This window comes from Halofilum ochraceum (assembly GCF_001614315.2).
Taxonomy (GTDB): Bacteria; Pseudomonadota; Gammaproteobacteria; order XJ16; family Halofilaceae; genus Halofilum; species Halofilum ochraceum.
In genome coordinates this window covers 171,227-227,466 of record NZ_LVEG02000004.1, presented here as the reverse complement: position 1 = coordinate 227,466, position 56,240 = coordinate 171,227, and the positions used below count along the sequence as shown (strand labels likewise).

At 66.8% G+C, this 56,240-nt stretch carries 52 protein-coding genes (2 of these 52 running past the window's edge); 32 read left to right on the top strand and 20 right to left on the bottom strand.

Annotated elements, in window-relative coordinates; genetic code table 11:
• Positions 1–140, bottom strand: partial view of a DUF3301 domain-containing protein gene (locus tag A0W70_RS05125; RefSeq protein WP_067561129.1) — the 5' end (the start) only. 196 nt of this gene lie to the left of the window's left edge; the window shows 140 of its 336 coding nt (coding positions 1–140); the start codon lies at positions 138–140; its stop codon lies off the left edge, out of view.
• A gap of 113 nt (positions 141–253) precedes the next feature.
• Between A0W70_RS05125 and A0W70_RS05120 the strand changes: the two genes are divergently transcribed.
• From A0W70_RS05120 to A0W70_RS05080, 9 genes are all read left to right on the top strand, one after another.
• Entirely contained in the window at positions 254–532 is a 279-nt protein-coding gene (locus tag A0W70_RS05120) for a DUF1244 domain-containing protein (RefSeq protein WP_067561127.1), read from the top strand.
• Positions 529–1,566: an isocitrate/isopropylmalate family dehydrogenase gene (locus A0W70_RS05115; protein ID WP_067561125.1), complete on the top strand. Its 1,038-nt coding sequence runs from the start codon at positions 529–531 to the stop codon at positions 1,564–1,566. The genes A0W70_RS05120 and A0W70_RS05115 overlap by 4 nt, the downstream gene beginning before the upstream one ends.
• A gap of 364 nt (positions 1,567–1,930) precedes the next feature.
• The gene (locus A0W70_RS05110) at positions 1,931–4,783 is read left to right on the top strand and encodes a 2-oxoglutarate dehydrogenase E1 component (RefSeq protein ID WP_067561123.1); all 2,853 of its coding nucleotides are present in this window, start codon (positions 1,931–1,933) and stop codon (positions 4,781–4,783) included.
• Positions 4,784–4,871: 88 nt separating this feature from the next.
• A complete protein-coding gene (gene odhB / locus A0W70_RS05105; protein WP_067561121.1) occupies positions 4,872–6,194 on the top strand; it encodes a 2-oxoglutarate dehydrogenase complex dihydrolipoyllysine-residue succinyltransferase in 1,323 nt (440 codons plus the stop codon).
• Between the two features lie 382 nt (positions 6,195–6,576).
• Positions 6,577–8,022: a dihydrolipoyl dehydrogenase gene (gene lpdA / locus A0W70_RS05100; RefSeq protein WP_067561118.1), complete on the top strand. Its 1,446-nt coding sequence runs from the start codon at positions 6,577–6,579 to the stop codon at positions 8,020–8,022.
• 357 nt (positions 8,023–8,379) lie between these two features.
• On the top strand, positions 8,380–9,546 hold the full coding sequence (gene sucC / locus A0W70_RS05095) for an ADP-forming succinate--CoA ligase subunit beta (protein ID WP_067561116.1): 1,167 nt from the start codon (positions 8,380–8,382) through the stop codon (positions 9,544–9,546).
• A 2-nt stretch (positions 9,547–9,548) separates the two neighbouring features.
• The gene (gene sucD, locus A0W70_RS05090) at positions 9,549–10,421 is read left to right on the top strand and encodes a succinate--CoA ligase subunit alpha (RefSeq protein ID WP_067561114.1); all 873 of its coding nucleotides are present in this window, start codon (positions 9,549–9,551) and stop codon (positions 10,419–10,421) included.
• A 457-nt stretch (positions 10,422–10,878) separates the two neighbouring features.
• Entirely contained in the window at positions 10,879–11,526 is a 648-nt protein-coding gene (locus A0W70_RS05085; RefSeq protein WP_067561112.1) for a hypothetical protein, read from the top strand.
• A gap of 1 nt (position 11,527) precedes the next feature.
• On the top strand, positions 11,528–12,322 hold the full coding sequence (locus A0W70_RS05080) for a hypothetical protein (RefSeq protein ID WP_067561110.1): 795 nt from the start codon (positions 11,528–11,530) through the stop codon (positions 12,320–12,322).
• A 72-nt stretch (positions 12,323–12,394) separates the two neighbouring features.
• Here the strand turns inward: A0W70_RS05080 and A0W70_RS05075 are convergent, their stop codons facing one another.
• The 3 genes from A0W70_RS05075 to A0W70_RS05065 are packed head-to-tail and all read right to left on the bottom strand — an operon-like array spanning position 12,395 to position 14,790.
• Complete coding sequence (locus A0W70_RS05075) at positions 12,395–12,772, bottom strand: ACT domain-containing protein (protein WP_067561108.1); 378 nt, start codon at positions 12,770–12,772, stop codon at positions 12,395–12,397.
• A 53-nt stretch (positions 12,773–12,825) separates the two neighbouring features.
• The gene (locus A0W70_RS05070; RefSeq protein WP_067561106.1) at positions 12,826–13,857 is read right to left on the bottom strand and encodes a histone deacetylase family protein; all 1,032 of its coding nucleotides are present in this window, start codon (positions 13,855–13,857) and stop codon (positions 12,826–12,828) included.
• A 33-nt stretch (positions 13,858–13,890) separates the two neighbouring features.
• Entirely contained in the window at positions 13,891–14,790 is a 900-nt protein-coding gene (locus tag A0W70_RS05065; RefSeq protein WP_067561104.1) for a PhzF family phenazine biosynthesis protein, read from the bottom strand.
• Between the two features lie 177 nt (positions 14,791–14,967).
• On the opposite strand from A0W70_RS05065, the gene A0W70_RS05060 reads away from it, so the two are divergent.
• Positions 14,968–15,792: an ion transporter gene (locus A0W70_RS05060; protein WP_067561102.1), complete on the top strand. Its 825-nt coding sequence runs from the start codon at positions 14,968–14,970 to the stop codon at positions 15,790–15,792.
• A gap of 74 nt (positions 15,793–15,866) precedes the next feature.
• On the opposite strand, the gene A0W70_RS05055 is transcribed toward A0W70_RS05060, so the two are convergent.
• Positions 15,867–16,454: an OsmC family protein gene (locus tag A0W70_RS05055; protein ID WP_067561100.1), complete on the bottom strand. Its 588-nt coding sequence runs from the start codon at positions 16,452–16,454 to the stop codon at positions 15,867–15,869.
• A 233-nt stretch (positions 16,455–16,687) separates the two neighbouring features.
• Between A0W70_RS05055 and A0W70_RS05050 the strand changes: the two genes are divergently transcribed.
• From A0W70_RS05050 to A0W70_RS05025, 6 genes are all read left to right on the top strand, one after another.
• A complete protein-coding gene (locus tag A0W70_RS05050; RefSeq protein WP_067561098.1) occupies positions 16,688–17,290 on the top strand; it encodes a DUF2058 domain-containing protein in 603 nt (200 codons plus the stop codon).
• Positions 17,287–18,330 (top strand): alpha/beta fold hydrolase, encoded by a 1,044-nt coding sequence (locus tag A0W70_RS05045; RefSeq protein ID WP_175443067.1) that lies wholly within the window; start codon positions 17,287–17,289, stop codon positions 18,328–18,330. Before A0W70_RS05050 ends, A0W70_RS05045 begins: the two co-directional genes overlap by 4 nt.
• A gap of 217 nt (positions 18,331–18,547) precedes the next feature.
• Positions 18,548–19,036, top strand: coding sequence for a hypothetical protein (locus tag A0W70_RS05040; RefSeq protein ID WP_067561094.1), 489 nt, complete (start codon positions 18,548–18,550; stop codon positions 19,034–19,036).
• 96 nt (positions 19,037–19,132) lie between these two features.
• Positions 19,133–19,393, top strand: a complete 261-nt coding sequence (locus tag A0W70_RS05035; RefSeq protein WP_067561092.1) for a hypothetical protein — start codon at positions 19,133–19,135, stop codon at positions 19,391–19,393.
• Between the two features lie 273 nt (positions 19,394–19,666).
• On the top strand, positions 19,667–21,019 hold the full coding sequence (locus A0W70_RS05030; RefSeq protein WP_067561089.1) for an HD-GYP domain-containing protein: 1,353 nt from the start codon (positions 19,667–19,669) through the stop codon (positions 21,017–21,019).
• 96 nt (positions 21,020–21,115) lie between these two features.
• Positions 21,116–22,165, top strand: a complete 1,050-nt coding sequence (locus tag A0W70_RS05025) for a CE1 family esterase (protein ID WP_067561087.1) — start codon at positions 21,116–21,118, stop codon at positions 22,163–22,165.
• A gap of 119 nt (positions 22,166–22,284) precedes the next feature.
• Here the strand turns inward: A0W70_RS05025 and A0W70_RS05020 are convergent, their stop codons facing one another.
• On the bottom strand, positions 22,285–23,172 hold the full coding sequence (locus A0W70_RS05020) for a class I SAM-dependent methyltransferase (protein ID WP_070988370.1): 888 nt from the start codon (positions 23,170–23,172) through the stop codon (positions 22,285–22,287).
• Between the two features lie 142 nt (positions 23,173–23,314).
• Between A0W70_RS05020 and A0W70_RS05015 the strand changes: the two genes are divergently transcribed.
• A complete protein-coding gene (locus tag A0W70_RS05015) occupies positions 23,315–24,583 on the top strand; it encodes a multidrug effflux MFS transporter (protein WP_067561083.1) in 1,269 nt (422 codons plus the stop codon).
• A 76-nt stretch (positions 24,584–24,659) separates the two neighbouring features.
• Here the strand turns inward: A0W70_RS05015 and A0W70_RS05010 are convergent, their stop codons facing one another.
• Positions 24,660–26,210: an alpha/beta hydrolase gene (locus A0W70_RS05010; protein ID WP_067561081.1), complete on the bottom strand. Its 1,551-nt coding sequence runs from the start codon at positions 26,208–26,210 to the stop codon at positions 24,660–24,662.
• A 140-nt stretch (positions 26,211–26,350) separates the two neighbouring features.
• On the opposite strand from A0W70_RS05010, the gene A0W70_RS05005 reads away from it, so the two are divergent.
• Positions 26,351–26,905 carry a methyltransferase family protein gene (locus tag A0W70_RS05005; RefSeq protein WP_067561079.1) on the top strand — a complete coding sequence of 185 codons (555 nt, stop codon included), beginning with the start codon at positions 26,351–26,353 and terminating at the stop codon, positions 26,903–26,905.
• Positions 26,906–27,021: 116 nt separating this feature from the next.
• Positions 27,022–28,314: a tetratricopeptide repeat protein gene (locus tag A0W70_RS05000; RefSeq protein WP_067561077.1), complete on the top strand. Its 1,293-nt coding sequence runs from the start codon at positions 27,022–27,024 to the stop codon at positions 28,312–28,314.
• Between the two features lie 101 nt (positions 28,315–28,415).
• On the opposite strand, the gene A0W70_RS04995 is transcribed toward A0W70_RS05000, so the two are convergent.
• Positions 28,416–29,894, bottom strand: a complete 1,479-nt coding sequence (locus tag A0W70_RS04995; protein ID WP_067561075.1) for a rhomboid family intramembrane serine protease — start codon at positions 29,892–29,894, stop codon at positions 28,416–28,418.
• A gap of 205 nt (positions 29,895–30,099) precedes the next feature.
• Between A0W70_RS04995 and A0W70_RS04990 the strand changes: the two genes are divergently transcribed.
• The gene (locus A0W70_RS04990) at positions 30,100–30,624 is read left to right on the top strand and encodes a hypothetical protein (protein WP_067561073.1); all 525 of its coding nucleotides are present in this window, start codon (positions 30,100–30,102) and stop codon (positions 30,622–30,624) included.
• A gap of 346 nt (positions 30,625–30,970) precedes the next feature.
• Here the strand turns inward: A0W70_RS04990 and recQ are convergent, their stop codons facing one another.
• From recQ to A0W70_RS04975, 3 genes are all read right to left on the bottom strand, one after another.
• Complete coding sequence (gene recQ, locus A0W70_RS04985; RefSeq protein WP_067561622.1) at positions 30,971–33,115, bottom strand: DNA helicase RecQ; 2,145 nt, start codon at positions 33,113–33,115, stop codon at positions 30,971–30,973.
• Between the two features lie 208 nt (positions 33,116–33,323).
• Positions 33,324–33,929, bottom strand: coding sequence for a glutathione S-transferase family protein (locus A0W70_RS04980; protein WP_067561070.1), 606 nt, complete (start codon positions 33,927–33,929; stop codon positions 33,324–33,326).
• 34 nt (positions 33,930–33,963) lie between these two features.
• Entirely contained in the window at positions 33,964–35,061 is a 1,098-nt protein-coding gene (locus A0W70_RS04975; RefSeq protein WP_067561068.1) for a PQQ-dependent sugar dehydrogenase, read from the bottom strand.
• Between the two features lie 141 nt (positions 35,062–35,202).
• Between A0W70_RS04975 and A0W70_RS04970 the strand changes: the two genes are divergently transcribed.
• A complete protein-coding gene (locus A0W70_RS04970) occupies positions 35,203–35,442 on the top strand; it encodes a hypothetical protein (protein WP_067561065.1) in 240 nt (79 codons plus the stop codon).
• 26 nt (positions 35,443–35,468) lie between these two features.
• Here A0W70_RS04970 and A0W70_RS04965 read toward each other — a convergent pair whose 3' ends face one another.
• Positions 35,469–35,840 carry a bactofilin family protein gene (locus A0W70_RS04965; RefSeq protein ID WP_067561064.1) on the bottom strand — a complete coding sequence of 124 codons (372 nt, stop codon included), beginning with the start codon at positions 35,838–35,840 and terminating at the stop codon, positions 35,469–35,471.
• 137 nt (positions 35,841–35,977) lie between these two features.
• On the opposite strand from A0W70_RS04965, the gene A0W70_RS04960 reads away from it, so the two are divergent.
• Positions 35,978–36,304, top strand: a complete 327-nt coding sequence (locus A0W70_RS04960; protein ID WP_067561063.1) for a hypothetical protein — start codon at positions 35,978–35,980, stop codon at positions 36,302–36,304.
• Positions 36,305–36,349: 45 nt separating this feature from the next.
• On the opposite strand, the gene A0W70_RS04955 is transcribed toward A0W70_RS04960, so the two are convergent.
• Positions 36,350–36,940: a Z-ring associated ZapG family protein gene (locus A0W70_RS04955; protein WP_067561062.1), complete on the bottom strand. Its 591-nt coding sequence runs from the start codon at positions 36,938–36,940 to the stop codon at positions 36,350–36,352.
• Between the two features lie 264 nt (positions 36,941–37,204).
• Here A0W70_RS04955 and A0W70_RS04950 point away from each other — a divergent pair, with 264 nt between their 5' ends.
• From A0W70_RS04950 to A0W70_RS04920, 7 genes are all read left to right on the top strand, one after another.
• Positions 37,205–38,881, top strand: coding sequence for an ABC-ATPase domain-containing protein (locus A0W70_RS04950; protein WP_067561060.1), 1,677 nt, complete (start codon positions 37,205–37,207; stop codon positions 38,879–38,881).
• 61 nt (positions 38,882–38,942) lie between these two features.
• Positions 38,943–39,467: an NUDIX hydrolase gene (locus A0W70_RS04945; protein WP_067561058.1), complete on the top strand. Its 525-nt coding sequence runs from the start codon at positions 38,943–38,945 to the stop codon at positions 39,465–39,467.
• Positions 39,468–39,977: 510 nt separating this feature from the next.
• Positions 39,978–40,403: a DUF4168 domain-containing protein gene (locus A0W70_RS04940; RefSeq protein ID WP_067561056.1), complete on the top strand. Its 426-nt coding sequence runs from the start codon at positions 39,978–39,980 to the stop codon at positions 40,401–40,403.
• 250 nt (positions 40,404–40,653) lie between these two features.
• Positions 40,654–41,100 carry an SRPBCC family protein gene (locus A0W70_RS04935; RefSeq protein WP_067561054.1) on the top strand — a complete coding sequence of 149 codons (447 nt, stop codon included), beginning with the start codon at positions 40,654–40,656 and terminating at the stop codon, positions 41,098–41,100.
• Positions 41,101–41,236: 136 nt separating this feature from the next.
• Positions 41,237–42,667, top strand: a complete 1,431-nt coding sequence (locus A0W70_RS04930) for a DegQ family serine endoprotease (RefSeq protein ID WP_217495389.1) — start codon at positions 41,237–41,239, stop codon at positions 42,665–42,667.
• Between the two features lie 139 nt (positions 42,668–42,806).
• The gene (locus tag A0W70_RS04925; RefSeq protein ID WP_067561052.1) at positions 42,807–43,484 is read left to right on the top strand and encodes a response regulator transcription factor; all 678 of its coding nucleotides are present in this window, start codon (positions 42,807–42,809) and stop codon (positions 43,482–43,484) included.
• A 135-nt stretch (positions 43,485–43,619) separates the two neighbouring features.
• Complete coding sequence (locus A0W70_RS04920) at positions 43,620–44,984, top strand: sensor histidine kinase (protein WP_067561616.1); 1,365 nt, start codon at positions 43,620–43,622, stop codon at positions 44,982–44,984.
• Positions 44,985–44,996: 12 nt separating this feature from the next.
• Here A0W70_RS04920 and A0W70_RS04915 read toward each other — a convergent pair whose 3' ends face one another.
• Positions 44,997–45,542, bottom strand: coding sequence for a hypothetical protein (locus A0W70_RS04915; RefSeq protein ID WP_139150726.1), 546 nt, complete (start codon positions 45,540–45,542; stop codon positions 44,997–44,999).
• Positions 45,543–45,636: 94 nt separating this feature from the next.
• Positions 45,637–48,369, bottom strand: coding sequence for a phosphoenolpyruvate carboxylase (gene ppc, locus A0W70_RS04910; protein ID WP_067561047.1), 2,733 nt, complete (start codon positions 48,367–48,369; stop codon positions 45,637–45,639).
• 205 nt (positions 48,370–48,574) lie between these two features.
• On the opposite strand from ppc, the gene A0W70_RS04905 reads away from it, so the two are divergent.
• On the top strand, positions 48,575–48,898 hold the full coding sequence (locus A0W70_RS04905) for a hypothetical protein (RefSeq protein WP_067561045.1): 324 nt from the start codon (positions 48,575–48,577) through the stop codon (positions 48,896–48,898).
• A gap of 21 nt (positions 48,899–48,919) precedes the next feature.
• Here the strand turns inward: A0W70_RS04905 and ampE are convergent, their stop codons facing one another.
• Positions 48,920–49,825: a regulatory signaling modulator protein AmpE gene (gene ampE, locus A0W70_RS04900; protein ID WP_067561043.1), complete on the bottom strand. Its 906-nt coding sequence runs from the start codon at positions 49,823–49,825 to the stop codon at positions 48,920–48,922.
• Positions 49,822–50,403, bottom strand: a complete 582-nt coding sequence (gene ampD / locus A0W70_RS04895) for a 1,6-anhydro-N-acetylmuramyl-L-alanine amidase AmpD (RefSeq protein ID WP_067561613.1) — start codon at positions 50,401–50,403, stop codon at positions 49,822–49,824. Before ampD ends, ampE begins: the two co-directional genes overlap by 4 nt.
• A 210-nt stretch (positions 50,404–50,613) precedes the next feature.
• On the opposite strand from ampD, the gene A0W70_RS04890 reads away from it, so the two are divergent.
• A complete protein-coding gene (locus A0W70_RS04890) occupies positions 50,614–51,957 on the top strand; it encodes a DUF945 family protein (protein WP_067561041.1) in 1,344 nt (447 codons plus the stop codon).
• A 168-nt stretch (positions 51,958–52,125) separates the two neighbouring features.
• Positions 52,126–54,138 (top strand): UvrD-helicase domain-containing protein, encoded by a 2,013-nt coding sequence (locus A0W70_RS04885; protein WP_067561039.1) that lies wholly within the window; start codon positions 52,126–52,128, stop codon positions 54,136–54,138.
• Between the two features lie 193 nt (positions 54,139–54,331).
• Here the strand turns inward: A0W70_RS04885 and A0W70_RS04880 are convergent, their stop codons facing one another.
• The 3 genes from A0W70_RS04880 to mltF form a co-directional block, all read right to left on the bottom strand.
• The gene (locus A0W70_RS04880) at positions 54,332–54,673 is read right to left on the bottom strand and encodes a PilZ domain-containing protein (protein ID WP_067561037.1); all 342 of its coding nucleotides are present in this window, start codon (positions 54,671–54,673) and stop codon (positions 54,332–54,334) included.
• Between the two features lie 61 nt (positions 54,674–54,734).
• Positions 54,735–56,123 carry an aminodeoxychorismate synthase component I gene (pabB, locus tag A0W70_RS04875; protein ID WP_067561034.1) on the bottom strand — a complete coding sequence of 463 codons (1,389 nt, stop codon included), beginning with the start codon at positions 56,121–56,123 and terminating at the stop codon, positions 54,735–54,737.
• Positions 56,124–56,180: 57 nt separating this feature from the next.
• Positions 56,181–56,240, bottom strand: partial view of a membrane-bound lytic murein transglycosylase MltF gene (gene mltF / locus A0W70_RS04870; protein ID WP_067561032.1) — the 3' portion only. The gene runs 1,311 nt beyond the window's last position; 60 of the gene's 1,371 nt are visible here — the last part of the coding sequence; its start codon lies off the right edge, out of view; its stop codon occupies positions 56,181–56,183.

Genomic DNA, 56,240 nt, shown 5'->3' with positions numbered 1-56,240 from the left:
ACGGTCTCGTCCAGCAACTGCACCGAGAAACGCCGACAGGCGCTGCGGGCAGCGCCAACGGCCGCCTCACGCGCGCGCATTGACAGCCACCACCATCCGAGCGCGGCGGCGATCGCGGCGAGCGCCAACCATGGAGACATGCGGTCGCACCCCTGTCATGGCCCCGTACCCGGGCGGCCCCATTTGGCCCTGGCCCGCGTCGCGGCAGTACAATGTGGAAATCGGATAACGCGCCAGCCTGCAGGAGGTCGCGATGGATGAACAGACCCGAACCGAGATCGAGGCCCAGGCCTTTCGCACGCTGGTCGCGCACCTGCGTGAGCGCACCGATGTGCAGAACCTCGATCTGATGGAGCTCGCCGGCTTCTGCCGCAACTGCCTGTCCAAATGGTATCGCGCGGCGGCCGAGGAACGCGGCGTGGAGATGGACTACGAGACGGCGCGCGAAATCGTCTACGGCATGCCCTACTCCGAGTGGAAGGCGCGTTACCAGACCGAGCGCCAGGCGGACAACGCGGACACACGCTCATGACGACCACGATCACCGAACTCCACGGCGACGGCATCGGTCCAGAGCTCGCCACGGCCGTCCACCGTATCGCCGATGCGCTCCCCATCGACCTCGATTTCGAGGGCGTGGACTGGTCGCTGGAACGGCGCGAGCGCGACGGCGACGCGGCCATCGACGAGGCCGAAGGATCGATGCGCCGCAACAAACTGGCGCTGAAGTACCCGACCGTCACGCGGTCCAGCAGCCCGAACGCGCTGATCCGCCGCCGGGTCGGGTTCTCGGTGATCTACCGCCCCGCCATCTCGATCAAGGGCATCTCCTCGAATTTCAAGGAGAACGTGAATCTGCATATCGTGCGGATCGCGACCGGTGGGACCTATGACGACCCCGGGCGGCTGATCGGCCATAACGCGGCCGTCTCCCTGCGCATGGTCGAGCGTGAACCCTGTGCGCAGGCGGCGAAGTTCGCATTCGATCTAGCCCGCAAGAAAGGCCTGTCGATGACGTCGTCCTCGAAGCACACGATCCAGCGGGTCACCGACGGCCTGTTCGAATCGGTGGTGGCGGACGTACGCCGCGCGGGGTACACCGACGTGCCGCATCACGTCGAACTGTTCGACGCGATGCTCGCGAAGATCATCCTGAAACCCCAGGATTTCGAGGTCGTGCTGGTGCTCAACGAGTACGGCGACTTCCTCTCCGACATGGCGTCTGGCCTGGTCGGCAGCCTCGGTACGGGGGCCTCCGGCAATTTCTCCTTCGATGCCGACCACAACGTCGATATCGCCATGTTCGATCCGGCGGGCGGCACGGCACCCGACATCGCCGGTCAGGACAAGTGCAATCCGAGCGCGATCTTCCTCTCATTCGGGATGCTGCTCGATCACATCGACCGCTACGACCTGGGGCACGCCCTCCGGCTCGCGGTGCTCGGCGCGATCGAGGCGGGCGAGACCACTGCCGACCTCGGCGGGCGGCTCGGGACGAGCGGCTTCACCGACGCCGTTCTCCAGCGGATGGAAAAGGAACTCGCAAATCCTTCCCCGGCGGGCTGAGGACACCGACGACGCTGGCGGGGCGTCGAAAAACGTACCTGCCAGCATGATTTGCTACGCTTATCGTCTGGCGCCGAAGTTCCATCCACCGGCGTCGACGCACAAGCGTTTCCCGCCTTGCATTCGGGCGCCCGACACGATTCAATAACGCCTACGGGGCCGAGGCCCCGGCGCGGGCGTCGCTGTCAATCGAAAATGCGACGTGCGGCATTCGCCTATAACCGGTTAGCCACGATCAGGGTTTGATCATTCCTGCCCAAAGACTCCGCAGTGCGATCGGCTTTGCACACGCGAAGAGCGGCATGCGGGTGAGCGGGCCGCGGCACCGCGCACGATTCCGTCAACCAATCGGCAGCCCCCGGCCATGACCGAACAGTCCCCGATGCAGGCCCTGTGGAGCACATCGCTGCTCGACGGCGGCAACGGCCCGTACCTTGAGGCCCTCTACGAAGCCTGGCTCCGCGATCCCGCGTCCGTACCCGATGAATGGCGGCGGTACTTCGACGGTCTGCCGCAGGTCGACGGCGTCACGCAGCCGGACATGCCGCCCTCGGAGGTTCGGGCGCAGTTCTACCGCTTCGAATCCGGCAAGGGCCCGGCGCGCACCGGCTCGGCGGACGCACGCCAGGCCGACCACGAACGCAAACAGATCCGCGTCCTGCAGCTCATCAATGCGTACCGCTTCCGCGGCCACCGGCACGCGAAGGTTGACCCGCTCGACCGCTGGGAAGCCCCGGAGATCGATGAACTGCGACTGGACGCGCACGATCTGTCCGAGGCCGACCTCGACACGGTGTTCCATACCGGTTCGCTGCACGGCCTTGGCGACGCGACCCTGCGCGAGATCCTCGACGCGCTGCAGAAGACCTACTGCGGGTCGATCGGCGCCGAATACATGCACATCGCGGACACGGCCGAGAAGCGCTGGCTGCAGAACCGCATGGAAACCCCGCAGGCCGAACCGAACCTGTCGGCCGAGCGCCGGCGCTGGCTACTGGAGCGCCTGACCGCCGCCGAGGGTATCGAGCGCTACATGCACTCGAAGTACGTCGGCCAGAAGCGCTTCTCGCTCGAGGGCGGGGAGTCGCTGATTCCGATGTTGAACGAGCTGGTCGAGCGCGCCGGTGACCAGGGCGCGAAAGAGGTCGTCCTCGGCATGGCCCATCGAGGTCGCCTGAACGTGCTCGTGAACATCTTCGGCAAGAAACCGGCCGACCTGTTCCAGGAATTCGAGGGCCACGAGGACGACACGCTCGCCGCCGGCGACGTGAAGTACCACCAGGGCTTCTCGTCCGACTACATGACCAACCAGGGGCCGGTGCATCTGGCGCTCGGGTTCAATCCGTCGCACCTGGAGATCGTGAATCCGGTCATCGAAGGGTCCGCCCGTTCGCGCCAGGACCGTCACGACGACCGCGGCGGCAAGGTCGTGCTCCCGATCCTCGTGCACGGCGACGCGGCCATGGCCGGTCAGGGCGTGATGCAGGAGACCCTGAATCTCTCCCAGTCGCGCGGCTATTCCACCCGCGGTACCGTGCACGTCGTGATCAATAACCAGATCGGATTCACGACCTCGAACAAGCTGGACACGCGCTCGTCGCTATACTGCACCGACGTCGCGAAGATGATCAACGCCCCCATCTTCCACGTGAACGGCGACGATCCGGAGGCGGTCCTGCTGGTCACCCAGATCGCGCTCGACTACCGCAACCAGTTCCACAAGGACGTCGTCATCGACATGGTCTGCTACCGGCGCCACGGCCACAACGAGGCCGATGAGCCGTCCGCGACGCAGCCGATGATGTATCGCAAGATCAAGGCGCTGCCGACGACCCGCGAACTCTACGCAAAGCGCCTGAGCGAGGCCGGAGAGGTCGACGGCGAGCAGCCCGACCAAATGGTCCAGGAGTATCGGGACCACATGGACGCGGGCGATACCGTGACACCGAAGATCATCACCGATGAGGACTTCGTCAACGAACTGACCGTCGACTGGAGCCCGTTCATCGGCAACCAGTGGAACGACCCCTGCGACACGACCGTGGCCGCCGAGCGCCTGCGGGAACTGTGGAGCCGGCAGGAAGAACTCCCGGAAGGCTTCGAACTGCACAAACGCGTCGCCAAGATCCAGGCGGACCGGGGCAAGATGGCGGCCGGTGCACTGCCGATCGACTGGGGTTTCGCGGAGATCATGGCCTACGCCAGCCTCGTCACCGAGGGGTATGGCGTGCGCCTGTCGGGCCAGGATTCCGGGCGCGGCACGTTCTTCCATCGACACGCCGTGCTGCATAATCAGGCCGACGGGAGCAGTTATGTGCCGTTGCGCAAGCTGGGCGATGACCAGGCCAACTTCCTGATCATCGATTCACTGCTGTCCGAGGAAGCGGTGCTCGCGTTCGAGTACGGCTACTCCACCGCCGATCCGCGCACGATGGTGATCTGGGAGGCCCAGTTCGGCGACTTCGTCAACGGCGCCCAGGTGGTCATCGACCAGTTCATCAGTTCCGGCGAGGCCAAATGGGGCCGCCTCTGCGGGCTGACCCTGTTCCTCCCGCACGGTCAGGAGGGTCAGGGGCCGGAGCACTCCTCGGCCCGCCTCGAACGCTTCCTGCAGCTCTGCGCCGAACAGCAGCCGGGCGACTACAACATGCAGGTCTGCGTGCCGACGACGCCCGCCCAAGCCTTTCATATGATCCGCCGCCAGATGCTGCGCCCGTATCGCAAGCCGCTGGTGGTGATGACGCCCAAGAGCCTGCTGCGGCACAAGCTCGCGACTTCCTCGATCGACGACCTCGCCGACGGGCATTTCCATACCGTGATCAGCGACACCGCCGAGCTGGACCCGAAGAAGGTTCGCCGTGTCGTGATCTGCACCGGCAAGGTGTATTACGACCTCTACACGCGCCGGCAGGAAGAGGAGATCGACGACATCGCTATCGTGCGGGTCGAACAGCTCTATCCGTTTCCGTACACGGAACTCGGCGAGGTGATCGCAGGCTTCCCGAATGCATCGGAGTACGTCTGGTGCCAGGAGGAACCGCGCAACCAGGGGGCGTGGTACCACCTCAAGCATCGACTCGAACGTGTACTCGGCGAGGACAACGACCTGCGCTACGCTGGCCGTGCCGCGTCACCGTCGCCGGCCGTCGGCTACCACAGCCGGCACGCAAAACAGCAACACGCGCTGGTCGTCGACGCCCTGGACATCAAGGAGTGACGGCCCAGTCCGTCATGACCGCGACCGCCCGCCCGTGCGCGGCTGCTAAGGCCGTGCCCGAATGCGCCCGGAGTGAAGGAACCCGCTCATGAGCACCGACATCACCGTCCCGCAACTGCCCGAATCCGTCTCCGACGCGACCGTCGCGAGCTGGACCAAAAAGAAAGGGGACAGCGTCAAACGTGACGAGGTCCTGGTCGAACTCGAAACCGACAAGGTCGTGCTGGAGGTACCGGCACCGGCCGATGGCGTTCTCGAAGAGATCCTCCACGACGAAGGCGCCACCGTAACCGCGGATACCGTCCTCGGCCGCGTCAGCGAAGGTGCCTCCGGCGGCGGCGACACCGGTTCGGACGCCGGCGGGACGAAGGCCGTGGCCGACGAAGGCGCTGAAGACGAAGACAGCGCGGCGGAGGTCGCGGGCGGCTCGGCGGATGCCAAGGCCGGCCCGGCCGCACGCAAACTGATCGCGGAGCATGGGCTCGACCCCGCCGCGATCGAGGGCACCGGCAAAGAGGGCCGCATCCTCAAGGAAGACGTACAGCGGCATATCGAATCCGGTGGCGCGACGAAACAGGCGGAGCCGACGAAACAAGCGGAGCCGGCGAAGGAGACACCGGCGGAGCAGCCGGCGCCGAGCGCGCAGCCCGCGCAGGCACCCTCGGCCGGTGAAACGGCCCAACAGGCCGGCGTCAGCTACAGCCAGGGCGAGCGCCCCGAGAAGCGCGTACCGATGACGCGCCTGCGCGCCCGGATCGCGGAGCGCCTGGTGCAGGCAACCCAGCAGACCGCCATGCTGACCACCTTCAACGAGGTCAACATGAAGCCGGTCATGGACCTGCGGGCGAAGTACAAGGACCAGTTCGAGAAGGCGCATGACACCAAGCTCGGCTTCATGAGTTTCTTCGTCACTGCCGCCACCGAGGCGCTCAAGCGCTTCCCCGACATCAACGCCTCGATCGACGGCAGCGATGTCGTCTATCACGGTTACTGTGACGTCGGCATCGCCGTGTCCAGCGACCGCGGACTGGTCGTGCCGATCCTGCGCGATGCCGAAACCATGTCGATGGCCGATATCGAGAAGCAGATCCGTGACTTCGGCGGCCGTGCGCAGGCCGGCAAGATCGGCATCGAGGAGATGACCGGCGGTACCTTCACGATCACCAACGGCGGCGTGTTCGGCTCGCTGGTGTCGACCCCGATCATCAACATGCCACAGAGCGCGATCCTCGGCATGCACAAGATCCAGGAGCGCCCGGTCGCGGAGAACGGCGAGGTCGTCATCCGCCCGATGATGTACCTGGCACTCTCCTACGATCACCGCATCGTCGACGGCAAGGACTCGGTCCAGTTCCTGGTCGCGATCAAGGAACTGCTGGAGGACCCGGCACGGCTGATCCTGGACGTGTGACGGATTCGCGGGTTTCCGGGGAACGGAAAGAACCACGAATGAACACGAAAGATTCGTCCGGAGCGAATCGTAGCGCCAGCCGCAAAGCGGCGAGGCGCATGGACGCGCCGAGCAATGAAAACGAATGGGTTGGAGCCGGAAGCCTGCGGCTTCCTCTCACTCGTGAACGGAACTCGCATGCAGGACGACAGCAGCTGACAACAGGCGAAGTCGAGGATGGAGTCGCCAGCTCGAATTCAGCCGCTGGCCCTTCATTGAAAAGAACAACGTCGTATCGGCCGGACACGAACGCCCGCGAAGCCACGAGCCACGAACAAACATTCGTGTCCATTCGTGTTCATTCGTGGTTCTTCTCTGCCCGACACGACAATGGAGCAAGGTAATGGCCAAGTCGTATGACGTAGTGGTAGTGGGCGCGGGGCCGGCCGGGTATGTGTGTGCGATCCGGTGTGCGCAGCTCGGGTTTTCGACCGCGTGCGTCGACAACTGGATCAACAAGAAAGGCAAGCCCGCCCTTGGCGGCACCTGCCTGAATGTCGGCTGCATCCCGTCGAAAGAGCTGCTCGAGAGTTCGCACCATTTCGCCACCATCCGCGACCACGCCGACCAGTACGGTGTCCGCGTGAAGGATGCCGAGATGGATGTGCCGGCGATGATCGCGAACAAGGACAAGACCGTCGCCGAACTGACCCAGGGCATCGAGGGCCTGTTCAAGGCGAACAAGGTGGAGTGGCTGCAGGGTTTCGGCCAGCTGCATACCGAGAACCGGGTCGAGGTCACGCCGCAGAAGGGCGATGCCTACACGGTCGATGCGAAGCACGTCGTGCTTGCCCCCGGCTCCTCCCCGGTCGAGATCGGGGCCGCGCCGCTTCATGAGGACATCGTTGTCACCTCCACCGGTGCCCTCGACTGGGAGAAACCGCCGCAACGCCTGGGCGTCATCGGGGCCGGCGTCATCGGTCTGGAGATGGGCAGCGTATGGCGCCGCCTCGGTGCCGAGGTAACCGTGCTCGAGGCACTGGACACATTCCTGCCGGCGGTGGATGAGGAAGTCGCGAAATCGGCACGCAAGACGTTCGACAAACAGGGCCTCAATATCCGCCTCGGCACCCGGGTGACGGGCACGGAGGTCAAGAAGGACAAGACCGTCGAGATCGAGTACCAGGACAGCGACGGCAAGCAGCAGCTCACCGTGGATGCACTGATCGTCGCGGTCGGACGCACGCCGAACACCGATGGCATCGCCTCCGAGGATGTGGAACTGACGATGGACGAACGCGGTTCCATCCACGTCGATGAAAACCTCGAGACCAGCATGCCGGGCGTCTACGCGATCGGCGATGCCGTACGCGGCCCGATGCTGGCGCACAAAGGGTCCGAGGAAGGGATCGTGGTCGCTGAACGACTCGCCGGCCAGCAGGGCGAGGTGAACTATGACGCGATCCCGTGGGTCATCTATACCCACCCGGAAATCGCATGGGTTGGCCATACCGAACAGGATCTCAAACACGCGGGGCACGAATACCGTGTGGGCACTTTCCCGTTCGTCGCGAGCGGCCGAGCGAAGGCGATGCATGAGACGGACGGGCTCGTGAAGGTGATCGCCGATGCCGAGACCGACCGCGTGCTGGGCGTCCATATGGTCGGTCCGCAGACATCCGAGCTGATCGGTCAGGCGGTCATGGCAATGGAGTTCGAAGGCTCGGCCGAGGACATCATGCGCACCGTGTTCGCACACCCGACACTGTCGGAAGCGCTGCACGAGGCCGCGCTGGCCACCGACGGCCGCCCGATCCACATCCCGCCGCCGCGCAAGAGGAAGAAATAAGTCAAAGGCTGCCTCACGCAGAGGCGCGGAGCACGCAAAGAGGTAACAGGAGCAGGCTTAACGGCCTGGAGCCGTCCTGTAGGAGCGAGCTTGCTCGCGATTGTATGGCCCCGGGGACATCGCACGAACAGGCGGTCCGTGGGACAGAGCTCTGAAGCGATGCGTCATCGCCTTGTCGCTGACGCAGCCGAGACCGCCAACGGCCACGATCGCGAGCAAGCTCGCTCCTACGGGCACCTGAACCGAATACCGCGCTTGTCTCCGCGCGCTCTGCGGCTCTGCGTGAACCGGACTAAAGCAGTGGGCCAGCGGAAGCCGATCCGCCGATAACCGAATAACCCGCAGGGAGTACCCGCAATGAATCTGCATGAATACCAGGCGAAACAGTTGTTCCGCCAGTACAACATCCCGGTGCCCAATGGCATTGTCATCCATGACAAATCGGAAGCCGCCAACGCCGTGCGCGAACTCGCCGGCAAGAAATGGGTCGTCAAGGCACAGGTCCACGCGGGCGGCCGCGGCAAAGCCGGGGGTGTCGAACTGGTCGACGACGCCGACGCCGCAACCGAGGCCGCCGGCCGGATGCTCGGCAGGAACCTGGTCACCTACCAGACGGACGAACGCGGCCAACCGGTACGGCGCGTGCTCATCGAGGAGACCAGTGACATCGCGACCGAGCTCTACCTCGGGGCCGTAGTCGACCGCGGCACGCAGCGCGTCGTGTTCATGGCCTCGACGGAAGGCGGTGTCGAGATCGAAAAGGTAGCCAGCGAGACACCGGAGAAGATCCACCAGGCGATCGTCCATCCGATGCTCGGCGTCATGCCCTACCAGTGCCGCCAGCTCGCATTCGCGCTCGGACTGAACGCCGACCAGATCAAGCAGTTCGCGAAGCTGCTGACCGCGCTCGGCAAACTTTTCATCGACAAGGATCTGAGCCTGATCGAAGTCAACCCGCTGGTCATTACCGGCAAGGGCGACCTGATCTGCCTCGACGGCAAGATCAACGTCGATGACAACGCGGTCTATCGCCACAGCGATATCGGCGAGCTGCGCGATCAGACCCAGGAAGACGAGCGCGAGAACCGCGCCAAGGAATGGGACCTCAACTACATCGCACTGGACGGCAACATCGGCTGCATGGTCAATGGCGCCGGTCTCGCGATGGCGACCATGGATCTTGTCAAACTCCATGGCGGCGACCCGGCCAACTTCCTCGACGTCGGCGGCGGCGCTACCGCCGAGCGCGTCGCCGAGGCATTCAAGATCATCGTCTCCGACGAGAACGTAAAGGCCATCCTGGTGAACATCTTCGGCGGCATCGTCCGCTGCGACCTGATCGCCGAAGGCATCATCACCGCGGTGGAAGAAGTCGGTCTCGAACTCCCGGTGGTCGTCCGCCTGGAGGGCAACCAGGCCGACAAGGGCGCGGAACTGCTGAACCAGTCCTCGTTCAACGTCATCGCCGCCGACAGCCTCACCGACGCCGCGAAGCGCGTCATCGCCGCCGCGGAGGGCAAATAATCATGTCAGTGCTCGTCAACAGCAACACGAAGGTCCTCTGCCAGGGTTTTACCGGCAAACAGGGCACCTTCCACAGTGAACAGTCGATCGCCTACGGCACGCAGATGGTCGGCGGCATCACGCCCGGCAAGGGTGGCACCACGCACCTCGATCTGCCGGTGTTCAACACGGTCGCGGAAGGCGTCGAGGCCACTGGTGCCGATGCCAGCGTGATCTACGTCCCCGCGCCCTTCTGCAAGGACTCGATCGTGGAAGCGGCGGAGGCCGGCGTGAAACTGATCGTGTGCATCACCGAGGGCATCCCGACCCTGGACATGCTCCAGGCCAAGGCCTACATCGACCAGACCGATTCACGCCTGATCGGCCCGAACTGCCCCGGCATCATCACGCCCGGCGAATGCAAGATCGGCATCATGCCCGGCGAGATCCACAAGCCCGGCAAGGTCGGCATCGTCTCGCGCTCGGGCACGCTCACCTACGAGTGCGTCAAGCAGACCACCGATCCGGGGTATGGGCAGAGCACCTGCATCGGCATCGGCGGCGATCCGATCCCGGGCACCAACTTCATCGACGCCCTGGAACTGTTCGAGGCCGACCCGAAGACCGAGGCGATCGTCATGGTCGGCGAGATCGGCGGCACCGCCGAGGAAGAGGCGGCGGAGTTCATCCAGCAGCATGTAACCAAACCGGTCGTTGCCTATATCGCCGGGGTCTCGGCGCCCAAGGGCAAACGCATGGGCCATGCCGGCGCGATCATCGCGGGCGGCAAGGGCACGGCGGCCGAGAAATACGCCGCGCTGGAAAAGGCGGGTGTCGTCACGGTGAAAAGCCCGGCCGACATCGGCAAGGGCGTGGCCGAGGCGACCGGCTGGTAACACTGCGGGACATACGCTCCCACCGAAGCCGTCGCGGTCCGCCGCGGCGGCTTTTTTATTGCACGGTGCGTTCGTGGTTCTCCGAACCACCTGCCAGCAGGAGTCACACGGGCCGCAGTGCACCCCCTGCATAACCTCGCCCCAGAACGCAAAGGGAGAATAGTTTTCGTCCCTGACCGAAGCGCTGAACAAGACCGCCCAGGCGCATTTTCGCCGAAGGCGAACCGCGCATCCACCTGAACAATTGAGGCTTGTTTTCGTCGAAAGCACGTCGTGCACGCTCGTTTCGCGCCAAATCCGCACGCCCTGCCTGCCAACGGCATTTTCAGTCCTGCTCGAAAAATTTTCCTTCACATGCCCGAATTCCCGTCTATCTTCCTGGAGTGCGTGATATGAACACGACCGGGGTTGCCCCGACACTTTCGTCAAGGGGCACGGAACGACTGGATCGGGAATCATGGAAAGCCTTGAAGCAACAACCGATGTTTTACGCAAACGTGCGACCGCGTATTGGGCGGCTCCGTATTTACTTGTAGCCCTGCTCGGTGCGTTGCCTGCCACGTCGGCGATCGCCGAAGAGGTCGCCGGCGACCTGATCGTCAAGGGAGCAGCCTGTGTAGGTACCAAGTGCACGAGCGACTCCTTCCCGTTCGACGGCCTCCGGATCCACGACAGCGAACCAGTGCTGTCCATGATCGATCGTTCGAACGACGGGACCGACACCGACTGGTCCATCGGTATCACCGACGACAATGGCACCGGCGGCTTCAGCGAGTTCTTCATTCGCGACGAGGTCTCCGGCGCAGAGGTGTTGAGGATGACCACGGATGGGCGGGTCGCCCTGGGAGCGGGTGCCGCACTGGGTGACAACGCGTACGTGGTCTCCGTGGGTGCGGACGGAAGCGAGCGCCGGGTGACTTGGGTGGCGGACGCCGAGGCTGACACGGACGCGGTCAACAAACGCCAGTTCGATGAGTTCCAGGCGGACGTGCTCGCCTCGGTGGGCACGGATGCCGAGGCGTTGGAGACGGAACTGCAAGAGATCAATACTCGGATCGACGACCTCGCCGAGCGGATCGATCGACTCGCGCGGGAGATGCAGTGACATGAAAACGCATGACAATAAACTGCGTAACCGTCCGCCCCCTTGGGTACTCATCGGAGTGCTGTCAAGCCTGAGCGCCTTTGCCGGCACGGCTACGGCGGTCGGGCCGGTGATCCATGGGGATCTGCGCGCGCAATCTCTGTGTATCGACTTCGTCGCGGAGTCCGACGGCAGCAACTGCAGCACGCCCGCCAACGACGGGGAAACTCGACTGGAGGCAGATGTCTTACGTATGCGGTTCCTCGACAGCACGGCGGGCGTTGGGGAGGACGGGCTCGGGAATTCCTGGTCTCTGCTCGCGAACGATTACAGCGGCGCCAAGAATCCCCAGACGTATTTCGGTTTTACGCTCCGGTCGCTCGACCCTTCGCCGGACGACGGCGGTAACGACATTCTGGGCAAACACGTGCTGCGTATCGGTCCATCGACCTCGGCGAACGGCAGTCGTGACGCGGTCGCGATCGGGCGTGACAGTGAACTGGTCGAGGGAGTGGTTTCCCTGGGCAGCGAGTTCGTGCAACGCCGACTCGCCAACGTCGCGGCGGCCATGCAGGAAACCGATGCACTGATAAAACGGCAACTCGAAGAAGGCGTGCTTGGATCGGTAAGCGGCATCAACGACCGGCTCGATGAACTGGAAGGAGAGGTCGCCGCACTTGAACGTCGGGTCTCCCGTGATGGCGGCGGTAGCACTGGTGGCGGCGGCGGTGGTGGTGGCTTATTGGGCGTGCCAACACTAGTATTCCTCGCCGCGTTGCTGGGCATTACATGGCGGCGCCGCGCGGTCGCGGTATGACTCAGGACACCGGGCCACGGACGGCCCGATTCACAACGCGGAACCGGCAGCGGCCGAAACCTACCGCAACCTTCAGATCGCGTAACCGGCCCGGCCCAGAACGGTCACCGCTTCAGCTAAACGGCTCGATGGCACGAGCAGATAATCCGTATCGAAAGTCGACAGCGCGAAAAGACTGATCCCCGCTCCAGCGAGGATCCGCGAGAGTTCCGCAAGCAGCCCGGTGACCGCGAAATCGATCGGACCGATCACCTTGATGCAGGACCAACCGGATTCCGTTCGGGCTCCGGCCACCGTCACCGAAGACGGGCAGACGATCGACGTTTCTTCATCCGTCCGGGCGATCCAGTGAAAGGTGCACGTCAGGACTGCCGGCGGTATCTCCGCGTCCGGTGCTAGACGGTGAATCGAGAACGGCTGGTCGAGTACGTGCAGCGCCGGTTTTGCCATAACAGGTGATCCCTCACGACACACCACGGACGTATCGGCGACCCAAACGCTCTTCAGGCGCCGTCGAAGCCGGTCAGCACACCGACCGCATTAATACCGATCTCCTCGACCGCATAACCGCCCTCCATCACGAACAGCGTCGGCAGCCCCAGGCGGGCGATGCGGGCGCCGATCGCCGGGAAGTCGGCGGTATCGAGCGTGAACTGCGAGATCGGATCGCCGTGGAAAGTGTCGACCCCGAGCGAGACGACCAGGGCATCCGCGCCGAACCGTTCGCCCCGGGCGCATGCCTGATCCAGGGCCTCCATCCAGTCGTCGCGGCCGGTGCCGAGCGGCAGCGGCCAGTTGCCGTTGGCGCCCTCACCGGGCCCAACGCCGATCTCGTCAGCGTAGCCGAGAAAATACGGAAATTCATCGGCGGGATCGGCGTGAATGGACAGGAACAATACGTCCGGGCGTTCGTAGAAGATCGCCTGGGTGCCGTTGCCGTGGTGGTAATCGATATCGAGCACCACCACCCGGCTGGCGCCACGGTCGATCAGGGACTGCGCGGCGATGGCGGCGTTGTTGAGATAACAATAACCGCCGAGCAGATCGGTGGCGGCATGATGGCCCGGTGGGCGACACAGTGAGAACACGGCGCGCTCACCTTCGTCGATCAGCCGCGCACCGGTCAGGGCGACACTGGCACTAGCGGTGATCGCCGGCCAAGTCCCGTTCGTGATCGGCGTGCCCGCGTCCATGGCGTACCAGGACATGCGGCCATCGATCTGGCGCGGGCACTTCTGCCGCAGGGTTCGCACTGGCCAGATCAATGGCAGCGCATCGACCTCGTCGCCGTGCTCGGCGACCCAGTCGTCCCATGCGCCCTCGAGGAAGTCGACATAGTCCGGCGCATGGACGCGCTCGATGGGCCCGCGCTCGAACGGGTCCGGTTCGAGTACCACCCCCAGTCCGACCTCGTGGATGCGCCGGAGTATGATCTCCGCCCGCGCCGGCTTCTCGAACGCCGGGTCGATGCGCCCTTCGTTCAGCTCTCCGCGGCCATGGTGCAGCAGTTGATCATCACTGAAGATGGTTCGCACAAACGTCGCCTCCCGCGAGCCCTCGGCCGCCCATTACCAGGAAAACGTGCCAGTAAAGACCGGCACACTGTACCCGCCGACACGCACGGCCGAGACCTCGCCCGCCGCTTTCTCGACCGAGCCGAACAGTTCGCTCGGGCGGCCCATATCCACCCCTTGCGCGATCCGCCAGCGCCACTGGCCGGATGGCGCGGGATCGACCTGCCCCAGCAGGCCGATCAACGCGCTGTTGGCGCTCCCGGTAGCCGGATCCTCCGGCACGCCGTCCAGCGGCGCGAACATCCGAGTATGCAGATCGAATTCGCCGGCTTCGCGGGTGTATAGGTGGACATCCGGCGTGACCCCGCGCGCCCGGAGGGCCTGCATGGCGCGGATGTCCGGCGCCGCGCGGGCCAGGGCCGCGCGGCTCGCGATCTCGGCCACCACGAACGGCAACCCGACCGAGGCGACCCGCGGCGGGTGGACCGTCGTCACGACGTCTCCAGCGTCCAGTCCGACCGCCGATGCGACCTCCTCGATCGGCACTTCCGGGCCCAGCGAGAGCGACTCCGGCGCGGTGAGTTCACAGAACACGCCGCCGCGTTGATCGCGCTCAAGCCGAACCGGAACGGTCCCCGCCTTCTCCTCGAAGCGAACCAGCGCGGCATCCGCGTCCCATTCGACCGCGCCCAGTTCCGCCAGCATGAACGCGGTGCCCACGTTCGGATGGCCAGCGAACGGCACCTCGACTGACGGGGTAAAGATGCGCACCGAGTGGGTGCAATCGCCAGCGGAGGGCAATACGAACGTCGTCTCGGAATAATTGAATTCGCGCGCGAGGGCCTGCATCGCCCCGGTATCGAGGCCCCGCGCATCCGGGACCACCGCCAGCGGATTGCCGCCGAAGCGTTCACGGGTGAAGACGTCACAGGTGTAATAGCGATACTCGGGCATACTCCTGCTCCCATGTGAACCGGCCCCAGACCCCGGCGCCTGGTACAGGGCACTGAAATTGTCCGCCTGCCGGTGGCGATGCGGGAAGAGGCTGTATTTTATGCTACCTGGGCGCGGCGTTGCAGGCGGGGTTGCGCGTATACTGCTGCGCGCCAGGTTTTTCAGGTGAAGCCGCTTATGCAGGAAGTGACCGCCCTCTCGCTGCGCCAGCGCCTCGGCGCATGGGTAGAAAATCGACACGTCCAGAACGGGATCGTCGCCCTGATCATACTCAACGCGGCGACCCTGGGGCTGGAGACCTCGGAAACGATCATGGCCGCTCAGGGGCCCGCGATCCGCGCCGTCGAACAGGCGGTCCTGGCGATTTTCGTCGTGGAGATCGCCCTCAAGCTGATCGCGTTCGATCTGCGCTTCTTCCGCAGCGCCTGGAACGTGTTCGACTTCCTGATCGTGGCGATTGCGCTCGTACCGGCCTCGGGGCCGTTTGCGATCCTCCGCGCGCTGCGCATCCTCCGGGTCCTGCGGCTGCTCGGGAAGGTGCCGCGTCTACGAAAACTGATCGAATCGCTGCTGCGGGCCCTGCCGAGTATCGGCTGGGTCGTGTTCCTGCTGCTGATGGTGTTCTACATCTTCGCGGTCATGGGCACGCAACTGTTCGGCGAAGACTTCCCGCGCTTCTTCGGCTCACTGGGCAATTCGTTCTATACGCTGTTCCAGATCATGACGCTCGAGAGCTGGTCGATGAGCGTGGCCCGACCGATCCTGGAGCAGTATCCGTTGGCCTGGATCTACTTCATCGCGTTCATCCTGATCACGACGCTGACGGTTCTGAATCTCTTTATCGGCATTATCGTGACCACGATGCAGGAGAGCGTGCATGCCGATGACATGCAGCAACGTGCCGAGATCGAGGCCCGCGCGCACGACGAACGTCAGGAGATGCTGCGGCTGATGCAACAGATGCACGCTCGCCTGGAGGCGCTGGAATCGCGTACGCGCTGAGCGGCCGGGAAACGCGGGGCGAAGTCCCGCCGCTATGCAATGACGGCCGGGCACAGGCGCCGGGAGCCCGGGCGTTACGGGGACTCAGGGGCGCCTGCGCGTTCTATGTGAACCGGTACCGGCCGCATCAACGCGCCGCACACCGGTGCATGCATGCGAGCGAATTCGATCATCTCCGCCACGACCGCATCAGTGCAGTTCGCGGTGACCTCGATGACCACACGGATGTGCTCATATCCGGAGGGCGGCGCATCCTCGATACCGAGCATGCCGCGGACGTCGACTTCGCCCTCGACCTCCGTAAACAGGGACTCGATGGCGATGCCAAGCGCGGCCGCCCGCACGACGAAGGTCGTGGTGATCGAGCCGGCCAGGGCATGAAGCAGGAACTCCAGCGCGCTCGCGCTCTCATCATTCCCGAGCAGCGCCGGCGGCTCGGCATTCGTGAATTCGAACGGTTGATAACGCGTGATCCGCGTGTCGCCGACACCGTCGAAATCGAACACCGTCGAGCGATTTTCGCTCCCACCGACCCAACGGTTGTGCGCGCGAAACCGGAATCGCGCCAACTCCGGATTCGCCCGAATCCGGTCAATGAGTCCGGCCACCCGCTCCAGATCGATCCCGTTGCGGAACCCGCCCTGACTCGCCATCGCGTCCATCAAGTCCCCACCCATTCGTATTGCGCAGGGACCGCCAACTGACCAACGATGGCGGTATCCAGTGGCTTGTTATAGACCGGGCAACGGGGATTCACAAGGCGCCACATGCATTTCCCGCATCGCCCCGCATGCCGCCGGTCCCGCGACCCGCCGACCGGGCGCCAACGGTAGGCGCGCGCGTCCCCGGACGGTATTCTGTGCACTCGGTTTCTTGATCACGATGACCACCCGATATGTCCAGTTCGCTGCAGGAACAGTTGGTCCAGGCGGGCCTCGCCGACGAGGAAAGCCTGAACCGATCCCGACAGAGCGGCCAGCGCCGCGCCGGCGGCAAGCGTACCGGCGGGAAGCGTGCCGGCGGGAAGAAAAAGGGCAGCGGGCGGAAATCCCGTCAGTCCGGGCAACCCGCCGGTGACCAGGCGAACCGTAGTGCCGTGGCGCCGAAGACCGCGGAGAGGGCAAAGACGGAAACGAAACCGCCGTCCGCACCGCAGCGCGAGCCAAGCGCCGAGGAGAAAGCGGACCGGCTGCGCCAGATGATCCGGGCCAACCGTATCGATCGCGCGTACGCGGCCGTGCCCTATCGCTTCACGCAGGGCGCTCGTGTACGCGAGATCGCCGTCACCGGCACACAGCAGGGCCGGATCGCACGCGGGGAACTGGCGGTCGTGAGCGACGGTCAGCGCTGCGAGCTGGTGCCGGCGAAAGTGGCGCGACGGGTGCGTGGGATCGACCCGGCGGCGGTCCTGGTGCTTAACGTCGGGGACGAGCGCGGCGGCAACACGGACGAAGATCCGTATGCGGACTATCGCGTGCCCGACGATCTGATGTGGTGACCGAAGACACCGGCGGCCGGTCCTCCGCCCGGTGGATCGCGATCCGGGTCTGGGCCGCTCTCCTCGCCAGTCTTGCGCTGACCGCCTGCGCGACCCGCGACAGGCCCCCTCCCGCCGGCGCCGCCAATGGGCCGCGGCTGACCGATACGGCCTGGATCGCCGAGGACGGCCGCAGGCTGCCCCTGACCCGCTGGTCCGGCGAAGGGGAACCGCGTGGCATCGTGCTGGCGCTGCACGGGTTCAGCGAACACCGCGGGGTCTTTTTCGCACTCGCTCCGCATCTGGCCGCGGCCGGTTACCACGTGTATGCGTATGACCAGCGCGGATTCGGCGAGACGGCCACTCGCGGCTTCTGGGCGGGTGAGTCCGCGCTGGTCGACGACGCGCGCAGCGCCTTCGGTCTGCTGCACCAGCGTTATCCGGACACCCCCGTCCACCTGCTCGGTCACAGCATGGGCGGCGCCATCGCAAACCTCGCGGTCACCGGCGACGAAGCGATCCGGCCCGCCAGCACGATCCTCGTGGCGCCAGCGATACACGGTTGGGACACCTTGCCCTGGATCCAGCGGATAGCGCTGCGGGTCAGCCACTGGATCGCGCCCGCCGCCCGCCCCCGCCAGAGCTGGGGCCGCGCCGTCGTCGATATCCGCGTCACCGACGACCCGACGATCGCACGGCTGCAGGCGCGCGACCCCCACATCCTGCGTTCCGTCCGCATCGACATGGTCCACGGCGTGGTCGACCTGATGGATGCCGGCATCGAGCGCATCGCCGACGTGCCGCCCCCGGCGCTGATCCTCTACGGCGAGCGCGACGACATCATTCCGCGCACGGCCGGCTGTGAGATGTTCCGCCGCCTCGCGGACACGCCGCCCGGCGTGGGCCTGCGCCTGTACCCGAATGGCTACCACTACCTCACCCGCGACCGCCAGCGCGGGCGCACGATCGCCGACATCCGCGCGTGGCTCGCCGATGCCCCGCCGCCGGACGCGGCCACCGTGGTCACGGCGACCGCCGCCGCCCGCCGGGTCTGCGACTGAGGATCGCGCCGACACACTGCCCTCCGCCAGCTGCGCCCGAGCAGGGTCGTCCCTACAGGGCCGACTGCATGAACAGCCACCCTTGCCGCCCGGCGCGATCCGGGCTAATACTGGACTCCGGTCGGAGCCAGTCCGGCATCGGCGACGACCGCCCCAAACGGTAGTGCTGATGCGCGGAACTCCGCCCGGATCACACCAGGACCGGAGGACCGTATCCATGTGCGAAACACGGCGCTTCAGGGCAATCGCGCTGGTCGTGGCCTGCGCTGCGGCCGCGATCCCCGTGGCGCATGCGGGCAGCGTACCGTCGAGCCACGACACCCGGCGGGTAATCGATTACTACTACAGCGGTGCCGAGCAACCCGTGCTGATGGATTTCCGCCTTTGCCGCGACATCCATGACGACGGCGCGAATCGCTACGAGTGCCGCGAACCGCTCAGTGAAAGCGACCTGAGTACCGGCATGCGCATCTACGCCTGGATGAAATTCCTGGTGCCGAGGGGCGCGACGCCCCGCATCATGCTGCGGGTCGACCATGACGCGAAAACCCGCGACACCTGGACACGCCAGCTCGAGGGTGCCGTGCGCTTCCGCACCTGGCGGACAGTGGAGCTCGACCGCCCGGGGCGCTGGCGCGTGGAGGTGTATCACGCCGCCGAAGACCAGCCGGTCCGCCTGTTCTCGCGCACGGTCCGCATAGACTGACACCACCCCGGATCGCCTACAATAAGGTCAGGCGCGGCATTGCACGCGACGCGTGCGACTGCAAATCACCGCCCCGCGCCGCGGAGGAGACGCGCAATGGACACCTACGAAGAGGCGCTCGGCGAAGCCGTGCAACTCCTGTTTTCCCACGGCGAGCAGCGGGGACCGGTCACCGAACACTTTTTCGACCGGTTGCGTCGCGAACGCGATCTCCAGGTGATCCTGCTCGGTGCGGAGTTGCCCGAACAGGAAGAAGAGGCCAGCCGCATCATTCACGATCGCGGTGTCAACGCCGTCCACACGCTGCTCAACCGTGCCATGAAACGGCTGCAGGCAACCCACCGCTCCGCCGAATAGCGCCCTCGGCGCACAACGGCCGAATACGCAACAGCGCACCCATGATGCGCGCTTTATGACGGGAAAACGCCTGATACGGCGTTGATCAGCGACTTATAACGCGCTCAAGCGTCATAAATGGCGCAATATTCGTCTGAAATGTGACCCGTTCCTCGTCATGGCAAGTTATGCCATGGCAATATTCGACAATCGCCCGAAAGTCCAGCCGGGAGTGCGACGCAGGCGATGCGTCCGGCTCTTTACGTCCGTGACTGACGTCAGGAGGTTCCGGTCATGAATATCAACGAACAATCCGTAGCGGTGCCCGTGGATCTTCTCCGCCCGGGGCTGCATGTTCATGCCCTCGACCGTCCCTGGGTCGAAACCCCGTTCATTTTCCAGGGGTTTCGGATCGCCTCCGACCAAGAGATCGAAACACTGCGGGCCTATTGCCGCAGCGTATATGTCGATCTGGGACAGTCCGAGCCGGCGGCCGCCGAGGCCGTCATGGCCGCGGGCAAGCGCCAGCCCCTGCACACCGATCAGATCGGATCACGGACACACGAAGCCCTCAGCCAACGGCAACTCCCGGAGGCCCTGCGCCAGTGTACGGGCACGCTCTTCGAGCCGGTCGTCCACCCCGACCGCGCACGCTTCAGCCGGCTCGTCCACGCAGCCTCGAATATCCGCGATGCGGCCTCCGAGGCAGTGCGCGAATCGCTGCTGCGGCTCCACCAGAGTCGCCCGATCAACATTACCCGAGCGACACGGGCCGTCGACCAGATGACGCGCCTGATTCGCGAGGATTCGAGCCCGTCGCTGTGGCTGAGTCGGCTGCAGCGCCACGATTCGTACCTCGCGGACCACGCCGCCAATTCCTGCGCCATCGCGCTCGCCTTTGGTGCCAGCCTCGGCATGGACGGCAAGGCCCTGCAGTGCCTGGGCCTCGGTACGCTGCTGATGGATGTGGGCATGATCAAGGTGCCGCGCGAGATCCTGACCAAGACGCGGCCACTGTCCTCGTCAGAGCGCGCCACCATGCGCCAGCACGTGGAGATAGGCTGTGAGCATCTGGCCGAGGCCGGGGTGCCCGCCGAGGCGCTCGCCATCGTGCGCCAGCACCACGAGCGCATCGATGGCCGCGGCTATCCAGAACGGGCTGGCGGTGATTCATTGCCGCGACAGGCACTCATCGCCGGGCTGGCGGACAGCTTCGATGCGATGACGACGGACCGGCCCTACCGCGGGGCCTTTCGCCCCGACCAGGCACTCCAGGAGCTGTACCGAAACGCGGAAGAGACTTTCGGCAGCGAACTCGTCGAGGCCTTCATCCGCTGTGTCGGTACCTGGCCGGTCGGCAGTCTCGTGCAGCTGGACAACGATGCAATCGGTATCGTCGTCGGCAGCCGTCCCGGCGCCGGCGCCTGGCCCACCGTGCTGCTCCTGCGCACCCCGGACGGGGAGCCCTACCGCAAACGGCTGCTGCTGAATCTCGCCGCGACCGACCGGGAGGACGCCCAGGTAAACGCCCGGCAGATCCGCCGCGCCCTCGGCCAGCGCGAGGCCAATGTCGACATCGGCAAGGTCGTCGCCCGCGAATTCGGGCGTGGCCGACGGGACACCGGCAAGGCGACGGCGGCCGCCTGATTGCAGCCGTCAGCTCGGGACCGATCAGCCAGGGACCCCGCGCACGATTCCGGCTACACTCGCCGGCGGTGACCCCACCGCACGGGAGTGTGTCGCATGGCCCAATGGCCCGGGAAGGCCGGTACGATCCTGATTGCGTTGGTCGCATTCCTCGCCGGCTGCGCCTTTGATCGCACCGGACCTCGGCCCGATGCCGCCACCGGCAACGGCGCCGCCCCCTGGAGCGACGGCGGCTGGTACGAGCGATCCCTGCGGTCGGGCGAAACCACGCGCTGGTACCGCCTGTATTTCCCCCCCGGCCTCGAACGCGGCGCGCCCGCCGTCATCCTGCTCCATGGCGGCTCGCGCAGTATGCGCGACATGTTCGGCGAGCGCGCGGGCGGGCCGCGCGCGTGGCTCGATGTCGCCGACCGCGAGGGATTGGTGCTCGTGGTGCCGAACGGGACCAACCCGGAAAACGGGGACACGCGCGGTGACAACCAGTTCTGGGTCGACGCCACGGCCACCGGCGTCGCCGAGGACGCGCCAGGGACGGACGATCTGCGCTTCATCACGGACCTGCTGGACCGGATCGAACGCCGCTATCCGGTCGATCCCGCGCGAGTCTACGTCTCAGGCGCCTCCAACGGTGGACTGCTGACGTACAGGCTGCTGATCCATGAACCCCGACGCTTCGCGGCGGGCGCCGCGTTCATTGCCAATCTGCCGGCCGACGACGCGGACCTCCGCCCGCCCGAGGCCCCCACCCCGCTGATGATCACCAACGGAACGCGGGACCGTCTTATGCAATGGGATGGCGGCGAAATCCCCATGCGCGGCGGGCGGATCCGGTCTACCGAGGACACCGTGGCATGGTGGCTGAACGCGAATCACGCCGCGGACGCGCCGCGGCGCACGCGCTATCTGCCGGACCGCGCCCCGGATGACGATTGCCGCCTCCGCGAGGTCACCTGGAGACCGGAATCGGGCGGCGCCCCCGTCCGGCTACTCGCCATGGAGGGTGGCGGCCACACCCTGCCCAGCCTGCGCTACGACCTGCCCGACACCTTCCTCGCCCGGCGCATCTTCGGCAACGTCTGCCGCGACGCCGAGGGAGCGACGCTCGCGTGGGAGTTCATGAGTCCGTTCCGGCGTGACATGGAGTAGGCCGGTCCGTCAGGGGCCGGATCGTTTTTTCGGGCGCCCTCCGCGCCTTGGCGAGAACCAACGACAGCGCAACACGAGTCCAGAAGCGGCGAAACGGCCACGGTATATAGCAGGCCGGCTCAACCCGCCCGGCGCAGGACCCAGCGCTTGATCGGCATGCCCTCGACCACGTCCTCGGTGACGAAACCGTGCGCCCGGGCCTCTTCGGGGACGTCGAAACGATGCCAGGCGTCGATGAAGGGCTCGTGCATCATCCGGACCAGCGCCCGAAAATAGAGGCCTCGCCATCCGTACTGACGAAAGAGTGAACGCGCGCTCCGGTACGCCTGCTGCGGCGACGGCTCGGCGAGCACGAGGACGCCACCCGGGCGCAGCACCCGCGCGATCTCGGCCAGTCCACGGCGCAGATACGGCGGCGGGATCTCATGGAAGACGAAATTGACCATGACCCCGTCGACCCGTTCATCCGGCAACGGGATGTCTTCCAGCGTGCCCTGCAGAAAACGCATGCCCGGCCAGGCGTTGGCCGCGTGTTTCAACAGATACGGGGACGGATCCACCCCCCACACCTCCGGCACCCCGCAGGCCTGGGCGGCGGCGCCGGTCTTGCCGCCGCCGCAGCCGAGATCCAGGACCGCACGGCAATCGCGCAGCCGCTCGGCCATGGCCGAGCGCGCGCGGTCGAGCTCCCCCAGCATCGAGCGCTCGAAGCCCTTGATATACCCGCGCGTGAAGCGGTTGGAGTAATTCCCGTTCGGCAGGCCATGGAACTCCTGCAGGACATAGCGCGGGATCCGCTCGGCCCCGGGCGTGCCCGCCGGCAGACGGACCTTCTCGCGTTTCCCAAGGATGTGACGGATGATCGCCAGGACCGTCCCGGGACGGCGCAGGGTCGCCTCGTCGGGCCACGCGTCGGGCAGTTCCATACTGGCCCAGTCGAGCGGCTCGACGGAAACGTTGCCTGCGGCCATGACCGCTTCTTCGTGGGGGCGACGGGCGTCGGACATTGCAGTATGCGCCACCGCCTTGCCGGCGATGGCTTACCCTCTCCGATGTGACAATCACGCGCTAAGCAAGCACTGTACCCGATCCTGCCCGCACCCTCAGCCCCATTGCGCGCGGTGAACGGGAATACCCGGAGGAGCTTTCGTGTCGCATCTGCGGATCGCCCTGCTGCTCGGCATGACCGTGGCGCTCGGCCCATTGGCGCTCGACACCTACCTGCCGGCATTCCCGCGCATCGCGGCCGATCTCGGCGTCCAGCACGCCGCCGTGGGGCTGACGCTGAGCGCCTACGTGGCACTGCTCGGCGCCGCGCAGCTGGTCGGCGGACCGCTGTCCGACCGCTATGGCCGTCGACGGATTCTGCTCGCGGGACTGACCATTTTCGCCCTTGGCAGCCTGATGGTCGCCCACGCCAAGACGCTGGGCGCGATGATGGCCTGGCGCATGCTGCAGGGGCTGGGCGGGGCATGGTGCGCCGTTTCCGTGCCGGCGATCGTGCGTGACCGCGCCCGCGGCACGGAGGCCGCACGGCTGTTCGGCCTGATCGGATTGATCATGTTCGTGGCGCCGGCGGCGGCGCCTTCGATCGGCTCGCTGATTCTGGCGGCGGGCGACTGGCCCTGGATCTTCGTCCTGCTCGCCGTGTACGCGGCGCTACTCGGCCTGGTGCTGCAACTGGCACTGTTCCGCCACCTGCCGCCCGCGGCCCGGACACGTACGCCGCTGCGCACGCTGGTGACGAATTACATGCATGTACTGAAAAGCGTGGCGGCGATGCGATTCATCGCGCTGCAGACGCTCGCCTTCAGCGTCATGCTCGTTTTCATCACCCATGCGTCCTTCATCCTCCAGGACTGGTTCGGCGTCTCGAATGCCACGTTCTCGCTGCTGTTCGCGCTCAATATCGCCGGTATGGCCTGCGTGAACCTGACCAATCGGCGCCTGCTGCGTTCGTGGCATTCCACCGTGCTCCTGCGCGCGGCGGTCGCCGTGCAGACCGCGGCGGTGCTGACACTCTTGCTGTTCGCCGCCACGGGTGCGCCGCTGTGGGCCGTCGCCATCAGTCTCGGTGTGACCGTGGCCTGCATGGGGGCGATCGCACCGAACAACATGGCCAATGCGCTCGAGTTCTTCCCCACGCTCGGCGGCACCGCCGCCGCGCTGCTCGGCGCCACGCAGTTCACCGTCGCGGGGGCGGTCAGCGCACTATCCACCGCGGTCAGTGACGGCACGCTGATGCCGGTCGTCCTCACGATGGCCGCATGCTCACTGGGGGCGCTGGCGCTGGCCGTGGGCGCACCGCGCGCCATGGAGCGCGCACTGCGGCGCGAGCGGGCCGCACGTTCACGGTCGGCGGATGATGCCCACGGCCCCGGCCGGGAAACGGGCGACCGGGAGGGGTCCATCCGATAAACCCCGGGGCAGACCGCCCGCGCCGCAATCGCCCTTACGCCGCAGACCTTGCGAGGGCTCGTTGTGGGCACGCCGTTCAGGCGGGCGGAGCGGCAGCCGTCCGGACCGATTCGGCCGGCGGCAGCATCACGCGCTGGCCCTCCGGACGCGGCGGCCGCAGTGTCGGCGTCGCGTCGAGAACGGCGTCGGACGCCTTGACCGCGCCGTGCAGGAAACCGCTGTGGACGCCGCTATGCACCCGGCTGACGGAGAACACCACCGTCGACTGCCGCTCGACCTCGAATGCGGCATCGGCGGCGGTCAGCACACCCCCGGCGATATCGACCCGCCCTCCGTCGATCCGCACCGCCGGAGCGCCCCGTGCGTGCAGATCGGTCGCGATCACGTCGGACGCGGTGATCTCGATGCCCGCACGACCGTCGGTGGCGCCCTCGCCGACAGTCACGTGGCGCAGCCGCGTGTCTCTGGAAGCGGTAATCGTCAGTCGTCGCGCACGGACATCGACCAGGCGCATACCCGGGCAGTCTTCCAGAACGATATGGCCAAAATCGCCCGACAGGGTCTCGCCCCTGCGGCCCCGGCAGGTGAAATCGGGCCGCCCCTCGGCGGCGTCGGCATGGGCGGCAACGCCGCCTACAGGCGGCGCGCCCAGCGCCTCGCGCAGATGGTCGAGGAAAACGCCGGTATCGGAGCGCATCGGGACGTGTCCCGCCCCTTCGATCACGCGCAGGCGGTTGTCCGGCAACACCCCATGCAGCATGTGACCGGTACGGATCGGCGCGACGCTGTCGTGTTCCCCCCAGATCACGGTCGCGGGCCGATCGAACCGGGACAATACCCGCGAAAAATCCGTCTCCAGCAGTGCGATCGCCGCGTTGACGTTGGGCCGGTCGGAGAGCAGCGCGTCCCATGCGCTGTCACTGCGGCGCAGGAGATCGACGACATCGACCTCCGAGGAGAGCAGCAGGCGCTCCACCACGCCCGTGCCCCACTGGAACAGCCCGCGTAGCCGATCGGCAACGAACCCCGGCAGTCCGTAATTCTGGACCTGCGCCGAAGCCACCGCCCGCAGGAACGCCATGCGCTGCAGGATGCCCGCGGCATCGACAAGGACGACGTTATCGACCCGATCCGGATACGTTCCGGCGTAATACAGCGCGATCGCGGCCCCCATTGAATGGCCGACGAGCTGAATCTCTTCCAGCGCGAGCCGCCGCGCGAGCCAGTCGAGCACGCGCGCATAGCGTTCGGGGGAGAGTTCGCCCGCGCCCTCCGTGGAGCGCGCAAACCCCGGGAGGTCGAGGGCTATGACGCGGTAATCCGACTCGAGGGCCTCGATCGTTTCCCACCAGTCCTGGTATCCGCTTTGGCCAAGACCATGCACGAGCAGCACCGGCGTGCCATCCGCCGGGCCGGCCTCGACGACGTACATGCGCGATTCGAAAATCGGCTCCTCGATCAAACGCGCCTGCCACCGGTCCGGCAGCGGGCGATCGCGCACCGTCTCGACGGCATCGCCCCCGTTGCCGGACGACGCCTGCGCAATGGCGCCAGGCGTCGTGACGAGCGTGGCCAGCGCGATGGCGATCACGACGAGGTGCCGACAGCTCACGGTGCATCGGATCATGGCGATTCGGGCATTCCCGGTCGGTTGATGGATTCGGGGCGAAGTTCGCGTCCGCCCGCAGGCACCGCGATCGACGGGCGCGGGCACCCCGGGTCGTCCGATACAATCGCACCACCAGAACAGGCTGCCGGAGTCGGGGCGTGAGCGCAGTGCAATGGACCTCCCTGATCGCCGGCAGTCTGGTGCTGCTCTGGATATCGCGGCGCTCCCTGCGGAAGCCGGACTGCCATGGTTTCTACCGTTTTTTCGCGCTGGAAGCCACCATCGTCCTGTTCACGCTCAACGCCCCCTGGTGGTTCGTCGACCGGTTTTCACGGCAGCAGCTCGTTTCATGGGCCCTGCTGCTCGTCGCGCTGTACTTCCTGCTCGACGGCATTCGCCTCCTGCGGCGCCGGGGCCAGCGCGACCCCACGCGGCGGGATCCGACCCTGCTGGGCTTCGAACGCACGCGGAATCTGGTCACCGAGGGGCTCTACAGCCGCATCCGGCACCCCCTCTACGCCTCCGTGATCCTGCTCGCCTGGGGGCTGTATCTGAAGGCGCCATCCTTGCCGGCGGCACTGCTCGCCGCGATCGCCACCGTGTTCATGGTACTGACCGCGCGCGTCGAGGAGCGCGAGTGCCTCGACCATTTCCGCGATGCGTACCGCGACTATATGACGAGGACCAGGATGTTCCTTCCGTGGTTACTCTAGGAGGCTGTCCGGGGTTCTCGAACAGCCTCGTCGTGGACCACACGCCGCCGCGAACCTGACAATATTCGGCGCGCCCGGCATACTCGCATATACGGACAGCCACACGGAGATCATCAATGTCGCTACGGACGCGACGCCAACCGGTCACGATCACCCCGTTCTGGAACCGGATGCCGCGGTTCTTTCTCTATCCGCTGACGCCGCCGGGCCTGTACGTCCTGCTGGTGCTCGCAGTCGCCAACGCCACCGTGCTCGATCTGATGCAAGCCGGCGGCTTCGGCTTCGTGGTCGGGCTGATCGTATCGGTGGTCGCGGCGGTGTTCTCGATCAAGTACGGCTACGATATCCTGGAGCGGACCGCGAACGGCCATACACTGCCCCCGCGGCTCAATCAGGAAACGCTGCTGGATGGTTACGAACTGCCGTTCAAGCAGATCGCCGTATTCATACTGCTCGGTCTGGCCGCATGGCTCATGGCGATCATCCTGCCCCCCGCGCTGACCTTCGTGGGCTTTATCGTTTACGGCATATGCGTGGCCGCCCTGTTCCCGGCGATCGTCATGACGCTGGCGCTGGAACGCTCGGTCTTCGCCGCCCTCAATCCGGCAACCCTGTTCGGCATCGCCTTTCGCATCGGCTGGCCGTATTTCGCCGTGCTCGGGCTGCTCCTGCTGCTCAATGGCGGGGCGGGCACGGTCATGTCCCTGTTCGGCCAGGACCTCCCGCTGGCGGCCCAGGCGTTCCTGAGCACCTTCTTCCAGAACCTCTTCTTCTTCACCATGATGAATTTGATGGGGTATCTGATCTTCCAGTATCACGACCGCGTCGGCTACGCGCCGGATACACTCGCGGACGCCGATGACGGCTGGGGCGAACTGCTCGATCCGGTCGATGAAGATATCGAGGGCGGGAATTACGAATCCGCCGCCCAGCGCCTGCGCAGCCTGATCCGCGAGCACCCCGACCACGCGATCGAACTGCGCCAGCAACGCCACCAGGTGCTCAAACTCACCGACGACGAGGATGCACAGGTCGACAATGCCGGCACCCTGCTGAGCGAATTGATCGACGCCAACCGGCTGCGCGAGGCGACCGAGGTCTTCATCGATATCACCGATATCGACCCCGGCCTGCGCCCGGCACGGGAAACGGATTACGAACCGCTGATGAACATGCTCGTGCAGCGCGGGGAATACCGCCGGGCCGTGCGCATGGCCAACGGCTTCCACAAGGATTTCCCCGAGAGCCCGTTTATTCCGCCGCTGTACCTGGAGGTCGCACGGATCTTCTCGGATTTCCTGCAACAGCCCGACAAGGCGCGCCAGGTTGCCGATTTCCTGATCAAGCGGTTCCCCGATCATCCGGCAGCGGGCCGCGCGCAGGCGCTGCGGGACGCGCTTACCGGGTAGTAGGGGTAGGGGCCTCTGATTAGTGGGAATCCTGTAGGTCGGGCTGGAAGCCCGACCTACATCATTCCCCAACGCGCTGGCCGGTGTAAATCAGAGTCTCCCTAGCGGACTTCCGTCAGGGCTCGCTCCGCCTGGCGCGCGGCCGCCGTGTCCGCGAAGTGCTGCAGCACATAGTGGTATAGCGATCGTGCCCGCGCGCGCTCACCTTCACGCTGATACTTGCGCGCGAGCCGGATCGCGCTCTCCTCGATCCCGTTGAACCGCTGCGGGTGCTTGAGGGCGGCCTGGACGAGCGGGGCCACCTCCTCGGCGCTTCCGCGGCGCAGCAACAGATCGATCATCCGCTCCAACACGGCGCCACCGATCTTCGGTTTCGGCCGCGCGCGCCGACGGTAATCGCGGAAGGCCGTGACCATGAGTTCCGCGGTCTCGTCATCGGTCGGTTCCAGCCGCAGAATCCGATGGACGGCATCGTGATACGCGTCGCTGGCGGGCGCGAAGCGGCTGGCGCGGAACAGGCCGTCCAGCACCCGGACGTTGTCGGGCCAGTTACGTACCATGCGCTCGAACAGCGGCCGCGCGCGGTCCGGCTCCATCGCTGCCAGCCGCTCATGGGCTGCACCCAGTTCGCGCTCGAACGCCTCGGTGCGCTCACGCTCGTCCATCGCCTCTTCATCGACCGCGTTGGTCCCGAAACGCACGGCGGCACCCGCAAGCGCTCCGGTCAGGATCCCGCCGATATGTGCGGTAAACGCCACGTTGCTCAACTCCGAGAACCGGATGTACTGGTATACCTCCTTGCCGAGCCAGAGCCCGAGCAGGACGAGGGCCGGTGCCTTGACGTAGTCGAAGTAGAAACCGATGAAGTAGAAAAACCGGATCCGGCGCAGGCCGTACAGCACGCCGCACAGACCCACCAGCCCCGCGACGGCGCCGGAGGCGCCGACCAGGGGCATCAGACCCTGCGGCTGCAGGGCGATGAACAGCCCCGCCGCCCCGAAACCCGAGAGCACATAGAGGCCGGTCAGCACGAGACTGCCCAGCGCGACCTCGACGAGCAGCCCGAGCGTAATCAGAAAGAGCATGTTGCCGATCAGGTGAAACCAGCCACCGTGCAGGAACATGTGAGTCAGGAAGGTGGTCGGCGCGGACTCCGCCGGGCGCAGCCCATGGCCCCAGACGGTCGTCTGATCGAGGCGCTGCGCGAGCCCCTCGCGCCCGCGCTGCCAGCGCTCGTACTCGGGATGATCCGGCCCGATGACCTTGCCAGCCTCGAGCCGCCGGGTGAATGCCTCGTCGCTGACGATCCGTCCGAACCAGGGGGAAGCGGGATCGTCGATGCGGTCACCGAAGTGTTCCACGAACGGGTCGTCACCCTGTGCCTTGAGCCAGGCGCGATACCGCGGCAGCTCGATCTCCGCGAGACCGGATTCGTAGTAATACGTCTTCACCCGCTGCAGTTCGCGCCCGTCATCGAGCTGGAACCCGAGGAATACCAGCACGTTGACGGCCACGAGCGCGAACGTGACGACCGGTGGGCGGCGCCAGTCGATGGGGCGGTCGAACGGTATGATCAGCATATTAATCTTCCATGGCCGATGGTCGACGCGCGTCCCTGCACGCACCGACGGGATTGCACGCCGGGCCGGCGGACTGCGATACGGTAGCGCGGGCACCCGGACTACGCCAGCGCTCGGCGCGCCGGATGAACGATTTGCGTACCCGCGCCATCCGGTGTATCGATCGGGGTCCGACACCCGCTCCGACCCGCTGAAGGAATCCACCATGCGCCCGATCGCGATCATCGCCCTGCTGCTGTTGCTTGCCGCCTGCACCACGACCCCGCCGCCACCGCCGGAGACGCGCGCATTCGCATGGGGGACGCCGCGCGCCGAGGTGCTGGCGGCCGAGCCGGACGAACCGGTCGTCGCCCCGGCCGACCGGCTCGTGTATCACGTCGAGCGCGCCGGAATCCCGCTGACGCTGAGCTACCGGTTCGGTGCGGACGGACTGGAGGCCACGCACTGGTTCAACCGCGCGGCGCATGAAGACGACAACCGCTATATCGACGACTACGAGCGGCTCAAATCCGACCTCATCGAGCGCCACGGCATGCCCCGGTACGATCGCATGATGTGGCGCAACCGAATGCTGGCCGACGAACCGGATCGCTACGGCGACGCGGTCGCCGCCGGGCATCTGGTCTATTACAGCGAGTGGCGGACCGAGCGGGGGAAGATCGTCATGGCGCTGCGCAACGACCGGCTCCAGGTCGCGCATGAACTCGTGTACAGGCAGCCAGGGGACTAAGTAAGTTGGCACGCGCGGATACGATCGCGAGCAAGCTCGCTCCTACATGAATCCTGCCACCGTGGTTCAGGTGCAACTGTAGGAGCGAGCTTGCTCGCGATGAGCCGGCAAGAGATGTCCCGAACGGATAAGGATCACGGAGCCCTACGCGGTGCGGCGGCCGGTTCCCCCCTTCTGACACGCCCCAGAATCCACGAGAAGTGCCACCCCGTAGGCCGGCTTTTGCCGTCAGGCAACAGCCGGCTTGCCCTTGTACATGGCCGCAAGGACTGCCGCCGGCTGGCTCCCTTCGGTCGCAAGCCGGCCTGCGCTTTGTGCCGGACTGTCCGAGGGTGACTGCTCCGGCTCAGCCCGGCACGGCCTCGGCGCTGCCGGCGCGGCGTCGCAGGTCGGCGCGGACGAGCTTGAGGGTCTCGAACGACCATTCACCGTCGAGGGCATCGAATACGGGTCGCAGGCGACTGACGGGCTCGCCGTTGTCGAGCAGTGCATCCTCGATGGTGCCGCGGGTGCCCGCGTCCAGAGCGAGCACCTCGTCGAGCGCGATCTCGCCGTTCTCGACGCCCTGCGCCAGGTGCTCGTAGACCGTCGTCGGCGCGAGCCCGCGCGCCTCGGCGATCGCCGCAGGATCCTGCCCCGCGCGCAGCAGCCGTCGGGTCTCGCGGCGCGTGTCCGCGGGCGCGCCACCGCCGCCCAATTCCGCCAGCACGTCGAGGAAGCGCTGGCCGTAGCGCTCGAGCTTGTGCTGCCCGATCCCGGGCACCTGTTTCATCTCCTCGCGATTGCGCGGGCGCAGGTCCAGCAGCGCCGTGAGCGTGGCGTCGTGGAAGATCACGTAGGGCGGCACGCCCTCGGCCTCGGCGAGTTCCTGGCGGCAGCGCCGCAGGGCCTCCCAGTCGGCCGAATGGGCCGGTGCGCTGGCGCCCGTGCGGCTCTTGCGCCGGGGTGTCTCCAGCAGATCGCGGCGCAGATGCAGCGCCTCCTCCCCCCGCAGCAGCGGGCGGCAGCCATCGGTGAGCCGCAGACCGCCATGGCCCTCCGGATCGGGCTGCAGGTGCCCGCGGGCCAGCAGCTGGCGCAGCACCGAGTGCCAGGTGGCGCGCGGGTGGTCGCGGCCGATGCCGAAGGTGTTCAGGCGATCGTGACCGAAGCGGCGCATGCGCTCGTTCGCCTGTCCCAGCAGCACATCGACGATATGGTTGGCGCCGAAGCGCTGACCGGTCCGGTAGACGGCGGAGAGGGCCATGCGGGCCGGCTCGGTGGCGTCCCAGGTCTCGGGCGGCTGGCGGCAGTTGTCGCAGTTGCCGCATTGCCCGGGGTGCGTCTCGCCGAAATATTCGAGCAGGGCCTGGCGGCGGCAGCCGATGCGCTCGCAGTACGCCAGCAAGGCCTCGAGACGCTCGCGCTCTGCCCGCTGCTGGGCCTCGCCGGCGGTGGATCCGGCGAGGAGTTGTCGCACCTGGAGCACGTCCTGCAGGCCGTAGACCAGCCAGGCGTCGGCGGGCAGTCCGTCGCGCCCCCCGCGGCCGGTCTCCTGGTAGTACGCCTCCATGCTCTTGGGCAGGTCCAGATGGGCCACGAAACGGACATCGGGCTTATCGATGCCCATGCCGAAGGCGACGGTCGCGACGATGATCACGCCCTCCTCGCGCACGAACCGCTGCTGGTGCGCCTGGCGCGTCCCCTGGTCGAGCCCGGCGTGATAGGGCAGCGCCACCAGATCCCGTTCGCTCAGCCACGCGGCGACCTCATCGACCCGTTTGCGGGTCATGCAGTAGACGATGCCCGAATCCTCGCGGTGCTCGGCGCGGATGAAATTCAGCAGCTGCTCGCGCGGGCGATCCTTGAGGCCGACCCGATAACGGATGTTGGGCCGGTCGAAGCTGGCGATGAAGGTCTCGGTGCCATCGGGAAACAGCTGGTGCGCGATTTCGCGGCGGGTGCGGTCGTCCGCGGTGGCGGTCAGCGCGATCCGCGGGACGCCCGGGAAGCGTTCACGCAGCACGCCGAGCTGCATGTACTCCGGGCGGAAGTCGTGCCCCCACTGCGAGACGCAGTGGGCCTCATCGATCGCGAACAGCGCGATCGGGATGTTCTCGAGGCGGGCCAGCGTGGAGCCGTTCAGCAACCGTTCCGGCGCGACATAGATCAGGTCGAGTTCACCGGCGGCGAGGGCGCGTTCGGTCTCGCGCCGCTCGGCCTCGTCCAGGGTCGAGTTGAGGCAGGCGGCCCGCACGCCGTTGTGGCGCAGCGCCTCGACCTGATCCCGCATCAGCGCGATCAGCGGCGACACGACCACCGCGGTGCCTTCGCGCAGCAGGGCCGGCACCTGGTAGCAGAGCGATTTGCCGCCACCGGTGGGCATCAGGACGAGGGCATTATGACCGGCAACGACAGTGTCGACGACGGCGCGCTGCTCGCCGCGGAATGCATCGAAGCCGAAAATCCGGCGCAGGATATCGACCGGCTGATCGACGTCGGCTGGTTCCATTTCGTTCACTGGTTCACTTCCCCTGTGGGTAAGTCGAGTCTGTAGCAAAACAGTCCGGCTGCAGCCCGTAGGCCGGCTTTTGCCATCAGGCAACAGCCGGCAAGGCCTTGCTCAGGACCTGAACGGCGTCTGCCGGCTGGCTCCCTCCGGTCGCAAGCCGGCCTACGTGCAGCGTGCATCACATCCATCACGGGACACGCGGATCGACTCACTGGGCCGGCGGCGCCGTCTCGCGCATGGAAGCCCGTTCAGCAACCTGCGCATGCCACTCGGCCAACGACGGATGCGCAGCGCGCCAGTCGTAATCCGGCAGGCGCAGATCCAGATACCCGAGCGCGACCGCGAGCGCGGCGTGGCCCAGAGTGAACCGATCCGGCAAGGCCTCTCGGACCCAATCCATCGCCGCCACGGCCCGCTCGATCTTCTCGCGCCAGCGCGCCATCGAGCCCGGCGATTGCTCGCCCTCCGGGCGGGCGCGTTCCATGACCGTGGCGACGGTGAGATCGAGAATCCCATCGGCGTGCGCCTCGGCGTGGCGGACCGACCAGCGCTCCGGGCCGGCGGCCGGAATCAGTCCGTCTTCGCCCGCCAACGCATCGAGCCACTCGCAGACGACGCGGCTGTCGTACAGCGGTGCGCCCTCGTCGCGCACGAGTGTAGGGATCTTGCCGAGCGGGTTCGAAGCAAGCAGTTCGGCCGGGTCCTGGTGCGGATTAAGGTAATGCTCTTCCACGTGCCCGGTCAGCCCGCGCTCCCGGAGTACGATCCGGGCCTTGCGGGCGTAGGGTGAGGTCGGGGAAACAAACAATTGCATAGCGACTCCTGGCGGTTGCCGGTTGCGCCCCTGATTACTCGCCCGGCGCGACGCGCACCACGCGCCCGTTGGCGGCATCGGTCAGTACGTACAGGTACCCGTCCGGCCCGGTGCGCACGTCGCGGATGCGCCAGCCGCGATCATCGAGAAGCTGCGTCTCGCGCACGACCTCGGTGCCGTCCATCTCGAGCCGCGCCAGGTGCGTGAGCGCCAGCGCGCCGATGAACAGATCGCCCCGCCACTCGGGGAAGCGATCGCCCGTGTAGAAGTCCATACCCGACGGTGCGATCGATGGCACCCAGTAATGGATCGGCTGGACGGTGCCCTCGAGTTGGTCCGGGCCGATCTCCGGGCCCCAGTATTCCTTGCCGTAGGTGGTTTTCGGCCAACCGAAATTGGCGCCCGGTTCCGGCAGATTGATCTCGTCGCCGCCGCGCGGGCCATGTTCGTGGATCCAAAGCGCCCCCGTGTCGGGATGGAGTACCGCCCCCTGGGGATTGCGGTGGCCGTAGCTGTAGATCGCCGCCTCGGCGTCGTCGCGGTCGACGAAGGGATTATCCGCCGGGATTCCGCCATCCGGTAACAGGCGCAGGACCGAGCCGTTGTGATCGCCGATATCCTGGGACCGATCGCGTTCGCCACGCTCGCCGACGGTCATGAACAGGTGCCCGTCGCCGTCGAAAACGATACGCGAACCGAAATGCTTGGTGCTGTCGACGCAGGGCGTGGCGACGAACAGCGTCTCGAAGTCCCGTAGGCGATCCCCGGCGAGGCGCCCGCGTCCGAGATGGGTCGCGTTGCCCGCACCGCATGCACCGGACCAGGTGAGGTAGACCTGACGGTTGGCGGCGAAATCCGGATGCAGCTGGATGTCGAGCAGACCGCCCTGGTTGCGGGCATCGACGGCCGGCACACCTTCGATCGCCGCGCGTTCGCCGTTTTCCGGGTCGATGCGCAGCAGGTCGCCGGAGCGTTCCGTGACGAGGACATGGCCATCGGGCAGGAAGGCCATGGCCCAGGGATGCTCGAGCCCATCGGCGACGGTCTCGGTGTGCACCTCGGCGGCCGCCTGCCATGGCATGAGCACAAGCCCAAGGAGACAGAAGGCAAGGGTGGATCGCGTACGCGGCATGCTCTCCCCCTGTGGGATCTGGATACCGGGACAGCATACCGCCATCGTCAGGACCCGGCCCAGCCCCGCGTGCCCCCTGGTGGCAACGAACCCGCCGCGCTGCCAGGATACCGTCAACGATCCGAGCCGGATACCAAGCGCATGACCACGAACCTGGGCGGCACCCCCATCCTCGACTGGCAGCAGGCAAGCGATCTCGTGGCCTACCAGGAGGGGCGCCCGGCGGCTCGATTGCATACCGACGTTGACAGCATCTACGCCGCAATCCAACAACGCCTCGGCAAACACGGCCCGCTCGACGTCGGTGACGACGAGGGGCGGGTGATCGGCTCACTGCGGCTGGATGAAGAGGGGCAACTGCGGCTGGAGCGCAACACCTGACGTCGGCCAGGTCTGCGCTACGGTCTTCAGACATCCTCCTCGATGCGCAGGGCGGTCAGGGTCCCGGTAATCGAGGCCCCGGTTTCGATCGCCATCGATCCATAGCGGACATCGCCCTCGATCACCGCACCGGCGCGCACATCGACATGCCCGTCGACGGTGACCGTTCCCGTTACATGGCCCTGAACGCGCGCCCGGGCCACGTGGATATCCCCCTCGACCCGTGCGTTCGGGCTTACGATCAGGGCCGCGTCGTCACCCGACGCGATCACATTGCCCCGCACCACCCCGTCCACGCGCAGGCCGCCGCCGACGTGACAGTCGCCGCGGGTGCGGTCGCGTACCCCGATGATACTGGTGACGTCGGCATCGCTCGCATGGCGAAAGTCGTCGGACATGGCGCAATCGCTCCGCGTCAGTAAAGGCAGACCGCACAGGTTAGTAGTCCCGGCGGTCGCGCGCCACCGTGGTGCGCCTGCGGCCAGTGGGTCATACTGGGAACCCACGGCGCGGTCGCCGTGAAAGGAGGTCGACGATGATGGATAACGTCGTCAAACGGAACCTCAGGGGCGAAGGGCGCCTGTGGTCCGTCTTCTGGCTCTGGGGCGTTGTCGGCAGCTGGATCCTGTTCGGCGTGTTCTACACCGCCCTGCAGAACATCGGCGTCACGTGGACGCTGTTCTTCGCCTCCGCCGTCGTGATGGTGCCTTACACCACGTGGATTCTTACATCCGTGTGGATGTGCGCGCGCAACGTCGGCAACCCCATGTGGGGCGATGCGGCGCGCTTCCTGACATTCATCTGGGCACTGAACATCGGCGTGGTCGGCGGCTGGATGCTGTCGGAGCTGGTGCTGACCTGACCCGGGTCGACTGAGCCGGCCCGGGTGGGCATCACCCGGCACCGGTTACCCGCGTCGGTCGCGTTCCGCGTCGGAATCCGTGGGGGCCTCGTCGCCTTCCCCCGTGCCCGGGGGCCCGCTCGCGGCCTGCCCCCCGGCATCGCCGGATGGCTCGTCCGTATCCGCGGGCGACGGTGCTTCATCCGTTCCCGCGGTCGTCGTCGATTCCGTCGGAGGCGCTTCGGTTTCGCCGCCCCCCTGCGCGCGCGGGCCGGCCGTAGCGGTATCCGCTTGCGCAGCGTCCGCCGCCGGGTTACCGGACCCCCCCGCCTGACGGGCGATGAGATTCGGATCGGCCTCTTCCAGAAGCTCACGGGCACGCCCCTCGGAAAGCCCGAGATTCTGCGCGGTCTGCGCGAACTGCTGGAAGAACGTGCGGTAATCCGAGGCGAGCTTGCCGAACATGCGCGCACTCTCCTCGAAATGGCGGTTCACCTCCGCGCGGACGGCTTCGGCCTCCTCGCGGGCGGCATCCCGCTCCTGCTCCATCGCCTCCACCCGGCGCTGCCGGGGCGCCGACATGCGACCGCCGATAAAGCCCGCCACCAGGGCGAGCACGATGGCGATAATCGAAAGGACCCAATACTCCGTTTCCATGGTGGACTCCCCTCACCGCTGTGGCGTGATCCGGTGACAAGCTGTATCCGCACTGTAACGGGCCTGTGGGCTGTAGGCTAATCAAGAATCGACCCGGTGCCCCGAGGGATCCGGTTACAGCGACCGATGCGGGTGGATTCCGATCGTTGCCCGCGTTCGGGGGACTCTCTACCTGCATCAATCCGATCTTCGGGGTCGTGCATGCGCTCCGGGTACTTGCGGCGTGCGCTAGCATTACGTAACCCGGAGCGTTGGCGGTCGGCAATGGACCCGAAACAGCTGCAGCAGACACTCGAGCGGATCGATGGCCGTGGTTACAAGGCGTACCACGATATCGCGGGCGTGCACGAGTTCCCGCGCTTCACGCTGTCCGTCGATCATGTTCAGGCGGACCCGTTCGCCGCCCCGTCACGGGTGCGGGCGTTCGTGCCCTGGGCCCGCGCCGCCATTCCGGCCAGCGCTCGGGACGGCAAGGCCCGCGAACGCGCCGCGCGCGACTTCATCGCCCGGAGTTTCCGGGCAGCGGCGGCGTCGATCGAGGAGATCGGGATCGACGCCGGCGCCCAGAGCGTGCTCGAGCGCACCGCCTGCCTGTTCACCGAGCACGGCGTCGAGCTGCGTTTCCGCGTGCAGTTGCCGGCCAACGGCCGGCGTATCCGCGGCAAACGCGCCCGCGATCTGCTCTGCCGATACCTCCCTGACTGCGTGCGCGCCGCGGCCGAATACGAATGCCTCGACGGCGACCGGCTGGAAGGGCATTGCGCGACCGTCGAGGACCAGTGCGCGCTGCGCGACCAGCTGGCCGACAACGGGCTGGTCGCTTTCGTCGGCGAGGGCGCGATGCTTCCGCGCCGAAGCGGGATCGACGATCGCCCCCTGAAGGACGGGATCGCCTTTGCGGCACCAGCCGAACGGCAAGTCACGCTGCGGGTGCCGAACGCCGGCCCGGTCACCGGCATGGGCATCCCCCGCGGGATTACACTGATCGTGGGTGGCGGCTTCCATGGCAAGTCCACCCTGCTCACGGCGCTCGAACTCGGCGTGTACGACCATATCCCCGGCGACGGCCGCGAGCGCGTCGTGGCCGACCCGGCCGCGGTCAAGATCCGGGCCGAGGATGGCCGCCCGGTCGCCGGCGCCGACCTGTCGCCGTTCATCAAAAATCTGCCCTACGGCAAGTCGACCACGGCGTTCAGCACGGAGCTCGCCTCCGGATCCACGAGCCAGGCGGCGGCACTGCAGGAGGCGCTCGAGGCCGGCGCCAACACGCTGCTGGTCGACGAGGACACCTCCGCGACCAATTTCATGATCCGCGATGAGCGCATGCAGGCGCTCGTGGCCAAGGACCACGAACCGATCACCCCGTTTGTCGATCGGATCCGCCAGCTGCGCGACGAGCTGGGCGTATCGACCCTGCTGGTCATGGGCGGCTCGGGGGATTATTTCGACTGCGCCGACACCGTGATCGAGATGAACGCGTACCGGCCGTACGATGTCACGACGCGCGCCCACGCGATCGCCGCCGAACACGTGACCGGCCGGCGCGAGGAGCATGCCGGTCCGCTGGCCCGGCCGGCGACCCGCCGACTGGATCCGGGCTCCGTGAGCGCGGAAACGCGCAACGGCAAGCGGAAAATGCAGGCACGCGGACGCGATACGCTGGTCTTCGGCCGCGGCGATATCGATCTGCGCGCCGTCGAACAGATCGTCGACCCCTCGCAGGTACGCACGATCGGCCTGCTGCTGGCACAGCTGGGGGACGAATCCCACCGCGTCGATGACCCGCCTGCGTGGATCGCCGACCGACTCCTCGCGGGCTGGGAACGCATATCGAGGCATCCGGATGGCGACCTCGCGCTGCCCCGGACCGCCGAGGTGGTGGCCGCGCTCAGCCGCCTGCGCGGCGCACGCCTCGAACAGCCGGGCGACCCGGAGCACTGAGCCCCGGAACCCGGACTGCTATGCTTGGGTCCACGACCTGACCGAACCACCCGCTCGCCCGATGCCCCGCACCGTCGAATCCGCCGTGCTCGTACCGCTGTTCGCCGGCCCGGACGGGGCACTGCGACTCTTGCTGATCCGGCGCGTCGACCGTGGCGCTCACGCCGGTCAGATTGCGCTGCCGGGCGGCAAGCGGGAACCGGGTGACGCCACGCTGGCGGCGACAGCCATCCGCGAGACGGTCGAGGAAACGGGGACTGCGGCCGAGGGCATCACGCTGCTGGAATCCCTGCCGCCGGTCCACACATTCACGACCGGCTTCCGTATCCATCCGTTTCTCGCCCGCATCGAACGCCCCGCGTACTGGCGGCCGGAACCCGGCGAGGTGGAAGACATCATCGAACTGCCGGTGGCCGATCTGCTGCGCCCCGAAGCGCGGCGCCACGAACGTATCACCGCCCCCGGACTCCCCGACCGCGGCGAATGGCCGTGTCTGCGTGTGGGGCCGATCCGGATCTGGGGCGCGACGTGGCGGATTCTGGAACCACTGCTGCCAAGGCTCGCGGACCCGCCGTGGTCGTCGTAACGCCGGCGTACCGCTCCGACATCTGCTCGTGAACACCGCGTAACACCTTCTACAGGACCACTTCACCCGTGGCCTGCAGAATGCCTCCCATCGAACGACGGACGTACCGTGCGGTCGATGGCAATCAGGCAATCCCCTCCCCCATTCGAGCCGCATAACCTGCGGCTCTTTTTTTGACCGGGAATGGATGGCCATCCATGAACTGCACGTAACGCTACGGACAGGACCGGTTCACTCGGGCGCGGGCATAATCCCCGCCATCGAACGACGGACCATCCCCCCGTACGGTCGATAGCAATCAGGTAGGTCCCTCCCCCCCTGGAGCCGCACTCGCTGCGGCTCTTTTTTTGTACCCGCGTGGCAGTGACACCGTGCGGGATCGGATGAACATCCTGTAATACGCCGCACAGGACCCGTAAAGGTGATGGCCTTCAGGGTGGACGATCTTGCGACCGTCACAAGGGTCGCCTGACTACTGCACAGACCGAAGAAAACCACAGGGGAAATCGTATGAACAACGTGACTCGGCTCAACAGCGCCATCGCACTCGCGCTCCTGCTGGCGTTCGCGCCCGCGACCATGGTCAGCGCGGCCGACAGCGAGGGCTCCGCCCAGTCCGGAAACGCCAGTGGCCAGTCCGATGCCGCCGCCTCGAACGAGCCCGTGACGGAGGCGGATCTCGAGAAGTTCGCGGCCGCCTATGGCCAGCTGCAGACCGTTCGCGCCGAATACGGCCAGAAGATGCAGCAGGCGGAAGACAAGTCGAAGCAGCAGCAGCTGCGCAAGGAAGGGCAACAGGCAATGGTCAGCGCGATCCGCGACGAGGGCCTCGAGATCGCCGAGTACCGTCGGATCGGCAAGAAGCTGAACAACGACAAGGAACTGCGCTCGAAACTGCAGAGCATGATGCAGGAGAAGCGCGACAACTCCGGCTGAATCGCTGGCGGGATGGCGCCGCGGGGCCCCGCGGCGCCATCGGCGGGTGCGTGCATTCATCACACGGATTGGCTTGCACACCCGCGCAGGCCGTACGATGACGACCGGATCATCCGTTCCCGGAAGTCGATCATGGAACCTCTGCTCGCCCACCCGCGGCCGCCCGTGGCCGCCCTCTCGCTCACCCTGCCAACGTGTCCGGCGTTCACGCGTGCCGCTACCCGCGCGCGACACGGGTAACGGAACCGATATGGTGCAGGCGCAGGTCAGCAGGGAGATTGAACGGCCGCTCACGACCGTCTTCGAGTTCGTCGCCGTCGAGTTCTTCGACAACTATCCGCGCTGGTCGCCCGAGGTGCGCGAGCTTGAACCACTCGACGGCAACGCGGTACAAGCGGGCATGCGGGCGCGACAGGTCCGCATGGACCGCGGCCGGCGCAGCGAAACCGTGTTCCGCGTCACGAAAATGGAACCGTATCGGCGTGTCCGCTTCGAGGGCGTCGACCGGCCGGCCTTCGTCATCGAGTACGTGTTCGAGCCGCTGGGGCCCGCGCGCTGCCGCCTCGACTTCACCTTCGAGCTGCAGCGGCTGGAGATGTACATGCGGCCATTCGAGCGCCTGATCCGCAAGGCTGTCCATGAGGGCAGCGAAAACGCGGTCACCAATATCAAACAGCTGATCGAGCGCGAGCGCTGAATACTCTGCCGCTGCGATGCAGGGCGCATGATGAACAACCGGTAATACCGCGGACAGGCCGCGGAAAGCGCCACGCTGGACAATGGCCTGTATGCGAAACGCCCTTTTTGACTGACAACACGGGAGATTTTCGAGGATGCGGACGCAAATTCCGATGCTCACTCCGGCCATACTTGGTGTGGCCCTTCTCCTCGGCGCCACGGCACCCGCGAGCGCCGCAGACCGGGTGCCCGATTTCACGCAGATCGTGGAGACCAACCGCAGCGCGGTCGTGCACATTGCGACCACCCAGACCGTCGAGCGGGGGTCGGGCAATCTGCCCGAAGGCCTGATGGAACGTCTGCCTCCGGACAGCCCTTTCCGCGAGTTCTTCGAGCGCTTTGAGCGCGGCGGGCCGGAACAGCAGCGCGAACGCAGTTCGCTCGGTTCCGGCTTCGTCATCTCCGAAGACGGCTATGTGCTTACCAACGCGCACGTGGTCAACGAGGCCGACCAGATCATCGTAAAAATGGACGACCGCCAGGAATACGAGGCGGAGGTCGTGGGCGTGGACAAGCCCAGCGACGTGGCCCTGCTCAAGATCGACGCCGAAGGACTGGATACGGTCGAGCTCGGGGACTCCGAGGAACTCAATGTCGGGCAATGGGTGCTGGCGATCGGTTCGCCCTTCGGCCTCGAGCACACGGCCACGCAGGGGATCGTCAGCGCGCTCAACCGCAATCTGCCCAATGACACCTATACGCCCTTTATCCAGACCGATGTGGCGGTCAACCCCGGCAACTCGGGCGGTCCGCTGTTCAACGGCGAGGGCGAGGTGATCGGCATCAACTCGCAGATCTTCAGCCGTTCAGGTGGTTACATGGGCCTTTCTTTCGCCGTGCCGATCAACACGGCGATGGACGTCGTCGAGCAGTTGAAGGAGCACGGTCGGGTCGAGCGTGGCTATCTCGGCGTGAATATCCAGCCCATCGATCGCGGCCTCGCCGAGTCGTTCAGCCTCGACAAGCCGATCGGGGCGCTGGTCTCCGAGACCGTTCCGGATAGCCCCGCCGCCCGGGCCGGTCTGAAGGCCGGCGACGTGATCCTCGAGTTCGACGGTCAGGAGGTCGCGGAGGCGGCCGACCTGCCGCCGATGGTCGGGCGGACCCCCGCGGGCGAAACGGTCGAGGTGGTCGTCCTGCGTGACGGCGAGCGTAAGACCATCGAGGTCGAACTCGGCGAACTGTCGGAGTACGACGAGGACGCTGAACCGTCCGGTAACGACGGCGACGGTGCGGAAGAATCGTCACTCAATGTCGCCGTGCGCGAACTGACCCAGGAGGAGCGCCAGGAACTCGGCCTGCGCGGCCGCGGTCTGCTGGTGCAGCGCGTCGGCGCCGGTCCGATCGCCGAGGCCGGCATCCGGCCGGGCGACATCCTGCTGCGGCTGGGACGCGAGGAACTGACCAGCGTCGAGCAGCTCAAGGAGACGGTCAAGTCGCTGCCCCGCGACCAGCCCGTCGCGGTGCAGATCCGCCGCGGCGATAACACGCTTTTCGTGTCGCTGACGCTGCCGACGAAGGATTGAGGAATCCCGCGGTGGCATACACGGGCCTGGCCGTCCGAGCTCCGGACGGCCTTTTTTGTCCCGCGCCGGTGGCCGCTGTTGCGCCGGCCACCGCGGTGTTGCAGTACACTGTCGCGATACCTTTTGCAGGCGGAAACCGATGCGCATTCTGGTAATTGAAGACGAGGCGGAGGTCGCAGCGTACCTCTCCAAGGGGCTGCGCGAACACGGCTACACGGTCGAACAGGCCAGCGATGGCAAGGACGGCCTGTTTCTCGCGCTCTACGAAGAGTTCGACGCGATGATCGTCGATCGCATGCTGCCCAATGTCGATGGCCTGTCGATCATCCGCTCGGTCCGCCAGGCCAATATCTCGACCCCCGTACTCATCCTGTCGGCGCTCGGGCAGGTTGACGATCGCGTCGCCGGCCTGCGCGAAGGCAGCGACGACTATCTCGTCAAACCGTTTTCCTTCTCCGAACTGATCGCCCGGCTCGAGGCCCTGCTGCGCCGCCCGTCCCCGGCCGGCAGCCAGACCCGCCTGGTCGTGGGCGAGCTCGAGATGGACCTGCTGGGCCGGACCGTGCATCGTGGCCAGGACACGATCGAACTCAAGCCACGCGAATTCTCGTTGCTGGAGTACCTGATGCGTCACGCCGGTCAGGTCGTCACCCGGACCATGCTGCTGGAACACGTCTGGGACTACCACTTCGATCCACAGACGAACGTGATCGACGTCCATATCAGCCGTCTGCGCCAGAAGATCGACCGCGGATACGAGCACGAAATGCTGCAGACCGTGCGCGGCGCGGGTTACACCCTGCGGGCCCCTGATTAGCCGACGCGCCCTGGCTGCGGTACCGAGGCCCTGCGGCACCACGCAGGCTCACCCGTTCCGAACCGTTTCACCCGCCAGTAGACAGGGAATGCGCCGCCACAGCGCGCGGATCGTGGCGCCTGGATCATGATGAGCATGCAGATCAGACCGCTACTCAAGAGCGCCACCTTCCGGCTGGCGGCACTGTATACGCTGCTGTTTACGGTATCGGTCGTCGGTCTGCTGGGATTCGTGCACTACGCGACCGCCGGCTACCTGTCGCGGCAAACGGACGCGGCGATCGCCACGGAAGTGGCGGAACTCGCCAACCGCTACCGCAACGGCGGCACCGGCGCGCTGGCGCGCGAGATCAGCAACAAGTCGGCAGCCAACATCGGCGGCCAGTCGGTGTACCTGTTGACCGACAACGAAATGAACCCGATCGCCGGGAACATCAGCCGCTGGCCGGACCCGATTGCGCCGGATGCCTCCGGCTGGCTCGAATTCCAGCTCGATTCCGGCACCAGCGCCGCCTACCCGGTCCGCGCGCGCGCCTTCACGCTCGGCAATGGACTGCACCTGCTGGTGGGCCGCAATGTCGTCGCGCAGCGCTCTTTCCAGCGCCTGATCGCGGGCGCCTCCGCGTGGGGACTCGGCATCGCCGTGGCGCTGGCGATCGGCGGCGGCTTCATCACCAGCCGGATGCTCGCGCGGCGGCTGCAGCGGATCAACCAAACCGCGCACGAAGTGATGGCCGGCGAGCTCCAGCAGCGGGTGCCGATCCGCGGCGCGGACGACGCCTTCGATCGGCTCAGCCTGAACCTGAACCGCATGCTGGACCAGATCCAGGATCTGATGGACGGCGTGCGACAGGTCTCGGACAACATTGCGCATGACCTGCGCACGCCGCTCACGCGGCTACGCTGGCGCCTGGAGCGCCTGCAGGCGGGCGACGACCCCGATGGCACCCTGCTGGATCAGGCGATCGCTGATGCGGACAGCCTGCTGACCACCTTCCACGCGCTGCTGCGGATCGCCGAGGTCGAGTCCGGTAGCCGCCGGCGCTTCGGCCGCATCGACCTGAGCGATCTGATCAGCGATGTCGGCGAACTCTACGAACCCGTCGCGGCCGCGCATGAGCAGGAGCTCGCGGTCGAGCCTGGCGATCACATCCGGACTCTGGGGGACCGTGACCTGCTGTTCCAGGCGCTGACCAACCTGGTCGACAACGCCGTGAAATATGCCCCCTCGGGCGGTCGCATCGAACTCGCAGCCCGGGATACCGAAGCGGGACCGGAACTCGTGGTGGCCGACAGCGGGCCGGGCGTGCCGGCGGAGGAGCGCGAAAACGTGCTGGAACGCTTCGTGCGCCTGGAGACGCACCGCCGCTCACCGGGCAGTGGCCTCGGGCTCAGCCTCGTGGCGGCTGTCGCCAAGCTGCACAGCGGCGATCTGCTGCTAGAGGACAATGAGCCGGGACTGCGGGTGCGGATGACGCTGCGAACGGAAGATCCCGCCTGATGCGGCCGCCGGTCAATCCCCGGCGGGGACGATCCGCCCGAGACCGCTCAGCGCCTGGCGCACCGATTCCAGACCCAGGCGACCGCGCCAGTCCGGCGGCCGGTCGATCGCACAGGTCAGGTCATCGACCTGGGGCTGTTCTTCGGAATGCAAACGCAGTTCAAGATACCAGGTGAGATGACCGAGCCCGCCGCCACCCGGGTGCATCCCCGCGAGTGTCGGGACTGTCCCCGCCACCCGCAGGCCACGCAGCGGTGAGGTTCCGGCACGTGCACCCGAGCGGGCTGCTTCCACCCGGAAGCGCCCAGGCTTGATCGCCTGCTGCAGAGGCTCGTCCCCATCTTCGCGCAGACCCAGGCTGCACCAGGGAGCGAAGCGATTGCGATCGTGATAACGCGTGACCCGCCCGGCCTGGAAATGGACCCGTGCGTCATCGGTGGGCAGCAGCATCCCTTCCTCGAGCACGAGGACCGAACCGGGCGCGATCGGCGTGTCCGTGCGCGAACCGGGAGTCCCCGGCGACGCGCAACCGGCGCCGACCAGCAAAGCCGTCAGCACGGCGATTGCGGACGGTCGGGTACGAAACGACGGCATCATACCCCGATCATAGCGTGCCGCAGCGGCAAATGCCGGCGCCCTTACCGTGCTCGCATCACCCTGACTGCTGCAGCCCGTGGGCAATGCCGTTGACCGTCGACAGCAGGGAACGGAAGAGTGCGTCGTCCTCGCGTCCGGCGGCGCGCCAGCGCGCGAGCAGGTCGACCTGGACCAGGCTCATCGGGTCCATGTACGGATTGCGCAGGCCGATCGAGCGCTTCAGCGCCGGCTCGTCGTCGAGTAGATGGCTGTTGCCCTTCAGGCGCAGGATGAGGTCGACGCTCCGGTTGTACTCGGACTGGATCTCGTCGAACACCGCCCGGCTGTTCTCCGGCGCGAGTTCCGCATACCAGGCGCCGATGCCCAGATCGACCTTGGCCAGCACCATCTCGGTGTCGTTGACCACGTTCGCCAGGAACGGCCAGTCCGAGAGCATCTCCGCGACCGCATCCTCGCCCCAACGGTCGATTGCGGCCTGCAGGCCGGAGCCGAGGCCGAACCAGCCCGGCAGGACCTGGCGGCTCTGGGTCCAGGCGAACACCCAAGGGATGGCCCGGAGGTTCTCGATGCGCTGATCGGCCTTGCGCGCCGATGGCCGCGAGCCGATCGCCATGCGCTCGATCACGTCGATGGGCGTGGCGTGGCGGAAGTACTCGAGGAAGCGCTCGTCCTCGTAGACCAGACCGCGGTAGGCCGCGCGACTGGCGCGGGCGATCTCGGTCATCATGCGCGTCCACTCCTCCTCGCGCGAATCGAGCGGGCGCGGTGCCCCGGTCGCCTGGAGCACCGGCGCGAGGCTGGTCTCCAGGGTCCGCATGGCGGTCGAGCGCACGCCGTACTTGGTGTGGATGACCTCGCCCTGCTCAGTCACACGCAGGCGCCCGCGCACGGAACCGCGCGGCGCCGAGCGGATCGCCCGGTGGATGCGTCCGCCGCCGCGGCTGGTGGTCCCGCCGCGGCCGTGGAAAAACGTCAGGTCAACACCAAACCGGTCGGCCACATCGACGAGATCGGTCTGCGCGCACTGCAGCGCCCAGCGCGAGGCGACCAGGCCGCCGTCCTTGCTGGAATCGGAGTAACCGACCATGACGACCTGGCGGTCACCACGCGCGGCCAGATGGTCGCGGTAATTCGGGTCGGCGAGCATCTGCTCCATGATCTCCGGCCCGGCCTCGAGATCGCCGACCGTCTCGAACAGCGGGGCGACATCGAGATCGACACGGCCATCCCGCGTGGTCAATCCGGCCCAGCGCGCGAGCAGCAGCAGCGTCAGCAGATCATCCCGCCCCTGGGTCATGCTGATGATGTAACAGCCGATCGCCCGCGGGCCGTAGCGTTCGCGCAGTTCGGCCATGGCACGGAAGACGTCGAACGTCTTCGTGCTCTGTTCGTCGGTCACCGGCTCCGGATCGCGGCCCTCGGCCAGCGCACGCTCGAGCACGGCCGTGCGCTCAGCGGCGTCGCGTTCCGCCCACTGCTCGTCGCCGAGACAGCGGCCCATGACCGCGCGGTGCACGCGCGCGTCCTGGCGGACATCGACCGTCGCCAGATGGAACCCAAAGGTCTCGGCGCGACGCAGGAGGCGCTGCACGCTGAACATGCCGGCATGCTCGCCGCGGTTGTTGCGCAGGCTGTCGGCCATCGCGCGGACATCGCCAATGAACTCGTCCGGCGTGGCATAGCCGTTGTCCTCGTCATTGACGGTGGCCTGCAGGCGCGCCGACATCAGGTGACAGAGTTCGCGGTAGGGCATGTTGCGATGGCGCGGCGGGATCCGTTTCGCCGCCGCGGGGAAGCGCTCCATGTAATCCGCGACCCGGTCGGTGACGGCGGCATCCACCCCGATCCGCGAGGTCGACTGCGACAGGCGCCGGGCCAGCTGCGTGAACTCGCTGCGGTAGCGCGCGAGGATGCTGGTGCGCTGCTGATGCAGGGCGTTGCGCAGGGTCTCGGCATCGACGTTGGGGTTACCGTCCATGTCGCCGCCGACCCAGGAGGCGAACCGCAGCAGGGTCGGCAGTTCGATCTGCTCGGCGTCGTCGCCGAACACATGCTCCAGCGCGTTCTCCACCTCTTCGAAGAAGGGCGGCACGATGCGGTAGATGATATCCGTGAGGTAGAACAGCACATGCTCGAGCTCGTCCGCGACGCTCGGGCGCAGGCTGGGGTGTTCCTCGGTCTGGAAGGCCGAGGTGACTTCGGAGCGCACGACATTGAGCGCCACCCGATCTTCCGCCGGCGTCATCGACGGATCGAGGCGATCGGTCAGGGCCCGGATGATGCGCTGCTGTTTCTCCAGGATCGTCCGGCGCGTCGCCTCGGTCGGGTGCGCCGTGAAGACCGGCTCAATCAGCACGTCATCGAGCAGTTTCTGCAGCCCTTCGCGGTCGAAGCCGGCGGCGCGCAGATCCTCGAAGGCCTGCTGCAGCCCCTCGATCTCCGGTGACTCGCCCCGGACCTGGCGCTCCCGCAGGCGCCGGATACGATGGACCTCTTCGGCCAGGTTGACGACCTGGAAGAGGGTCGCGAAGGCCCGCACCAGCTCACCGGCGTCCGCCGCCGACAGGGTGTGCAGGCGCTGGCGCAGATCGTCCGCCGCGTCGGCTTCGCCGCGGCGGCGACGGATGGCAGCGCGGCGGACCGCCTCGACGTTCTCGAAGAACGCGGCACCCAACTGTTCGTGGATGATCTCGCCAACGAGGTTGCCCAACTGACGGACATCCTTGCGCAGGGGCGCGTCCTCGGGTGCGGCGGCCTGTTGGTCACGCGAATCGGGTGCGGCTACCACGGCAATCTCCTGGGCGATGCAATCGCGGGGGCCCGTAGGGGCGAGGCCCGGCCTTTTACTGTACCGTTTTGTAGCCTGTCAATGTGCTCCCGGCCATATTTCGCCCTGAGACAACGGCTTTGCCATAATGGGTCGCATTCGGGCATGAGGCGCGGGCCCCCGCACCTGTCTTTCCGATCCAGGGCCGCATAGGCCAGGAGGCAAAATGAAGACCAGCACCGCCGCCGCGGCCATCGCCACGGCCCTGCTCACGGCCCCCGTCGGATCCGCCCTCGCGGACAAGACCACCGGCGAATTCCCCGCCTGCGGCAAGCCCTTCTGGCTCGAGGCTATGCTCGAATTCCAGGACAACGGCAGTACCCAGCGCTACGACCGCTGGATCAATCACGGCAAGTGCATCCAGCTGCGGGAAGGCCTGGAGGTCGAGATCGTGCGCTACTACGGGGATGCCAAGAGCAAACGCGTGGAATTCGAGATCAACGGCTACCGGTTCTTCACCGTGCGCAAGGCGATCGCCCGATCGCTGTAAGCGCCGTGGCCGGAGTGTCCCTCAGCTGAACCACCCGGCGAGGGTCAGCAGGGCGAGCGCGGCGAGCCACAGCACGCCGGTGCGCAAGGCCAGCCGGCGCGCCCCGTCGGCAGCTGCCGCCGGGTGCTGGGAACGCCGCTCGCCATCGCTGCCGGGCGCATTCCGCTCGAGTTCATCGTCCCCACGCAGCGCGCCGGTGCCGGTGTTGATCAGCAACCACTGGTTGGCCGTCAGCAGATCGGAGGCCGCCGCCGTGGTCGCACGCATGCGCCCGAGCGCGTGCTCGAAACTGCCCGTCATCGCGTAACCGAACGCCATCAGGTGCGCGGGGATCCAGCCCAGAACGCCAAGCACGTGGCGCAACGCACGATGGAGCGCGGGCCGGGCCACGATGCCCGGCGCCGGCTGCAGCGCCGCCTCGGCGGCCATCCGGTAGAGCACCGCACCGGCCGGCCCCAGCAGGCAGAACCAGAACACCGTGGCGAAAACGTGGTCGTGCGCACGCACCAGCACCGCCTCGACCATGCAGCGCCCCTCCTCCTGCACGGTATCCGGCACGTGGTCGCCGGTGAAACGCTCGTAGAACCAGTTACTGCGCTCGGTATCGTCCGCGCGCCGGGCCTCGATATAGTCCTCCAGCACGTCCGAGACATCGAGCGGCCCCAGCGTCAACAGCAGCACCGCCACGCCAAGCGCGATACCGACGAGGCCATAGAGCCAGCCGCCCACGGCCCATTGCACCGCGAGCATCAGCACCGCCGGCGGTACGACGACCACAAGCGCGGCGAGCACGCCGGACCGATCCGCCGGCAGGCGCGTGGCAATGGTCTCCGCTACCGGGCCGAACCACCGGGACGCCCGGCTTTCCCGGTGCATCTCCGTGATCCGGTCGATAAACAGACCTATGAGGACGGTAATCAGCGTCATCCCGCAGAACTCCCCGCAATGCGCCCTTCGGCTCCCAGCAGCCGATCAAGACGACGCCAGTCGAAGGCCGGGCCGGGATCCGTCTTGCGCCCCGGCGCCACGTCGCAGTGTCCCGCGAGACACCGTGGATCGAATCGAGGATAAGCGGTGGCGAGCGCGGTCACAACTCCCGCCAGACGCTCGTATTGCACTGCCTCGTACGCCAGGTGATCCGTGCCCTCCAGTTCAATCCCGATCGCAAAATCATTGCAGGCCTCCCGCGTGCCCCAGCAGGAGCGCCCGGCATGCCAGGCGCGCTCGTGGAACGGCACATACTGCACCAACTCGCCATCGCGGCGGATCAGCATATGCGCGGAGACCCGAAGGTCGGCGATCTCCCGGAAATACGGATGCGCATCGGGATCCAGCGTATTGGTGAACAGGCGATCGATCGCGTCGCCCCCGAATTCCCCCGGCGGCAGGCTGATGCCATGGATGACCGCCAGCGTCAGGTCCCGCGAATCGGGCCGGACATCGCGGTTCGGCGAGGGGCATTGACGGGCCGCATCGAGCAGCCCGGTAGCGGGATCGACGTGCATGGCCGGATTCCGGATATTCATTGAAGGGAATAGTGAACCGATCCCCCGCACCTGACAACGAATCACTTCGCTCAAGTCGAGCCGGGTCGACCAGGATGTCCCGGGGCGAGCGCGACACCTGTACCATGTCGCCTCGGCGTCGCACGCGGGCCGCATCCGGCCATCCGGGCCCGTTGCCCACACCGTTATCGAACCAAACTGGGAACTTCCATGCGCAAAGGCATCCTGATCGGCATCGCGGCAGGCACGGTCGCCATCGGCGCCGCCGCGGCACCCCCCATCATCGGCACGATCACGCAGCAGGAATTCGCGCATGTCCGCGACCGGGCCACCGCCGCCTCGCCCTTCGTCCACGGTTGGGAGATGACGTCATTCGACCAGGGCTATCTCGGCGCCACCGCCACCAGTGAACTCACGGTCGGCGACCCGGACACGGACGAGCGCCTGACCATCGTCCTCGATCACCGCATCCAGCATGCCCCGACGGTCGGCACCGATCTCGCCCGCATCGTCACCGAACCGCGCATCCCGGAAGGCCGGGTCCGGGAAACCGTGCGCGCGCTGTATGGCGACGACCGCAAACCGCTGCGGGTCAACACGCGCATCGACTGGTTCGGGACCCGGACGATCCACATGCACTCCCCGGCCACCGACGGCATGCGCGAGATCGACGGCGGCCAGGTCAGCTGGGGCGGCCTCGATGCCACCGTGACGGTCGGCCGCGGCGATCGCGACCTCGCCTACCAGGTCGACATGCCCGGCCTGCACCTGCAGCCCGGCGACGGCGAATTCACCGGTCTGCGGATCAACGCGGTCGAGGCGAGCGGCCGCTACGAGGAAACGGCATTCGAGCACGTCTGGAGCGGTGGCGCCTCCGGCGGGGTCGAACGGATCGAACTCGATACCCCGAACGGCGGCGGTTTCGTGCTCTCCGACCTGCGCTTCTCCGACGAGGCGGGCCTGCGCGATGACCTGCTCGGCTTCGCCCTCAAGGTATCAGCGGCGGCCCTCGAAAGCCCGGAGTATCAATTGTCGAGACTGCGCCTGAATCTGAGCGGCGAGGGGATTGCCCCGTCATTCCTGCAGCACGTGCAGCAGACCTTCACCGACGGCGATCAGCCCATCGATACCGATGACATCATGGCCCGCCTGCGGGCCGCGCCCTGGGGCGAGATCGCCGCCCATGAACCGCAAATCCGACTCGACACGTTCGAGGCGCACACGGCCGACGGCCGCCTCGAGATCTCCGCCCAGGCGGGCCTCGCGGAGCCCGGCGAGGGCCGCCAAGCGATCGGCATGGACGACCTCATCGGCCTCGCGCAGGGCGAGATCAGCGCCGTCGCGCCAGAACCCATGGTGATCGACGCGGTGGCACGCAGCATCGAGATGCGTGGCGACACGGACCCCGCCCGGGCAAAGCGCGACGCCACCAACACGCTGCGCACCCTGGCCGCACAGGGCCTTCTCACCCTCGACAATGGCCAGCTCGAAGCCAGCGCCAGCTACGACCGCGGCGCGATCAGGATCAACGGGCGGTCGCTGTTCGGCGGTTGAGGGACGCCCAGCCGAAGATACGTGCGTTCGGCTACGCTGAAAACGCGCCTACGGTCGTGACTCTCGCGGGCGTTGCGTGATTGTGACAATGGCCGCGCGTCAAGCCGTGACCGGTTACCAGGGCGCGCGTAGAATGGCGTCTCCTCCTCGCCTCCCGCTCGGGAATGCATGGCCGATCTGAATCCACAGCAGCGCGCCGCGGTGCGCCATATGGGTACGCCAATGCTGGTGCTCGCGGGCGCCGGCAGCGGCAAGACGCGCGTGATCACGCACAAGATCGCGTGGCTGGTGCGCGAGGCGGGCCTGCCGGCGAAGGGCGTGTTCGCGGTCACGTTCACCAACAAGGCCGCCCGCGAGATGAAGGAGCGCGCGTCGCAGACGCTCAAGAAGGAAGAGTCGCGCGGCCTGTCGGTGTCCACCTTCCATACGCTCGGCCTGTACCTGCTGCGCACGGACGGCAACGCGATGGGCTATCGACGCGGGTTCACGATCATGGACTCGACCGACAGCCTGACGGCGATCAAGGAACTCGTGCGCGGCGAGACCTCGGGCAACCTGAACGAGGAAGACGAGCTGCGCGGAATCATCAGCCGCTGGAAGAACGACTTCGTCAGCAGCGACCGCGCGCTGGCGATCGCCGAGGACGAGCAGGAGGCCCGCGCGGCGCGGGTGTACGGGCAGTACGAGAAGCTGTTGCACGCCTATAACGCGGTCGATTTCGATGACCTGATCGTGCAGCCGGTGCGCATGCTCAACGAACACCCGGAGATCCGTGAACGCTGGGACAACCGCGTGCGCCATCTGCTGGTGGACGAGTACCAGGACACGAACAACGCGCAGTACGAGCTGGTGAAACAGCTCGTCGGCGTCGGCGGCGGCCTGACGGCGGTGGGCGACGACGACCAGTCCGTCTACGCCTGGCGCGGCGCGCGGCCGGAGAATCTGGCGCGGCTGGAGAACGACTTCCGCGGGCTGAAGATCGTCAAACTGGAGCAGAACTACCGCTCCAGCGCCCGCATCCTGCGCGCGGCGAACCATCTCATCGGCTACAACCCGCACGTGTTCGAGAAGCGGCTGTGGAGCGATCTCGGTCTCGGCGACCCGATCCGCGTGATCGCCTGCCCCTCCGGCGAGGACGAGTGCGATCGGGTGGCCGCGGACATCCTCTCCCGACGCCTGCGCCACGGCCTCAAGTGGAGCGATTTCGCGATCCTCTACCGGGGTAACTTCCAGGCGCGCCCGTTCGAGAAGGCGCTGCGCGAGCGCAATATCCCCTACCAGGTCAGCGGCTCGGCGTCATTCTTCGATCGCGCGGAGGTCAAGGACATCCTCGCCTACGCGCGCCTGATGGCGAACCCGGATGACGACACCGCCTTCCTGCGCGTGGTGAATACCCCGCGCCGACAGATCGGTGCCGCCACGCTGGAGAAGCTCGGCCACTATGCCCGCAACCGGGGCACGTCGATGCTCAACGCGAGCTTCGAGATGGGCCTCGGCGAGCATGTATCGGGTACGCCGCTGCGGCGCCTGCAGCAGTTCGGCGAGTGGATCGTCTACATGGGCGACAACGCCCAGCGCGGCGATCCGCTGGCGGTGCTGCGCCAGACGATCGACGAGATCGGCTACCGCGACTGGCTCGACGAGATCTCCAGCGACCTCAAGACGGCGGAGAAGCGCGCGGGCAACGTCGAGGAGCTGCTCGCCTGGATCGGGCGCATGGCGACCGACGAGGATGGCCAGGAACGCGACCTGCCCGCGCTGGTCGCGCGCCTCACGCTGATGGACATGCTCGACCGCCAGAGCGATGACGAGGGCGGCGACGCCGTCAGCCTGATGACGCTGCACGCCGCCAAGGGGCTGGAGTTCCCGCACGTGTTCATCACCGGCATGGAGGAGGAAGTCCTGCCACACCGTGCCAGCCTGGCCGAGGACCGGCTCGACGAGGAACGTCGACTGGCCTACGTCGGCGTGACCCGGGCCCAGCGTTCGCTCACCCTCACCTATGCCGAGAAGCGCCGGCGCTGGGGCGAGGATATCGATTGTGAGCCGAGCCGGTTCCTTGAAGAACTGCCGAACGATGATCTGGTGTGGGAAGGTACGCAGGCTCCGAGCGACCCCGAGTCCCGCCGGGCCGCCGGGCGCGAGCAGATGGCGAATCTGCGGGCACTGCTCGGCGAGTAGTCGTCAGGCCGGCGCGCGGCCCCAGGGTTTCAGGTCACCGGAACGGGCTCCCCGTCGATGCGAAGATCGTAATCCTAGACCAGGCGGGTCCACAGGCTGCGCTGTTCCGGTCCAGCGCCAGGGCCCGAAGCCCGTTGCGATGGTATGTCGCCTGGTTTCACTCCGGATGGATTCCATCCGGGCGGTCAGCCGCTCAGTCGCGCAGCTCGAACGCTTCGATCAGATCGGTCAGCGCGGTTCGCTGCTCCGCGGTGAGTTCGAGGTCACGGAACCCGATATCACAGAAATCCGGATGCACGTCATCGGCCACCCAGGCGACCGTCGCGGGGAACTCGAACTCGCGGCCACCGTCGACGCCCGGCGGCATCCGCATCTGCAATCGGTAGGTGCGGTCAACGCTGAGCGGGCGCTCACCGGTGACCATCAGCCCCGCGCTGGAGATATCGGTGATGCAGCCCAGCTGGGCGCCGGTTTCCGCATCGAACACGCGCAGCAGGAACATGAGGTGACGCCGCGGCACTTCGCGTCGTTCCATGATTCTCCCCCGGTTGCCGCGGCGATTGTACCGCAGCGGCGGAAAATGTAACGAACTTGTATCAATCGGCGGCCTCGCGCAGCAGCCGCAGCATACCGGCCGCCTTGTCGAAGGTCTCCTGGTATTCGGCCGCCGCCTCCGAATCGATCACGAGGCCGCCACCGGCCCAGCAGCGCACGCGCCCGTCCGAGTACACCAGCGTGCGGATGGCGATGTTCGTATCCATCGCGCCATCGAAGCCGATATACCCGATCGCGCCGCAGTAGACGCCGCGCCGGTGCGGTTCGAGTTCCTCGATGATCTCCATCGCCCGGATCTTGGGGGCGCCGGTGATCGACCCGCCGGGGAACGACGCCCGCAGCAGATCGAGTGCGTGGCGTTCCGGAGCCAACCGGCCGGTCACGGTACTGACCAGATGGTGCACGCCGGGGAAGCTCTCGAGTTCAAACAGGCGTGGCACGCGCACGCTGCCGGTCGCGCAGACCCGCCCGAGGTCGTTGCGCAGCAGATCGACGATCATGACGTTCTCGGCCCGGTCCTTGGCACTGGCGACCAGCGACTCGCCCAGTTCGCGGTCACGGGCGGGGTCGGAGTCACGCGGGCGTGTGCCCTTGATGGGGCGCGTCTCGACGCGGCCATCGGCGCCGACCTGGAGGAAGCGCTCGGGCGAGACCGAGAGGATGTCCGCCGCCGGGGTGCTCATGTACGCAGCGAACGGTGCCCGCGCCGCATGCCGGAGCTGGCGGAACGCGGGCCAGGAGGGGCCGCTCGCGGCGACTTCGAAACGCTGTGCGAGGTTGACCTGGTAGCAGTCGCCGGCCCGCAGGTAGCGCTGCACGCGCGCGAATGCCTCCCGGTAGGCCGCCTCGTCGAGATTCGCCCGCGCCGCTCCCTGAACCCGCAGGCGTCCGCGATCCACGGGCACCCCGGGCGCCCGGAACGCGCTCTCGAGCTCGGACCAGCGCTCCGCCGTGCGGGTATCGCGGCCGGCGGCGACCATCCAGCTCCGCTGCTCGACATGGTCGGTGACGAAGGCCCAGTCGTAGATACCGACCGCCATCTCCGGAATCTGCTCGGCATCGATGGCCCGTGCCGGCAATTGCTCGAGCCGGCGCGCGAGGTCATAGGCGAACCAGCCGATGGCACCGCCGGCGAACGGGAGGCCGTCCGGTGGGCGGTACTCCACGGCGCCGAGTTCGGCGCGCACGAGTGCGAACGGATCGGCGGGCGAGTCCATGATGCTGCCGTCACGCCGCACCAGCCGGGTCTCACCGCCCCGGGTTTCGAGGGTCACCGACGGGTCCGCCGCAAGGATGTCGAAGCGCGCGCGCGCACCGCCATGCGCCCCGCTGTCCAGCAGCACTGGCCAGGGCTCGTCCACGATGCATTCGAAGGCCGCGGCCGGATCCGGCCGATACGGCAGTTCGACAAAGCGCTGGGCGGCGTTCATGGCGCGGTCTGCCGGCGGTTCAGGGAACGCGGATGCTAGACCGCACCCGCCCCCGTTTCAATCGACCTGATTGGCCAGGATGTGCTGATACTCGCGGATCCGCCGCACATAGCGCAC

What these genes read in the sequence shown, in the direction of transcription:
- A0W70_RS05040 (WP_067561094.1), top strand. Translation starts at nt 18,548, where the DNA reads ATGTGCGAAACACGGCGCTTCAGGGCAATCGCGCTGGTCGTGGCCTGC.
- A0W70_RS05025 (WP_067561087.1), top strand. Translation starts at nt 21,116, where the DNA reads ATGGCCCAATGGCCCGGGAAGGCCGGTACGATCCTGATTGCGTTGGTC.
- A0W70_RS05035 (WP_067561092.1), top strand. Translation starts at nt 19,133, where the DNA reads ATGGACACCTACGAAGAGGCGCTCGGCGAAGCCGTGCAACTCCTGTTT.
- A0W70_RS05000 (WP_067561077.1), top strand. Translation starts at nt 27,022, where the DNA reads ATGTCGCTACGGACGCGACGCCAACCGGTCACGATCACCCCGTTCTGG.
- A0W70_RS04965 (WP_067561064.1), bottom strand. Translation starts at nt 35,840, where the DNA reads ATGTCCGACGACTTTCGCCATGCGAGCGATGCCGACGTCACCAGTATC.
- sucD (WP_067561114.1), top strand. Translation starts at nt 9,549, where the DNA reads ATGTCAGTGCTCGTCAACAGCAACACGAAGGTCCTCTGCCAGGGTTTT.
- odhB (WP_067561121.1), top strand. Translation starts at nt 4,872, where the DNA reads ATGAGCACCGACATCACCGTCCCGCAACTGCCCGAATCCGTCTCCGAC.
- A0W70_RS04970 (WP_067561065.1), top strand. Translation starts at nt 35,203, where the DNA reads ATGACCACGAACCTGGGCGGCACCCCCATCCTCGACTGGCAGCAGGCA.
- pabB (WP_067561034.1), bottom strand. Translation starts at nt 56,123, where the DNA reads ATGAACGCCGCCCAGCGCTTTGTCGAACTGCCGTATCGGCCGGATCCG.
- A0W70_RS05065 (WP_067561104.1), bottom strand. Translation starts at nt 14,790, where the DNA reads ATGCCCGAGTATCGCTATTACACCTGTGACGTCTTCACCCGTGAACGC.
- A0W70_RS04890 (WP_067561041.1), top strand. Translation starts at nt 50,614, where the DNA reads ATGCGCAAAGGCATCCTGATCGGCATCGCGGCAGGCACGGTCGCCATC.
- A0W70_RS04945 (WP_067561058.1), top strand. Translation starts at nt 38,943, where the DNA reads ATGCCCCGCACCGTCGAATCCGCCGTGCTCGTACCGCTGTTCGCCGGC.
- A0W70_RS04880 (WP_067561037.1), bottom strand. Translation starts at nt 54,673, where the DNA reads ATGGAACGACGCGAAGTGCCGCGGCGTCACCTCATGTTCCTGCTGCGC.
- ampE (WP_067561043.1), bottom strand. Translation starts at nt 49,825, where the DNA reads ATGACGCTGATTACCGTCCTCATAGGTCTGTTTATCGACCGGATCACG.
- A0W70_RS04990 (WP_067561073.1), top strand. Translation starts at nt 30,100, where the DNA reads ATGCGCCCGATCGCGATCATCGCCCTGCTGCTGTTGCTTGCCGCCTGC.
- A0W70_RS05020 (WP_070988370.1), bottom strand. Translation starts at nt 23,172, where the DNA reads ATGTCCGACGCCCGTCGCCCCCACGAAGAAGCGGTCATGGCCGCAGGC.
- A0W70_RS04920 (WP_067561616.1), top strand. Translation starts at nt 43,620, where the DNA reads ATGCAGATCAGACCGCTACTCAAGAGCGCCACCTTCCGGCTGGCGGCA.
- A0W70_RS05075 (WP_067561108.1), bottom strand. Translation starts at nt 12,772, where the DNA reads ATGGCAAAACCGGCGCTGCACGTACTCGACCAGCCGTTCTCGATTCAC.
- A0W70_RS04960 (WP_067561063.1), top strand. Translation starts at nt 35,978, where the DNA reads ATGATGGATAACGTCGTCAAACGGAACCTCAGGGGCGAAGGGCGCCTG.
- A0W70_RS05085 (WP_067561112.1), top strand. Translation starts at nt 10,879, where the DNA reads ATGGAAAGCCTTGAAGCAACAACCGATGTTTTACGCAAACGTGCGACC.
- A0W70_RS05120 (WP_067561127.1), top strand. Translation starts at nt 254, where the DNA reads ATGGATGAACAGACCCGAACCGAGATCGAGGCCCAGGCCTTTCGCACG.
- recQ (WP_067561622.1), bottom strand. Translation starts at nt 33,115, where the DNA reads ATGGAACCAGCCGACGTCGATCAGCCGGTCGATATCCTGCGCCGGATT.
- A0W70_RS05115 (WP_067561125.1), top strand. Translation starts at nt 529, where the DNA reads ATGACGACCACGATCACCGAACTCCACGGCGACGGCATCGGTCCAGAG.
- A0W70_RS05055 (WP_067561100.1), bottom strand. Translation starts at nt 16,454, where the DNA reads ATGGACGCGATGGCGAGTCAGGGCGGGTTCCGCAACGGGATCGATCTG.
- A0W70_RS04935 (WP_067561054.1), top strand. Translation starts at nt 40,654, where the DNA reads ATGGTGCAGGCGCAGGTCAGCAGGGAGATTGAACGGCCGCTCACGACC.
- sucC (WP_067561116.1), top strand. Translation starts at nt 8,380, where the DNA reads ATGAATCTGCATGAATACCAGGCGAAACAGTTGTTCCGCCAGTACAAC.
- A0W70_RS04975 (WP_067561068.1), bottom strand. Translation starts at nt 35,061, where the DNA reads ATGCCGCGTACGCGATCCACCCTTGCCTTCTGTCTCCTTGGGCTTGTG.
- A0W70_RS05010 (WP_067561081.1), bottom strand. Translation starts at nt 26,210, where the DNA reads ATGATCCGATGCACCGTGAGCTGTCGGCACCTCGTCGTGATCGCCATC.
- A0W70_RS04925 (WP_067561052.1), top strand. Translation starts at nt 42,807, where the DNA reads ATGCGCATTCTGGTAATTGAAGACGAGGCGGAGGTCGCAGCGTACCTC.
- A0W70_RS04980 (WP_067561070.1), bottom strand. Translation starts at nt 33,929, where the DNA reads ATGCAATTGTTTGTTTCCCCGACCTCACCCTACGCCCGCAAGGCCCGG.
- A0W70_RS04955 (WP_067561062.1), bottom strand. Translation starts at nt 36,940, where the DNA reads ATGGAAACGGAGTATTGGGTCCTTTCGATTATCGCCATCGTGCTCGCC.
- A0W70_RS04905 (WP_067561045.1), top strand. Translation starts at nt 48,575, where the DNA reads ATGAAGACCAGCACCGCCGCCGCGGCCATCGCCACGGCCCTGCTCACG.
- lpdA (WP_067561118.1), top strand. Translation starts at nt 6,577, where the DNA reads ATGGCCAAGTCGTATGACGTAGTGGTAGTGGGCGCGGGGCCGGCCGGG.
- A0W70_RS05030 (WP_067561089.1), top strand. Translation starts at nt 19,667, where the DNA reads ATGAATATCAACGAACAATCCGTAGCGGTGCCCGTGGATCTTCTCCGC.
- A0W70_RS04995 (WP_067561075.1), bottom strand. Translation starts at nt 29,894, where the DNA reads ATGCTGATCATACCGTTCGACCGCCCCATCGACTGGCGCCGCCCACCG.
- ampD (WP_067561613.1), bottom strand. Translation starts at nt 50,403, where the DNA reads ATGCACGTCGATCCCGCTACCGGGCTGCTCGATGCGGCCCGTCAATGC.
- A0W70_RS05060 (WP_067561102.1), top strand. Translation starts at nt 14,968, where the DNA reads ATGCAGGAAGTGACCGCCCTCTCGCTGCGCCAGCGCCTCGGCGCATGG.
- A0W70_RS05110 (WP_067561123.1), top strand. Translation starts at nt 1,931, where the DNA reads ATGACCGAACAGTCCCCGATGCAGGCCCTGTGGAGCACATCGCTGCTC.
- A0W70_RS05080 (WP_067561110.1), top strand. Translation starts at nt 11,528, where the DNA reads ATGAAAACGCATGACAATAAACTGCGTAACCGTCCGCCCCCTTGGGTA.
- A0W70_RS04930 (WP_217495389.1), top strand. Translation starts at nt 41,237, where the DNA reads ATGCGGACGCAAATTCCGATGCTCACTCCGGCCATACTTGGTGTGGCC.
- A0W70_RS04940 (WP_067561056.1), top strand. Translation starts at nt 39,978, where the DNA reads ATGAACAACGTGACTCGGCTCAACAGCGCCATCGCACTCGCGCTCCTG.
- A0W70_RS04950 (WP_067561060.1), top strand. Translation starts at nt 37,205, where the DNA reads ATGGACCCGAAACAGCTGCAGCAGACACTCGAGCGGATCGATGGCCGT.
- A0W70_RS04885 (WP_067561039.1), top strand. Translation starts at nt 52,126, where the DNA reads ATGGCCGATCTGAATCCACAGCAGCGCGCCGCGGTGCGCCATATGGGT.
- A0W70_RS05050 (WP_067561098.1), top strand. Translation starts at nt 16,688, where the DNA reads ATGTCCAGTTCGCTGCAGGAACAGTTGGTCCAGGCGGGCCTCGCCGAC.